The 57,671-nt window shown below is 39.2% G+C and carries 63 protein-coding genes and 1 riboswitch (2 of these 64 only partly in view); of the genes, 13 read left to right on the top strand and 50 right to left on the bottom strand.

Translation table 11 applies throughout. From position 1 onward, the window contains the following. Positions 1-767: the end of a hypothetical protein gene (locus tag AC4E8A_RS21875; RefSeq protein ID WP_490195899.1), read on the top strand. It extends 871 nt beyond the left edge of the window; 767 of the gene's 1,638 nt are visible here — the last part of the coding sequence; its start codon lies off the left edge, out of view; it ends in the stop codon at positions 765-767. Next, positions 760-3,582 carry a DEAD/DEAH box helicase gene (locus AC4E8A_RS21880; RefSeq protein ID WP_490195900.1) on the top strand — a complete coding sequence of 941 codons (2,823 nt, stop codon included), beginning with the start codon at positions 760-762 and terminating at the stop codon, positions 3,580-3,582. The genes AC4E8A_RS21875 and AC4E8A_RS21880 overlap by 8 nt, the downstream gene beginning before the upstream one ends. Positions 3,583-3,847: 265 nt before the next feature. On the opposite strand, the gene AC4E8A_RS21885 is transcribed toward AC4E8A_RS21880, so the two are convergent. The 10 genes from AC4E8A_RS21885 to AC4E8A_RS21930 form a co-directional block, all read right to left on the bottom strand. Then, a complete protein-coding gene (locus AC4E8A_RS21885) occupies positions 3,848-4,021 on the bottom strand; it encodes a hypothetical protein (RefSeq protein ID WP_490195902.1) in 174 nt (57 codons plus the stop codon). A gap of 45 nt (positions 4,022-4,066) precedes the next feature. Further along, the gene (ssb, locus tag AC4E8A_RS21890) at positions 4,067-4,465 is read right to left on the bottom strand and encodes a single-stranded DNA-binding protein (RefSeq protein ID WP_490195903.1); all 399 of its coding nucleotides are present in this window, start codon (positions 4,463-4,465) and stop codon (positions 4,067-4,069) included. A 333-nt stretch (positions 4,466-4,798) separates the two neighbouring features. Further along, the gene (locus AC4E8A_RS21895; protein WP_490195905.1) at positions 4,799-8,104 is read right to left on the bottom strand and encodes a metallophosphoesterase; all 3,306 of its coding nucleotides are present in this window, start codon (positions 8,102-8,104) and stop codon (positions 4,799-4,801) included. A gap of 298 nt (positions 8,105-8,402) precedes the next feature. Beyond that, positions 8,403-10,190: a UvrD-helicase domain-containing protein gene (locus AC4E8A_RS21900; RefSeq protein ID WP_490195906.1), complete on the bottom strand. Its 1,788-nt coding sequence runs from the start codon at positions 10,188-10,190 to the stop codon at positions 8,403-8,405. Next, positions 10,184-12,331 carry an AAA family ATPase gene (locus tag AC4E8A_RS21905; RefSeq protein WP_490195907.1) on the bottom strand — a complete coding sequence of 716 codons (2,148 nt, stop codon included), beginning with the start codon at positions 12,329-12,331 and terminating at the stop codon, positions 10,184-10,186. Before AC4E8A_RS21905 ends, AC4E8A_RS21900 begins: the two co-directional genes overlap by 7 nt. 108 nt (positions 12,332-12,439) lie before the next feature. Further along, positions 12,440-14,449 carry a TniQ family protein gene (locus AC4E8A_RS21910; RefSeq protein WP_490195908.1) on the bottom strand — a complete coding sequence of 670 codons (2,010 nt, stop codon included), beginning with the start codon at positions 14,447-14,449 and terminating at the stop codon, positions 12,440-12,442. Beyond that, positions 14,446-15,762: a TniQ family protein gene (locus AC4E8A_RS21915; protein ID WP_490195909.1), complete on the bottom strand. Its 1,317-nt coding sequence runs from the start codon at positions 15,760-15,762 to the stop codon at positions 14,446-14,448. The genes AC4E8A_RS21910 and AC4E8A_RS21915 overlap by 4 nt, the downstream gene beginning before the upstream one ends. 70 nt (positions 15,763-15,832) lie before the next feature. Continuing rightward, entirely contained in the window at positions 15,833-16,714 is an 882-nt protein-coding gene (locus tag AC4E8A_RS21920; protein ID WP_490195910.1) for a TniB family NTP-binding protein, read from the bottom strand. 4 nt (positions 16,715-16,718) lie between these two features. Next, entirely contained in the window at positions 16,719-18,782 is a 2,064-nt protein-coding gene (locus tag AC4E8A_RS21925) for a TnsB C-terminal domain-containing protein (protein WP_490195911.1), read from the bottom strand. Next, positions 18,772-19,518, bottom strand: a complete 747-nt coding sequence (locus tag AC4E8A_RS21930) for a PDDEXK family nuclease (protein ID WP_490195912.1) — start codon at positions 19,516-19,518, stop codon at positions 18,772-18,774. The genes AC4E8A_RS21925 and AC4E8A_RS21930 overlap by 11 nt, the downstream gene beginning before the upstream one ends. A gap of 145 nt (positions 19,519-19,663) precedes the next feature. Here AC4E8A_RS21930 and AC4E8A_RS21935 point away from each other — a divergent pair, with 145 nt between their 5' ends. Beyond that, positions 19,664-20,146 (top strand): helix-turn-helix domain-containing protein, encoded by a 483-nt coding sequence (locus tag AC4E8A_RS21935; protein WP_490195913.1) that lies wholly within the window; start codon positions 19,664-19,666, stop codon positions 20,144-20,146. A gap of 156 nt (positions 20,147-20,302) precedes the next feature. Here AC4E8A_RS21935 and AC4E8A_RS21940 read toward each other — a convergent pair whose 3' ends face one another. Then, on the bottom strand, positions 20,303-20,983 hold the full coding sequence (locus AC4E8A_RS21940) for a hypothetical protein (protein ID WP_490195914.1): 681 nt from the start codon (positions 20,981-20,983) through the stop codon (positions 20,303-20,305). 461 nt (positions 20,984-21,444) lie between these two features. On the opposite strand from AC4E8A_RS21940, the gene AC4E8A_RS21945 reads away from it, so the two are divergent. From AC4E8A_RS21945 to AC4E8A_RS21965, 5 genes are all read left to right on the top strand, one after another. After that, on the top strand, positions 21,445-21,648 hold the full coding sequence (locus AC4E8A_RS21945; protein ID WP_490195915.1) for a hypothetical protein: 204 nt from the start codon (positions 21,445-21,447) through the stop codon (positions 21,646-21,648). A 75-nt stretch (positions 21,649-21,723) separates the two neighbouring features. Beyond that, on the top strand, positions 21,724-21,975 hold the full coding sequence (locus AC4E8A_RS21950) for a hypothetical protein (protein ID WP_490195917.1): 252 nt from the start codon (positions 21,724-21,726) through the stop codon (positions 21,973-21,975). A 114-nt stretch (positions 21,976-22,089) separates the two neighbouring features. Continuing rightward, positions 22,090-22,446, top strand: coding sequence for a hypothetical protein (locus tag AC4E8A_RS21955; RefSeq protein ID WP_490195918.1), 357 nt, complete (start codon positions 22,090-22,092; stop codon positions 22,444-22,446). A 150-nt stretch (positions 22,447-22,596) separates the two neighbouring features. Further along, on the top strand, positions 22,597-22,959 hold the full coding sequence (locus AC4E8A_RS21960; protein WP_490195920.1) for a hypothetical protein: 363 nt from the start codon (positions 22,597-22,599) through the stop codon (positions 22,957-22,959). A 179-nt stretch (positions 22,960-23,138) separates the two neighbouring features. Then, a complete protein-coding gene (locus tag AC4E8A_RS21965) occupies positions 23,139-23,690 on the top strand; it encodes a GNAT family N-acetyltransferase (RefSeq protein ID WP_490195921.1) in 552 nt (183 codons plus the stop codon). A 156-nt stretch (positions 23,691-23,846) separates the two neighbouring features. Here the strand turns inward: AC4E8A_RS21965 and AC4E8A_RS21970 are convergent, their stop codons facing one another. The 13 genes from AC4E8A_RS21970 to AC4E8A_RS22030 form a co-directional block, all read right to left on the bottom strand. Continuing rightward, the gene (locus tag AC4E8A_RS21970; protein ID WP_490195922.1) at positions 23,847-24,383 is read right to left on the bottom strand and encodes a hypothetical protein; all 537 of its coding nucleotides are present in this window, start codon (positions 24,381-24,383) and stop codon (positions 23,847-23,849) included. Between the two features lie 279 nt (positions 24,384-24,662). Continuing rightward, complete coding sequence (locus tag AC4E8A_RS21975; protein WP_490195923.1) at positions 24,663-24,950, bottom strand: AbrB/MazE/SpoVT family DNA-binding domain-containing protein; 288 nt, start codon at positions 24,948-24,950, stop codon at positions 24,663-24,665. Between the two features lie 422 nt (positions 24,951-25,372). Beyond that, complete coding sequence (locus AC4E8A_RS21980) at positions 25,373-26,281, bottom strand: peptide arginase family protein (RefSeq protein ID WP_490195924.1); 909 nt, start codon at positions 26,279-26,281, stop codon at positions 25,373-25,375. Positions 26,282-26,285: 4 nt separating this feature from the next. Further along, positions 26,286-26,735 carry a GIY-YIG nuclease family protein gene (locus AC4E8A_RS21985; protein ID WP_490195925.1) on the bottom strand — a complete coding sequence of 150 codons (450 nt, stop codon included), beginning with the start codon at positions 26,733-26,735 and terminating at the stop codon, positions 26,286-26,288. Next, positions 26,701-26,934, bottom strand: coding sequence for a hypothetical protein (locus tag AC4E8A_RS21990; protein WP_490195927.1), 234 nt, complete (start codon positions 26,932-26,934; stop codon positions 26,701-26,703). The genes AC4E8A_RS21985 and AC4E8A_RS21990 overlap by 35 nt, the downstream gene beginning before the upstream one ends. A gap of 438 nt (positions 26,935-27,372) precedes the next feature. Next, positions 27,373-28,062, bottom strand: coding sequence for an AbiTii domain-containing protein (locus tag AC4E8A_RS21995; RefSeq protein WP_490195928.1), 690 nt, complete (start codon positions 28,060-28,062; stop codon positions 27,373-27,375). A gap of 536 nt (positions 28,063-28,598) precedes the next feature. Continuing rightward, positions 28,599-28,751 carry a hypothetical protein gene (locus tag AC4E8A_RS22000; RefSeq protein WP_490195929.1) on the bottom strand — a complete coding sequence of 51 codons (153 nt, stop codon included), beginning with the start codon at positions 28,749-28,751 and terminating at the stop codon, positions 28,599-28,601. 107 nt (positions 28,752-28,858) lie between these two features. Beyond that, positions 28,859-29,161, bottom strand: coding sequence for a DUF5658 family protein (locus AC4E8A_RS22005; protein WP_490195930.1), 303 nt, complete (start codon positions 29,159-29,161; stop codon positions 28,859-28,861). Continuing rightward, positions 29,158-29,805: a TVP38/TMEM64 family protein gene (locus AC4E8A_RS22010; RefSeq protein ID WP_490195931.1), complete on the bottom strand. Its 648-nt coding sequence runs from the start codon at positions 29,803-29,805 to the stop codon at positions 29,158-29,160. The genes AC4E8A_RS22005 and AC4E8A_RS22010 overlap by 4 nt, the downstream gene beginning before the upstream one ends. Positions 29,806-29,865: 60 nt before the next feature. Further along, positions 29,866-30,489 (bottom strand): LPXTG cell wall anchor domain-containing protein, encoded by a 624-nt coding sequence (locus AC4E8A_RS22015; RefSeq protein WP_490195932.1) that lies wholly within the window; start codon positions 30,487-30,489, stop codon positions 29,866-29,868. Between the two features lie 33 nt (positions 30,490-30,522). Next, positions 30,523-31,101, bottom strand: coding sequence for a signal peptidase I SipW (sipW, locus tag AC4E8A_RS22020; protein ID WP_490198961.1), 579 nt, complete (start codon positions 31,099-31,101; stop codon positions 30,523-30,525). Positions 31,102-31,106: 5 nt separating this feature from the next. After that, on the bottom strand, positions 31,107-31,940 hold the full coding sequence (gene tapA, locus AC4E8A_RS22025; RefSeq protein ID WP_490195934.1) for an amyloid fiber anchoring/assembly protein TapA: 834 nt from the start codon (positions 31,938-31,940) through the stop codon (positions 31,107-31,109). Between the two features lie 149 nt (positions 31,941-32,089). Next, complete coding sequence (locus tag AC4E8A_RS22030; RefSeq protein WP_490195935.1) at positions 32,090-32,701, bottom strand: TasA family protein; 612 nt, start codon at positions 32,699-32,701, stop codon at positions 32,090-32,092. A gap of 307 nt (positions 32,702-33,008) precedes the next feature. On the opposite strand from AC4E8A_RS22030, the gene AC4E8A_RS22035 reads away from it, so the two are divergent. Then, positions 33,009-33,599, top strand: a complete 591-nt coding sequence (locus tag AC4E8A_RS22035; protein ID WP_490195936.1) for a class D sortase — start codon at positions 33,009-33,011, stop codon at positions 33,597-33,599. Between the two features lie 96 nt (positions 33,600-33,695). On the opposite strand, the gene AC4E8A_RS22040 is transcribed toward AC4E8A_RS22035, so the two are convergent. Then, positions 33,696-33,896, bottom strand: a complete 201-nt coding sequence (locus AC4E8A_RS22040; protein ID WP_490195937.1) for a hypothetical protein — start codon at positions 33,894-33,896, stop codon at positions 33,696-33,698. Positions 33,897-34,107: 211 nt separating this feature from the next. On the opposite strand from AC4E8A_RS22040, the gene AC4E8A_RS22045 reads away from it, so the two are divergent. Both AC4E8A_RS22045 and AC4E8A_RS22050 read left to right on the top strand, forming a co-directional pair. Further along, entirely contained in the window at positions 34,108-34,548 is a 441-nt protein-coding gene (locus AC4E8A_RS22045) for a YwpF family protein (RefSeq protein ID WP_490195938.1), read from the top strand. 90 nt (positions 34,549-34,638) lie between these two features. Beyond that, complete coding sequence (locus AC4E8A_RS22050) at positions 34,639-34,959, top strand: helix-turn-helix domain-containing protein (protein ID WP_490195939.1); 321 nt, start codon at positions 34,639-34,641, stop codon at positions 34,957-34,959. 33 nt (positions 34,960-34,992) lie between these two features. Here the strand turns inward: AC4E8A_RS22050 and AC4E8A_RS22055 are convergent, their stop codons facing one another. After that, positions 34,993-35,124 carry an anti-repressor SinI family protein gene (locus AC4E8A_RS22055; protein WP_490195940.1) on the bottom strand — a complete coding sequence of 44 codons (132 nt, stop codon included), beginning with the start codon at positions 35,122-35,124 and terminating at the stop codon, positions 34,993-34,995. A gap of 30 nt (positions 35,125-35,154) precedes the next feature. Continuing rightward, a riboswitch (cyclic di-GMP riboswitch) is annotated at positions 35,155-35,250 on the bottom strand. 600 nt (positions 35,251-35,850) lie between these two features. Here AC4E8A_RS22055 and AC4E8A_RS22060 point away from each other — a divergent pair. Next, entirely contained in the window at positions 35,851-36,171 is a 321-nt protein-coding gene (locus AC4E8A_RS22060; protein WP_490195941.1) for a helix-turn-helix domain-containing protein, read from the top strand. A 32-nt stretch (positions 36,172-36,203) separates the two neighbouring features. Here the strand turns inward: AC4E8A_RS22060 and AC4E8A_RS22065 are convergent, their stop codons facing one another. The 12 genes from AC4E8A_RS22065 to spoIIQ all read right to left on the bottom strand — a co-directional run bounded on the left by AC4E8A_RS22065 (position 36,204) and on the right by spoIIQ (position 46,439). Then, entirely contained in the window at positions 36,204-36,587 is a 384-nt protein-coding gene (locus tag AC4E8A_RS22065) for a hypothetical protein (RefSeq protein WP_490195942.1), read from the bottom strand. Between the two features lie 205 nt (positions 36,588-36,792). Further along, positions 36,793-37,119, bottom strand: a complete 327-nt coding sequence (locus AC4E8A_RS22070) for a hypothetical protein (RefSeq protein WP_490195943.1) — start codon at positions 37,117-37,119, stop codon at positions 36,793-36,795. Positions 37,120-37,339: 220 nt separating this feature from the next. Further along, positions 37,340-37,774, bottom strand: a complete 435-nt coding sequence (gene fabZ / locus AC4E8A_RS22075) for a 3-hydroxyacyl-ACP dehydratase FabZ (protein ID WP_490195944.1) — start codon at positions 37,772-37,774, stop codon at positions 37,340-37,342. A 184-nt stretch (positions 37,775-37,958) separates the two neighbouring features. Then, complete coding sequence (locus tag AC4E8A_RS22080; protein WP_490195945.1) at positions 37,959-38,243, bottom strand: DNA-directed RNA polymerase subunit beta; 285 nt, start codon at positions 38,241-38,243, stop codon at positions 37,959-37,961. Between the two features lie 13 nt (positions 38,244-38,256). Next, positions 38,257-39,093, bottom strand: coding sequence for a flagellar hook-basal body protein (locus tag AC4E8A_RS22085; RefSeq protein WP_490195947.1), 837 nt, complete (start codon positions 39,091-39,093; stop codon positions 38,257-38,259). Positions 39,094-39,109: 16 nt separating this feature from the next. Then, the gene (locus AC4E8A_RS22090; RefSeq protein WP_490195948.1) at positions 39,110-39,952 is read right to left on the bottom strand and encodes a flagellar hook-basal body protein; all 843 of its coding nucleotides are present in this window, start codon (positions 39,950-39,952) and stop codon (positions 39,110-39,112) included. A 99-nt stretch (positions 39,953-40,051) separates the two neighbouring features. Further along, positions 40,052-41,053, bottom strand: coding sequence for a rod shape-determining protein (locus AC4E8A_RS22095; RefSeq protein WP_490195949.1), 1,002 nt, complete (start codon positions 41,051-41,053; stop codon positions 40,052-40,054). 599 nt (positions 41,054-41,652) lie between these two features. Then, positions 41,653-41,916, bottom strand: a complete 264-nt coding sequence (gene spoIIID / locus AC4E8A_RS22100; protein ID WP_006838368.1) for a sporulation transcriptional regulator SpoIIID — start codon at positions 41,914-41,916, stop codon at positions 41,653-41,655. A gap of 609 nt (positions 41,917-42,525) precedes the next feature. Next, positions 42,526-44,193: a sodium:solute symporter family protein gene (locus tag AC4E8A_RS22105; protein ID WP_490195950.1), complete on the bottom strand. Its 1,668-nt coding sequence runs from the start codon at positions 44,191-44,193 to the stop codon at positions 42,526-42,528. A 539-nt stretch (positions 44,194-44,732) separates the two neighbouring features. Next, positions 44,733-45,035, bottom strand: coding sequence for a DUF4212 domain-containing protein (locus AC4E8A_RS22110; RefSeq protein ID WP_490195952.1), 303 nt, complete (start codon positions 45,033-45,035; stop codon positions 44,733-44,735). 12 nt (positions 45,036-45,047) lie between these two features. Beyond that, positions 45,048-45,230, bottom strand: a complete 183-nt coding sequence (locus AC4E8A_RS22115) for a hypothetical protein (protein ID WP_490195953.1) — start codon at positions 45,228-45,230, stop codon at positions 45,048-45,050. Positions 45,231-45,533: 303 nt separating this feature from the next. Beyond that, a complete protein-coding gene (gene spoIIQ / locus AC4E8A_RS22120) occupies positions 45,534-46,439 on the bottom strand; it encodes a stage II sporulation protein SpoIIQ (RefSeq protein ID WP_490195955.1) in 906 nt (301 codons plus the stop codon). A 195-nt stretch (positions 46,440-46,634) separates the two neighbouring features. Here spoIIQ and AC4E8A_RS22125 point away from each other — a divergent pair, with 195 nt between their 5' ends. Beyond that, positions 46,635-47,066: a VanZ family protein gene (locus tag AC4E8A_RS22125; protein ID WP_490195956.1), complete on the top strand. Its 432-nt coding sequence runs from the start codon at positions 46,635-46,637 to the stop codon at positions 47,064-47,066. Between the two features lie 68 nt (positions 47,067-47,134). Here the strand turns inward: AC4E8A_RS22125 and spoIID are convergent, their stop codons facing one another. The 12 genes from spoIID to atpB all read right to left on the bottom strand — a co-directional run. Further along, positions 47,135-48,151, bottom strand: a complete 1,017-nt coding sequence (gene spoIID, locus AC4E8A_RS22130; RefSeq protein ID WP_490195958.1) for a stage II sporulation protein D — start codon at positions 48,149-48,151, stop codon at positions 47,135-47,137. A 219-nt stretch (positions 48,152-48,370) separates the two neighbouring features. Continuing rightward, on the bottom strand, positions 48,371-49,687 hold the full coding sequence (gene murA / locus AC4E8A_RS22135) for a UDP-N-acetylglucosamine 1-carboxyvinyltransferase (RefSeq protein WP_490195959.1): 1,317 nt from the start codon (positions 49,685-49,687) through the stop codon (positions 48,371-48,373). A gap of 32 nt (positions 49,688-49,719) precedes the next feature. Continuing rightward, entirely contained in the window at positions 49,720-50,460 is a 741-nt protein-coding gene (locus AC4E8A_RS22140) for a YwmB family TATA-box binding protein (protein WP_490195960.1), read from the bottom strand. A 253-nt stretch (positions 50,461-50,713) separates the two neighbouring features. Further along, positions 50,714-50,965 (bottom strand): DUF1146 family protein, encoded by a 252-nt coding sequence (locus tag AC4E8A_RS22145; protein ID WP_490195961.1) that lies wholly within the window; start codon positions 50,963-50,965, stop codon positions 50,714-50,716. 331 nt (positions 50,966-51,296) lie between these two features. Then, complete coding sequence (locus tag AC4E8A_RS22150; protein WP_490195962.1) at positions 51,297-51,701, bottom strand: F0F1 ATP synthase subunit epsilon; 405 nt, start codon at positions 51,699-51,701, stop codon at positions 51,297-51,299. A gap of 22 nt (positions 51,702-51,723) precedes the next feature. Further along, positions 51,724-53,142, bottom strand: coding sequence for a F0F1 ATP synthase subunit beta (gene atpD, locus AC4E8A_RS22155; RefSeq protein WP_490195963.1), 1,419 nt, complete (start codon positions 53,140-53,142; stop codon positions 51,724-51,726). A 77-nt stretch (positions 53,143-53,219) separates the two neighbouring features. Then, complete coding sequence (locus AC4E8A_RS22160; RefSeq protein ID WP_490195964.1) at positions 53,220-54,077, bottom strand: F0F1 ATP synthase subunit gamma; 858 nt, start codon at positions 54,075-54,077, stop codon at positions 53,220-53,222. 106 nt (positions 54,078-54,183) lie between these two features. Next, complete coding sequence (atpA, locus tag AC4E8A_RS22165; protein ID WP_490195965.1) at positions 54,184-55,692, bottom strand: F0F1 ATP synthase subunit alpha; 1,509 nt, start codon at positions 55,690-55,692, stop codon at positions 54,184-54,186. 99 nt (positions 55,693-55,791) lie between these two features. Then, entirely contained in the window at positions 55,792-56,331 is a 540-nt protein-coding gene (locus AC4E8A_RS22170) for a F0F1 ATP synthase subunit delta (protein WP_490195966.1), read from the bottom strand. Beyond that, positions 56,324-56,842, bottom strand: coding sequence for a F0F1 ATP synthase subunit B (locus AC4E8A_RS22175; protein ID WP_490195967.1), 519 nt, complete (start codon positions 56,840-56,842; stop codon positions 56,324-56,326). The genes AC4E8A_RS22170 and AC4E8A_RS22175 overlap by 8 nt, the downstream gene beginning before the upstream one ends. Before the next feature lie 167 nt (positions 56,843-57,009). After that, positions 57,010-57,222: a F0F1 ATP synthase subunit C gene (gene atpE, locus AC4E8A_RS22180; protein WP_006838507.1), complete on the bottom strand. Its 213-nt coding sequence runs from the start codon at positions 57,220-57,222 to the stop codon at positions 57,010-57,012. Between the two features lie 78 nt (positions 57,223-57,300). Beyond that, positions 57,301-57,671, bottom strand: partial view of a F0F1 ATP synthase subunit A gene (atpB, locus tag AC4E8A_RS22185; RefSeq protein ID WP_490195968.1) — the 3' portion only. It continues 340 nt past the right edge of the window; 371 of the gene's 711 nt are visible here — the last part of the coding sequence; its start codon lies off the right edge, out of view; the stop codon is at positions 57,301-57,303.

Consider the following 57,671-nt stretch of genomic DNA (forward strand, 5'->3'; position numbering starts at 1 on the left):
TTTGGTACTTCCTTTTCAAGAAAAAAGCATGGCGCCAGGCCGAGGTAGAAAGGCTCCGGGAGGAACGCAACCCTGAAGATATCTTCTATTCCCTGGCACTGCTGCATCAATATATCCTTTTAGAAGAAAATGAACTGGCCGCAAAGGAAATCGAGAAACTGGACACAGAGATTGTTCCCTACTCCGATTTCTGGCTGGAACAGCTTTTTCAACACAAAAAAAATGAGCAGGGTGTCGCGTTTTTAAAAAGCATCCTGCCGAAGGTGCCTGCCTATGTCAACAGTCTGCCTTCTTATGACAGTGCTGCTTTCACGCGATGGTTTCTACGGACCCTGCCGATTGACTGGATGACGGAAAATGAGCACGGCCTTCTCCGGAAGCTGCTCGTTGCCCTACTCCCCTACAGCTATTACTGGTACAACGACTTTTTGCTTGGGACAAAATCATACCGCGAATGGGTCGAGCTGCAGCGCTTTGTCGGGTATGAGCTCAGGGAAATGGATAACTTGGGCCTTCGGGATGCCGCGAAGGAAGCTCCGCAATTCGTCCTCCCTCTTTACCATGAAGGAATCGAGCATTATCTTGCGGGCAGAAGCCGCGATAATTATAAGCAGGCGGTCAAATATTTAAAGAGACTGCGGACACTATATAAAAAACTCAAGAAAACCGACCAATGGGAAGTTTATTTTGATTTGGTCCTGGACAGAACAAAACGTCTTCGTGCGTTCCATGAAGAGTGCAGAAAGGGGAAGCTGATCGATGCTTAAGACGCGCATGCTGCATGTGTATATAGAGCCTTTGAATAACGGCCGCTTCTTCCTTTACTGTGAAAATGACAGCGGCTTTGATCTGCCGGTGGATGACTGGAAGAACCAGCTGTTTCTTTGGCATGAACCAAGCTATTACGGGACGATGGTGGGTCAGAAAGATATTGGCACACGGAAAGGCATTGAGGTTTCGAGCTGGGACCTTCTGTTGCTTTTTGCCGATGAATCTTTCAGCGGGATGATTGACTGGCATTGGGATGAACTCGGGCAGAAGTGCCAGGCTGTTGCCCCGGTCATGTACGATTCGATTCAGGAAGGCAAATGGATTCCCCGCTTTGAAGACATGGCGGAGAACGGGCTTACCTTTCAGGTCCCCGCTGAATTGTGGGATAACTTTCCCGCTGAGTTCTGGCAGGAGAATATCGGCGAGGAGTCCGCTGAAGAGTTCGTCTCGGACTGGTATCAGCGAGCCGTCCGCCAGTCGCTTTCTTCTGGAGGCAGCGACCACCTTTTCACCCGGTTGAAAAAACTTGAGGACAGTACATTGACACCGGAAGAACTTCATGCTTATTTTGATGAGGAAAAATGGAGTGAATGGGTCGGCCTGACGGAGGATGAATTGCCCTTCACGCTGGGACTGCGCCTGACAGAACCGCTGGAAGAACATGATCCATGGGAGCTGGAGACCATCCTGCGTGATAAAAAACGCGACAATAAAGTCTACTCGCTTGGTGAAGACAAATTGCCTCCTTCTTATAAAAAGCATCTCGATACGGTAAAAGAGGAACAGAGCCGCTGGCTGAAAATGCTGCCGCTTCTGGACCAGGGCGGGGAGATCCGGAATTCGCTGGATGAGCATGATGCGTGGGATTTTCTCACTGTATTGAGTGAAAAATTCCTTGATCTTGATATTGAGATCCTTCTCCCTGCTTGGTGGCAGGCAATGAAAGATGCCCAGATGACCGTCAAGGCAAAGGTGAAAAATACAGACAGTTCTTACCGGCCATCCTTTGTCGGCCTGAATGCCATGCTGGACTTTGACTGGCGCCTGTCCATGAATGGCGTTGATTTATCGGAAGAAGATTTTCAAAATCTAGTGAATGATCAGCGGCGCTTGATAAAAATCCGCGGCCAGTGGATGAAACTTGATCCGGCGATGATCCGCCGCATCCAGGAATTGATGAGCAAGGCGAAACAGGAAGGAATTTCAATTCAGGATATGCTTGAACAGCAGCTTGTGCCACGCGATGAAGACGATGGGCTTCCTGAAGAAGAGGACTATGATCCTTATGAGTTCGCGAAAATCCAAATAGATTTGAACCGGTCGATGAAAAAAATGATCGATACCCTGACAAATGCAGCAGAAGTGCCGCTTGTTCCGACACCTGACCCGTTTCAGGGAGAGCTGCGTCCTTACCAGCAGCAAGGAATGAGCTGGATGCTTTTCCTGCGCCGGTACGGTTTTGGCGCCTGCCTTGCGGATGATATGGGGCTTGGAAAAACGGTACAGCTGATCACTTATCTCCAAGTAGTAAAATCTGTTGAGAACCCCAAGGCACCTGCATTGATTATTGCGCCGACCTCTGTTCTCGGAAACTGGCAGAGGGAGCTTGAAAAGTTCGCTCCGGATTTGAAGGTAAAGCTCCACTATGGCCAAAGCCGCGATAAAGGGATCGAGTTTGCAAGAGGTCTGCTGGACGTCGACGTTGTCCTGACTTCGTACGGTTTGTCTCATCTTGATTTTGAGGAACTCGAGACAATTGAATGGAATGCGATTGCTTTGGATGAAGCGCAGAACATCAAAAATGCCAATACCAAGCAGTCCCGTGCCATCCGAAAGCTTGAAGGCAAACACCATATCGCGTTGACAGGGACTCCAATGGAAAACCGCTTATCCGAGCTGTGGGCCATTTTCGATTTCTTGAATCACGGCTACCTTGGCGGATTCTCTCAGTTCCAAAAGCGATATATCGTTCCGATCGAAAAAGAAGAAAATGAACCGAAAGTGAAAGAACTGCAGGCGAAAATCAGGCCATTCCTTCTGCGCCGCACGAAAAAAGATCCGGAAGTCGAGCTCAATCTGCCGGATAAAATCGAGCAGAAAGAGTATTGTGCTCTGACAGCTGAACAGGCATCTCTATATGAGCAGCTTATCAAAGATACGTTCGCGCAACTGGAAGCTTTGAGCGGGTTCGAGCGAAAAGGGCTTGTGCTGCAGATGCTGAATCGGTTGAAACAGCTTTGTAATCACCCGGCTCTCTATTTGAAAGAGCCAGAACCCGCCAATATAGAGAACCGCTCTGAGAAAATGCGAAAGCTTGTGGAGATTATTGAAGCTGTGCTGGGATCCGGTGAAGGGTGCTTGATTTTCACTCAGTATATTTCCATGGGAGAAATGATCCAGGATGTGATGAAAGAGAAGTTCGGCATCGATGTTCCGTTCCTGAACGGAAGCATGGGGAAAGTCCAGCGTGACACCCTTGTGGAGCGATTCCAAAACGGGGAATTCCCTGTGTTCCTGCTTTCTTTGAAAGCCGGCGGAACAGGGTTGAATCTCACAGCAGCCAACCATGTCGTCCACTATGACCGCTGGTGGAACCCGGCAGTCGAAAACCAGGCTACCGACCGTGCCTACCGCATCGGCCAGAACCGCTTCGTGCATGTTCATAAGATGATCGCCTCCGGAACACTTGAGGAAAAGATCGATATGATGCTTGAAAAGAAGCAGGCTCTGAACGATGAAGTCATCCAGAGCGACCAGTGGATGACCGAGCTTTCCGACCGTGACTTGCATAGTTTGTTGTCACTTGAATAATATCCAAAAAGCGCAAACCCTGTTGATGAAGGGTTTGCGCTTTTTCGGACTGGAATCCTTTAGCGCTTTAAAGCAGCTGGGGACAGTCCCCAGCTGCTTTAAAGCGCTAAAGTGAACCTCCATAAGAAAGAGCCGATTCTATGAGGAACCGGCCAATAATGGGGTGGAAAGTCGAAGTATAGCTAGCTATTGAGTTTTTCTTTAAGAAGATATGCAGAAGGTTGGTACGGGGTTCAGGTTATGAAATAAGACAAGACTTTGGAATTTAGTTCGCTTTGGATGATGTGGTGATAAATGACATTCTTTGGGGCTTATCGGATGATAACTCTTTTTCAAGCAGTGTCACCCGCTGTGTTAGATAGTACAGCTCTACATTGGCTCTTGCCAATTTCCTTATCAGATCTTCAATCAATCTTTCCGTCGATTCGCTCTTGTTCATTATGGACGCCCTCCAGATTTAGTCATAAGCCAAACGTGCCTCACATTAAAATACCGGTTGCGCCTGTTCGACTTCCGGATTACTCTGCCGCGGCTCCTGTGGATGAGACTGTGACTGCGGTTGGGTTTGTGATTGAGGCTGCGGCTTCGCCGGAAGAGGCTGTTGTTGCGTCGGCCTTCCATCCAGGAACTTCACCTGTTCCGCTACAACTTCCGTCACATAAGTCCGCTTGCCGGTCTCATTATCATAATTCCTGGTCTGAATGCGCCCTACCACGCCCAAAACAGAGCCTTTATTACAGTACTTTGCCGTGTTTTCAGCCGCCCGCTTCCACATCGTGCAAAGCACAAAATCAGCTTCATAATCTCCTCCCTGATTTTTAAACTGACGATTGACCGCCAACGTGACGTTCAGCACTGCCTTCCCATCAGCGGTGTAACGCATCTGTGAGTTATAATTAATGATGTCACAAATAATATAGATAAAACCTCAAAATAATAATTAATTATTGTCATTTCTTATAATTAAAGTTGTCATTAAGTCGCAAAAGTATAATTTAAAGTTTCATTTCTCCATCTTGCCGAAGGAGTGAAGATTAAATAAATGATTATAACTAAATATGTTACCCCTTCACCTTTCCTTGAAAAGTAAAATGAAAGAAATTAACACACCAGAAACTGGCGTGTTAATCCCCTTAGCAATAATTACTCCATTAAAAATTATTGCTAATGCTAAAAAACAATTATTGCTAATGCTAAAAAACAATTATTGCTAATGCTAAAAAACTCCTTTTGGCTTTTTAACTTTCGGCTTCCTAACGGCACGACCGTTTTTCACTTTTGCCAGTAACTGTTTGTACCTTATATTCTTTTTAGTTTTTTCTTGATTACTTTGCCTTCCTGGGTGATATCTATTTCCCTCATCCATGTGTAAAAATTTCTTCATTAGCTCGGGATAAAAAGATTGATTAGTACTATCATCTTTAGAGGCATATTGATTTAACTTGGTAAAAACAAAATCTTTTATCATATTTTCAACTTGAGAAGGTATCATTCTTTTTAAATAATATTGTTCGTCTGTTGGGTGTAAATCACTATAGATAAATAGGGCTGTAAATTTATGAATCAAACTCACATTATCATTATCAATAATCTCGTCTAGATGCTCCTTAAAAATTGCATCTAATTTTGAAGTCCCTAAATTATGAAAAAGTGCAAGTTGATGAACTGATGGTAAAAACTTTATTAATGTATCAATAAAGTCCTTAGGGATTGTTCCTATCGCTAAATCTTCGTGGTTTTCTTTATTTTCAGAAGCAACTTCTTTAGATATCTTTGAAAGCAAGACATAATATAAACTCATAAATACTAATGAATTCCCCAAGATATCTTTGTATGCCTGTTTCTTAAACTCTGAGTCTTTTGATTCCTCTGAGTTTTTTAGCACTCTGGCAGCAAGCACCCATGACCTTTCGAGTACTTTTACCTTTGAAAATTCATTTTGCGGCTCCTTATTTACAATTTGCACTTGAGGCGTTACTGAATTACTATCTTCTAACAATTTGTCATTAATTTCATCTTCTTTTTCTTCTGTAATCCTTGATGTGGATATAAAATCTTCTATATCTTCGGCAGTTTTAAATTGAGTAGCAATCTGTGGTTCCTGATTTTTAAATATTTCATCAAATGAGCGACCTATAAATCCATCTTTAAAAATCCCCGACCGTTTTAACTCATCAAACGATTGATTCATTAATGTAACAACCCTTTTGAGAGCAATTGTTTTTGTACGATAAAGAGCAGTATAGTAATCAATTTCAGACAAGAATTCTAAATAACGATCTTCGCTGAATACTAATTCCTTAAAATCGGGATCAATATCAATATTTTGCATAAGAAAATATTGAAAGAAGCAATTCAATCTAAACTTAATAAATGTATCTTCTTCGGTTTGCTCCTCAATAAAAAGACCTATTGACACAAAATACTCTGGTATCCAATCATAATACGGTTTCTTTCCAACCCCTCTGGGTGACCACCCTAAATCTTTAAAGTGCTTCTGAATAATCTTTTTTAATTCTAAACTGTCCAAACGATAATTGATATGATTAGCTTCGAACATTTCCTTTGAAATGTGAACCAGCAAACTAATTTGATTATGAAAATCAAATTCATCGGAACGGACTTCAATATTATTATGTTTATCTAATAGCTTTTCAATAAAGTTTTGAAGCATTGCAGCGTTATTTTTAGGTTTATAATCTTCTTGCTTTTCTACAATCCATAGAAAAATTGAAACTGCCATCGGTGTTGTTGGTATGTTTAAGGAATGAAAAGTGTCAACAATACTTTCAAATTTTTCATCTAATTTATCGGTTTCTCTTAAACCGAACCAATTTTTCATTAAGGTCCGTATTTGGCTACTTTGAAAGTGCTTTATATTAGCAGTTTTACAAATAGTGAAAAATGGTTGGGTAAGATACTCAATAGGTATCTCTCCATCACCTTGATTTTCAGAGGTAGCTATTACTACAATGTTAGGAAACCTCTCCAAATCTTCAGTCAACCTATTTAAAAACTTTTCTTGATTACGAGAAAAAGTAACATTATCAAGTAATAACAATATTTTATTTGTCTTTAGAATCTCTTCAATTTCATCCTTTATCACACCAAAATATTTAGCGATTTCTGTTATAATATTGGATCTTGAATCATATTTCTTTAAATCAATATAAACGGGAATTCTCTTATATTCTAGTGAAGTTTTTGTTGAGTATTGAAGTACACGATATAACAAAGTGGACTTTCCACTTTCACGATCACCTAGTAAGAAAATGTGTTCTTTTGTGTTTGAAAGACTTTCTAAATCTAAAGTTTCTTCGTCTTTTGAATCTGTATCACTTGAACCTTTTGCTTCAAAATGATTATCCTTATTTTTCACTACTATTTTAGGTAAGACGAATAAAGATTCCAACTCCTTAGGAGCTTGGGTATCTGTATTATAAACAAGAAGTTTTTCATTTAGGATTGGCAAATAGTTAGACTTAATCTTTTCAATAATTTCTGAATGTTTCTTCCATTGTTCCCTTATATCCGTTGTGGGAAGCTCAAAACAAGTGGTTCCATCATCATTCTGCGATATCTCAGTGTTTGAAATATAGCCTAACTTATCAAAACTGTACTTACGATTATGTAGAACAGCTCTACCCATTGTGTCATCAAAATCTATGACAGTATATCCATTACAGTGTTTTACACTCTCAGTTACAATATTATCGTTCCAATTTGAAGCTGCAGTCGAACGGATAGTACCATGACCTAAATTATTTTGATAAAAATGGGAACTAGAACGGTGAACATGCCCTGTTAGCAGTAAATCATAATCTCTTGTCATAATTCCCTCAATTACATCTTTATCTTGTTCTAATAAATGATCATACGGATGATGCATTAAAGCAATCTTTAGATCAAATTCCCTATCAATAAAATGGCTATCTATGACATCGAGTTGTTTTCTCCCTACTATCAACCTCCCTCTATCATTTTCATCAAAACATCTCCAAGAGCTATTTATCCCAGATACAGCTACCTTTTTTCCATCCACTTCAAGCCACAGTGCATAACCAAATTCATTTTGATTAAAGTTCGGGACTTCAGAGTAATATTGATCTTGAAACTCCTTATAGGCTTGTAACCTTTCTAAATTGAGCAATTTAGGGTCATTCATATTTTCATCAATTTCCAACCTAGTTGTAAGTACTTCTTGCAACTGTTTTTCTATGAATTTATGAACATGCTGGCGTTCCACGTCATGATTCCCAGGAATCATTAAAAAGCGGTCAGCTGGTAAATCTAAAGCAGAAAGGACCACATCAATAAAAACTGTTTTAAAGAGTTCAAAAGCTCTTTTAGCATTGTTAAGTCCGCCTTTATCAATTAAGTCACCTGTAAAACAGATTAAATCAATAGGTCTTTCTTCATGAAAGGCTACCAAATCTCGTATAAGCGGTTTAACGATATTATTTACAAAAGCGGAAGATCTATCGGGATTGAAATGGGCATCTGATAAATGAACTATTCTCATTAATTTACTCCCTTTTTATGGAATGATTTAATTTTACAGAATTTTTGGCTAGATGTGTAGTAGGTTAATCGAAATAAATGTAATATAGTTGTGCTGAGGCCAATATTTTCTAAAACCAATTACGTACCAACCCCAACGAACTTATATAGGGAATTATTGCTGATTAGATGCTTGATCACAGATTATTTCAGAGTCTACTAATTCATATAAATAAAAAAACGCACTATGATTTCATTGAAATCCAGTGCATTTTATATGCTATTTACATATCTAAAGTCAGCTTTTTGAATTATTCTAGTTATACTGGTAAATAATCATATTCAAATCTAATGTTTGCTAAGTGCCTATTTATTCTATAGGGTCTACCCGAATTTGTACTTCTACCCGATTCCGCGAATAAGTGTATATTTTTTTTAGAACGAGAGCTTATTACATACAACAAATTTCTTGATGAAGAATTAACCACTTCATCAATTTCATTCATTATTATATTCCAATGAGGTACATATCCCCACAGTAGACCAAATGCAATTACGGTCTCGAACTCTTCCCCTTTAACTCCATGACAGGTATTAATAACTACACCACTTGATGGTTTAAACATACTTTTAAAATACGCAATGTCATCTGGAACTTCCTTGAATTCTTCTAATTCATATCGCCTTCTAATACCGTTAAAAAACATATCCCACTGATCTTTGAGTGTTGGGTAATGGTTAAAGTCTAATTCGAGGCAATCGAAGAATTCTTCGAATGCTAATTGTAAGTAGCGGATCCCTTTAATTTCATCTGGCTTTATTGAATTTATTAGCTTAAGATACTTTCTGCAATCATTGTGTTCAAGCCCAAAAGATTCGTTAGCATAGTCGTTAATTTCTTGAAAAACTTGCTTTATCCACCTAAACCGATTCAAAGAATTTTGGGTGTTTACCTCTGTCAGAAATAATCGTGCTAGTTTCCACCAAAAGTTTTCCTTATTCCTCGGTAAAGGTGTCGAACCTGGTGCCTCCAAAGGGGTGTCAGGTAATAAAGACCTTAACTTTCTAGCTAATGGAGTGAGAAAATACCATTGAGGGGCAATAACACATATTTCATTTGGGGACAGGCCCTTTTCAAGATAGTACGTAATAATTCTAGCAATTTCATTCGGTAAATCGTCCTTATCAATGGTATCATCAAGACTAATAAACCCATTTTCTTTTGAATGCCCTCCTAGGGCTTGGATATTTAAATCCTCAGACTGGAAATTTTTAAAAAAATCCACAATCCTCTGTGTAGACCTGTAGTTCCCTGGTAATACTAGTTGCTTCATTTCCCGACTGTTTATTTCCTCGCAAATCTCTTCTAATGACTTGGACACCCCTCCCAGCGAACTATAAATAGCCTGATCGGAATCTCCTACAAGGAAAAGTTTACATTCATTTTTGCTCTGCCTGATTATATGACCAATAATCCCATATTGTAAATCAGATGTATCCTGGTATTCATCTACAAAAATATAGCTGAACAAGCGTGATAAATGCCTTCTGATTTTTTCATGTCTTTCAAGAAGTTTATAGGAGAAATAAAGTATTAAGTCAAAATCAACCTCTTTATTATCTAATATGCTCTTATGAAATTCTTCTGCAATAATTTCATGTATTGGTTCCCTCTCTATATAATTACCTTCCCTGTCAATACTTGTACTTATTGATTGAAAGGCAGGAAGAGAATACTTTTCTTTTAAATGGTTCAATATAGAATTCTTTTTAAAATCATCAATTATTGTAAAGCCATTAACCAAATCTGGTATTGCTTCTGCATAAGGTTTAATAATCCATTGGTGACAAAATGAATGAATTGTCCCTGCCCAAAGTCGCTCTTGTGGAATACCTAATTCATCAATCCTTTTTTGGATTTCTTCAGCCGCACGATTAGTAAAAGTTAATGCCACGATAAATTTTTTTTTGCTGTTTAAACGTTCTAATTCATAAGCTATTTTCCTTGTTAATACTCGGGTTTTTCCACTTCCAGGACAAGCTAAAACTAGTGTATTTGTATTAGAGACTACTGCATTTAGCTGGTGATCATTCAACCCTTTTAACATAAAAATCTTTCCTTATAAGCATCTAGGAACGTAAACAAATCATCATAATCCTCTAAATAATCACTAGTGATTTCCCCTAACCTATCTAAGGTTTTTTCGTCTTGAGTTAAAGCAGATAACCTTGACAGAAATTCTTTATACTCTTCCTCATTACCGATCTTGTCAACTCTATACTTTGCCATTTTTTCCATATGTTTAACTCCAAGGTGCCCTGCTGAAAAGGCAACTGCCTCAAGAATATAAGTTGGGATGTAAGTTTCAAATGTAATAACATCTCCTAGTATCAATGCAAACCATCCTTTCCCAACCTTCTCCGCCAGTCGAAGTGTTTCTATTCCCACTCTAGACTCATCTTTTGACTTTAACTCAGTTAAGGAAAGTTGGCTCTCTCTATCTCTTTGGTATACTTTTTTTAAAGTTCTGGCGATTTCTGGTTCATTTCCTTGCAAAACAAAATCCACTTCAAATGTATAATCAGCGTAAAACACGTCCACCCATGGGTTATCTTCACAGTAGGCGTCTAATTTTTGTCTTCGTTCTTTTCCCTTTTCCGCTGAATTATAAAATTTCTGCTCTTTTTTTGTTAGTTCTTTATAGTTTTTTCCTTCAAACGAAATAAGGGATTGGTCAAAATCTGTGATGATTGCACATTTTCTTTTTATCCTTTGATCATGGAAAAGGTCAGCAATGTGGGTAAAAACAGTACTACTCATATTTATTAAGCTAACACCAATTTCATCTAGACTCACTCCAAACACGCTTTTAAATAAAGCAGGAATGAGAATCAACTCAGCATCCCCTTCTACCAATATGACTCCTTTTGAAAATAACAAAGTACTTCTTGTAGCATCCAAATACCTTTCAATCCTTCTACATTCATCTGTAGACAGACCATTACTTGGATGACAAACAACTGTTTCATTACTTTCTTTACATAATATATTGACCGAATCAATCTTGTTTGCTGAAGAAATATGCGTGGAATGAGTAGTAGTAATAACTTGTGTATTTTGAAATTGATAATTTTCAAACATCGTCTTTTGTATATGTGTGTGAATATGTGCTTCAGGTTCTTCAATTAAAAGAAAATGAGCCGCTTTTTCTTCTTTAGGCTGATTGAATTCATATTCCAATAGCTTAAGTGTAATATATATTAAGTTTGCTCCCCCGAGACTGAGGTCTTCTAACTTTCCTTGATGATTGTCATTGTCTCCATCACCAACCCAAAGTGTTAATGACTGAAACAGCTTATTTATATCCTCTGGTAATTCTGAGCGTATGCTTACTTCAGGTGCATAAGTAAAGCCTATTGTTGAATCAATTGTCTGTTTCACGCGGCTAGCTAAATCACTGACTTCATCTAATTCACTGATGGCACCATTCAAAGCTGCCACTTGATCTATAATTTTTTCGGAGTCACTGACTTGAATGTTTTTAGCACTGTCTCTTAATAAGTTTAATAAGGGACTCTGTCTCGTTCTACGTAATTCTGACATTACATCCCTTAACGCTTTAATATGAGTACATGCTAATTCTGAACGTATCATATAAACCTGAGAGGTTGCCGTACCAAGAAGGCCTTTTTGTTCTTCATCTGGGTTAGGAAATTCTATGGACTCAAAATCTCCTACTAGGCTTTTGTATATCTCATCCTTTGAAAAGTCAGCTATACCACGAAAATGGTAAACTGTTTCATAATCTTTTATTGTCATTTCTTCTAAAATTTCATTTAGCTGGTCATGATTCTTATCTTCAGATTGAGATAATTCATATAACTTTTTCCGAAATTTTTTCTTTGGTCTGAAATAAAAATGATAGGAACCACTTGTTTTCTCTTCCTCAAGATGCTCTACCTTATGGGATAAAAGATTTGCACCTTCACTAGAATTTAAGTTTTCAAAGGTTAAGGTAATAATAATCCAATTGCCCTTCCAACTATTAAGACTACGATTGAAGTCTGTTTCCACTAGGTTTGCAGCACTGTTGGGAAGGTTGTTATCCAGCATTAATCTGAGGGCAAAAAAGGCATTGGTCTTACCTGAGCCATTCTCACCAATAAGAGTGTTAACTCCTGGTGTGAAATGAAAAGTTACGGATTTAAAGTTCCTAAAATTTCTTAAAGTCATTCTAGAAATATGCATATTTCCTCCTATAAAGTAAAACTGGATTTTATATACATATTCTAACACTGATAAGGAATTTGGTAAATTTGGTAATAAGTTGTCGAAGTAAAGGCGATAGAATGTTATTTAAATACCTCGGTTAGCTTTCCATATGAAAATTTCCTTTTTAACCTTAGGGTACGAATATAGGGTTTTAGGGGGAATTCCCAGTTCATGCCCTATTCTTTTTATCGTGACCTTCTCTCCACTCAACCAGAGGTTTTCCGCAGCTTTGACAGCTCCATCAGATATCTCCTCTATTTTTAATTCAGCAACTTCTTTATTATGCTTTCTCACATTCTTTGAGATAAGCCCACTTACTGACGGATGGTTGCGTCTAACGTAACTTATTTTGAAACCCAGGTCTTTATAGACATCTGCGACTTTAAGCATTTGGCTTTCCTTCGAACTTTTTCTCAAGAAGTAATTAGTCACTTTTGTAGATATCTCCTCAAGTTCCGTAGTATTTTGTTTCTCTTGTTGTGCTTTAACTTTCTCGTTTATTTCCTTATCTAAGCAATAATGCCGAAGAATTGCAGGATCTTTACCAAGTGAACTAGCTACCTCGGAAAGAGTAAAACTATCATTTTTTGATAATAATGTTGCAATAATTTCATCAACTTGTTTTGCTACACGAGACTTACCCTCGTAGTAACTTCTTTTGTGTATTTGATCGGTGAAATTCAGCTCATGTTGAACTGAAGGTGTAGCTAAATAATAGGCAAGGTCAACCTTTTTCCAACCAAAAAGCTCTTCTGCACAATTAAAAAGATTATCAAAGTACATAGACTTAGAGGATTCGAAAATTTCATAAAAAAAATCGGACCTATTAGTTGGTATATGTCCTACCCCAAAAGATTTTATTCTCTTAGTTGGTATTAATCGATGGTATAAAATATACCCTATTATAGGATATGTTTTAACACGAGCTAATTTTTTTACCCTTTCAATACTTGCCCCTTCTTCCAACAAGAGAATAACATCTTCAACCATCTCTAGCTGATTATCAACATCTTCCCATCGCCCGCTTTCTTTATTATAGGCATAGCGAATGAAACAGGAAGTACATACCGATAGTTTTTCAAATTTACCTTTCAACCGTTTATAGTTCGATACCACTCTTTTAATAGCTTTATTACTTCCTTTATTCTTACACCATGGACTTGAACAAATCTCTAGTTCGCGATATGAATCTTTGAAACTATCAAGTGAAGGTTCATAATTTGATGGTACTTTAATTGCTAGCAAATCATCGATAGGCGTATTAATTACCCTCGAGACATTAAGGAGGTCTGAAACTAAGACAGTTCTTGGGGATTTGGCTTCTCGAATTAAACTTCTATACTTACTTTTAACCCTAGAGGTAAACACCTGTTTATCTTTGTTCATGCTCTGAACGTATAAAAGAGTTAGAGCAACTGATTTTTCATGGTTTAGCTCCCGAAAAGGAGTAATGATGGGGAGGTTAGGGTTTAATAAAAACAACCAACTTTTTGTCAATTGATATTGGTTACTACTTCCGCCCTTGATTCTTTGACTGTTATGCTTTCCAGCGAGTGGATATCCACAGTGATAACATACTTTATGTATCAACGACTCATTTATATAAGGTTGAAAATGTCCACACACATTACAGGATTCAGCCAATTCTGTTCGATGTCTGATACAGTAATTGATATTCTTAACCTGCCAGTACAACTGAAAAAATTCACTTTCAGCAATGCACTCTAAGCAATACCTTCTTCTGTCTGTTATTAACAAATGATTAAGGTCGACTTTAAACGATTTAACTTTTTTCGCGTTTTTATCACCAAAAATTTTCTGAAAGATTGCACCATAAGATTGGGAACATAAGCTGTTCCCTGGTACACTAGATAATTCAGACAATGTCTTGATATCAAGAAACTCTCTTGGGAAAATATCTATTTGGAACTCATTTCTTTTAATGATACTCTTAGTCCTAATCATTCTTAGCATATTTTGAAAGCTAATTTTATTCCCATGACAAAGACGCAAAATAAAACTACTTAAAGATTCCCCTGTTTTTAAAGCTGGTCTAATCCCTAAGGACTTTATTTTTCTATCTTCAAATGTCATATGGAACTCCCCTCCCTATTTTTTCTTTTCAGCTCACTGTTTATATATGCAGTTAATTCAGGAGCCTTTCTCCACAAAATACACCTTTGGATGCCTAAATAATCATAAAACTCGTTTGCCGTGATAGACCCTCTAAAATTGTCCGAAAAGTCATCTACTTTCTGATTAATTACAGTCAATTCCTGCTGTATTTTTAACTCCTTTTGCTTTTGTTTGTATTCTGCAATAACCTTATTACAATCCCAGTTGCGAATAGACCCTATCGAAACTCCTACACTCTGACTGACTTTACTAATCGTAATTTCTTCTCCAGTTTTTAAAAACTCCTCTAATGCCTCCGTTATTTTTTTATGCTTGGTCTCATTCCTTTTGGAGGGCTTTTTAGGTATTATCAAATCAAGTTGAACTGACCTCGGAGATTTATTTGAAGAAATTAAACCATAAAATGGTCGAGGAACCTCTACCTCAAATAAATACTTAAAGGAACTTTTCACCCTGTATAACACATCAAACAGAAAAGAAATATGAAGAGTTCTTGTTTCCGTCAATGTTCCTCTAGCATGTTGAAGTAATTTGGCTAACTCTAAAGGGGTAGTTAATATTTCTTGTATACATTCCCTAGATAGTTGGTCCGACCTCTCCCCATTTAGCAAATACAGTAGCCTTATAGAGACTTGTTTTATATCCACTTTGGATTGGTTCCTGATCTCCATTAAAAAGTCCCATTGTTCCTGTACCCAGGCTTGTTTCTCTTGATCAATTTTGGTTACTATGGATACTGCTGGTTTTACAGTTTTTAAAGTTCCTGAACAATTGGGACATATTAGGATGTTAACAATCTCTTTGTAATAAATATCTTTTTTACAGTGGGGGCAGCAATTAGAAAGGTAACACTTATGCTCAAGACAAATATTTACGTTTTCCGCTTTCCACAACAATTTGTAATACGGCTTCTCGAATAAACAGGAGGGACAAAAAAATAATTTGCTTCGAACGTATCCAGATAATAAGCGGATCTTACCTATATCTTTTTCTATTGCAAATTGCTTCAGTAAAAAATAAAATGAACATGACTCAAGGGACGAAGCCGTTGTTTTAGTCAATCTAATTAAAGCATCGATATCCAAAAGAGTATTCGGATAAAAACATAAACGATCAACTTTTGATTTTTGCATATGAAAATCTTGATTTTTATTGAACATGTTCAAAAAAGTCAAAAAAGGTATTCTGTTTTTAGCTGCCAACCTTATGAGGTAGCTTAACAAGGATTCTCCCTTTTGCGGCTTACATTTTACAGTTATCTTTGGTAGCAAGGTTTTTCACCCTTTTACTTTTTAAGGGTAGTTTGCCCCAAATAATCGTTTTTATGAAATTTAAATAGTACTAGTCTTCCTCAATCTCATCTTCTCCAATAAATACTTTATATGCTCTATCTATATCTGAAGCACTTAACCTCGCTTTTGAAAAGTCAGCAAAATCTTCCTCAAAAATACCTTTTAACCTATATGCCTCTTGAATAATCGGAACAAGGAAACCCACTTTTCCTTTACTCATATAGTGCAAAAGTTGAGGTAACCCCGTATCCATCTTCCCAAGATTTAAAGGGGAAGGAGGGGATATATGTTCTTCAAGTTCTTCTAAAAAGTTGCAAAACTCTCCGTCACAACTTTCAAACCTCTTCAAATGTTTAACCCTATATCTTGATTTATATTGATCATCTAGGTCGCGAAGAGACTTAGCTACAGGCGTTCCAACTAAAACAAACGAGACATTAGTTTTGTTGGTAATATGCTTTAGGTGCTCCATTGCCGCTTTATTGCTGACAGAGTTTGATGTAAGAATGTTGTGGATTTCATCAAAAATCACCATTTTCACCTTTTGTTTCTTGAGGAGATATAGAACTCTATCCTTTAAGTCCCCTATCCTCCCATCTATTCTAGAACTACCCAAACTTTCTAGGATGGAGTGGTACAACTCTGCTAATGTAAATGGATGAGGGGTTTCTAGACATATAATAGGTTTTATATCAATTTCGGTTCCCTCCTCGTCTACCTCTATATAGCCAGGACTTTTTTCCATATAGTTTTCCAACATTTTTGACTTACCAACATTACCGCCGCCTAAAACAAATAAATGCTTGCATTTTGCGTTGAATCTTTGATGGGTTTGAATAGCATCAAGAAGAGTATATATTTCTTTGATATTTTCATGTTCCACATACAAAGAGCCTACTCTATTTGCGAATTCTTGATAGGTAGTTGACATTATTTTAATCTCCTTTCGCTTGTTTTTCTTTTTCAAGTGCCAGCTCGAGTAAGTCCTGGTACCTAGGCTTGGTGCTACCCGAACTGGTTAGCTTGGCTTCTGTTACATTCACCTCAAAGTTGGTTCGTTGTGCTTGCTGTCTTGCTTTCCTTCCTTTTTTATACTTCTCCTTCAATCTTCGTTGAAGGTCAGCTTTCTCATGGAGGATTTGCTGATCATTTGCATATTTACCACTAGCAATTTTCCCCTTCTCCCTCATCTCCTTTAGAATCAACCGATAAGTAAAGCGATTCATTCCCTTCACGATATCAGCAGATGGCTGAAAGCAAGGAACAATTACAAATTCGTTAGTTTCTGGGTGTAATAAATACACCTTACTTATGTCATCAATATCGTACTTAATCTTGTATTTTTTTTCTCTTTTATCGATAAGAGACGTAAGGTCTGGTGACCTATAAATCCGATTATCCATCCTAATACCATCTCGTGTGTAGGGCTTCATTTCTGTCGGTAACAGTTTAATCTTAAATACGTCTTCCTCTCCTTGAGGTACAAATTCAGGGTATCCGCTAAATTTTAATCCCTCATAGAATCGAGATATTGGGGTAGGTTGGTCTAATGGTAATCCGCGATGTGGTTGGTAGTGATATATATCAGTTATATATTTACTCAACAACTCATTTACATCTTCCAATGTGAGTAACGCCTTTTTTTCAGGATCGTATTCCCCTAAGTCCCTAACATTGCTTTTACGAGTCCCTTCAAGTCGATGAATCAACTCTGTGTTTAGTGTTCCAAATAACCTTTCAATGGTACCACCATAGCGGGGAGTAGCAACGGGGCGGTACCTAACATTTGATTTGATGGTTTGGTTGATCAATCTCTTAATTTGAAAATTATCAAATTCCTTCCCGTTATCGAACACTATGGTCTTGGGTACTCCAAATAATGGCCACTCGTTCGTAGTTTGGTACTGTTCCTTAGTCTTCTTAAATAATATTCCTTGTTGAATTGCTTTTCTGACTTTGTTTGCAGAGGGAGGCTCAAACGAAATGTGAAAACACCAAACCATTCTGCTGAACACATCCACCCCCAGTGTTATCCATGGACGCCCAACAACTTGCCCTGTCTCGTCAAGCACATCCAAATCCAGTAAAGTATGATCAATTTCTATTATATGAAGAGGAAAGAGTGCTTCTTTATTGGAATAACCCCTTGTTATATCTTGATACTTTTGTTCAGCAACTTTACCAAGACGCATTCGGTCCGTTATCTTTTCTGAGAGCCTGCCAAGTAACTTATATATTGTTATATTATGTGGCGGTTTCAATTTTTCCACGGAACAACGAATGGCTATAGAGTCATAAATCTCCTTTTTTTTGGGTTTTTTTACTGTTAAATATTCCTTTTCTATAACCTCTTTTATGATTGGAATATACTCTTCTGAAATACGAACAGTTAGAGTTTGCAGCACCATCTCTGAATCTTGAGGATGGCAGATATTAATTGTCTTGTTATCACTTCTGTATAAGTGCCCTGTTCCCGCTTTAGAGATTAACCCTTCTTCTCCATCAAAATCATCTCTTGAGGCTTTATTAAAGTCATAATAGTACCTTTTTACTGTCCTCCCGCTGACTCCATGCTTATTGGCAATTCGATTTATCAACACCTCTTTATTGATCTTCATTAAGTTTTCATCAGCTTTTAAAAACTCCTTATGATAATCCATAAATTCGTAAAAACCCTGAAAATCATTATTTTTAACCTTTTCAAAAACTAAAAGGGGTTTAATAATCTCATACCGCCCTTCAACCTTAGCCCTTTCCTTATCGGAAAGGTGTTCAAGTTCCGATTTAAAAGCCTTTTCATCTTCTTTTATTCTCTTTTTAAGATTGATGCTCGGCTTGAAAGAAGCATCTGTAATTAAATCAATGAAATTTATCTCTATAACCTCTCCATCGGTGTCAAATCTCTTTATGGTAAGAGTGGGGGGATCGATTTGCAAAATCACATACTTTCTCCCCTTGTAAGAAAGTTTTCCGTTTACTACAAGTTGATTAACCTTCATCAAAAATTCCCTCCATAGAAAAGAAATTTTCAAACTCCAATGAGCATTTGCCAAAGTGTAATACTGATTCAGTTGATATTTTATCGGTGAGGTTTACATTCACCTCTCCCATAGATATCAGGTGATAAATAACTGGAAGAATAAACAGTGGATCTGCCTTTGTTCGAAAACTCATTGCCAGTTCGCCAATTGTAATCGATTTAAAAAATTTCAGTTTAAAAATAATTTCATCTATGAAATCCAGATAGAAGGGGTTACTTCTTGTGAAGGAGATTAAGAAATTGATGTTATATCTTATACTTTCTGGAAGCTCCTTCGGGTGTACTACCTTATAATGCCAATTTTGTTTTTCTGAATAGGATAAACATTTTTTATTTATCCGTTTCATTACAGGAGTTACTTCCTTAGAAGATTTTATTTGATATAAACAGGGTCTAGTCCCGCTCCTAAAAACCAAAACGTCAGGGATGTGTGCCCAGGAACACAGTTCTCCTTCTTTATCATAGTAAGGAATATCAATTTCAACTGGTTGGACATAGTATTTTTCAGTCAAGGGGTCCAATTCAAGCAAGTAAAAAAAAAGGCATTCACTAAGTGACTCATATTCAACAGTTCTATTCATCTTCTTGCTATAATACGAGCCCTTAGAGTGTGGCATTTTCCAACTCAATTTGTTGTTAACACTTCTTTTTGGTTCATATAATTTATCAAATTGCTCCCATAATGTATCTGTCAATATATCCACCCCAACGTATATTGTGTCGTTTTGTCGTATACTTGACACTAATTATAAATATCTCCATAATTAAAAGCAAATATTAATAAAATTAATGGATTTCTAAAGGTGGATGTTTTTAGTAATATAGAGTAGAGGTGATGAGATGGATATCGGTTCCTTTTTACGAACAACAAGGATCGAAAAAAAATTTACATTAAGGGAAATAGCGGAGTCTACAGGGATAAGCTATTCTCAAATAGCTAAGATTGAAAGAGGAGAACATAAACCTTCCAAAGATAAACTTTTAAAAATATCAGAAGCACTAGATATTGATAGTATCTTGCTTCTCCGTTTGTCAGGATACGACACAGATATTGCTGATCAATTTTTAATTAGCCCCTTGATTAGATATAAAGTTCTATTACGAGATAGCTTCAAATGTAAACTATGCGGGAAAAAGGCTCCAAAATTCGAAATTGATGTAGATTTTATCGATCCTGAGACAGACACAAAGAAAGAATCCTTGAATAATTTGATTAGCATATGTAATCAGTGTAGGTATGGCCGAGAATTGTACATTGAGGAAGCAGGACTTGATCACGAGCATTTATATAATAAAAATAAACTCAGAAATTCATTAATTTAGAATATCATCTGTAGACAATAGGGTATTTACAAACAAAAGTGTATATTATTTTTTCTAATGAAAAATGATCTAGGTACACTCACCTAGATCATAACGAAATGCTTTATTTCAATTCCCTTATAAATTAATCTGAAATCTAAATAATATTCTTTCATTTCATTTAATGGTTTTTATGTCATTTATTAACCGAATCCATGTAGATACATTTCCATCAATAATAGTCCTATCTGATACATATTTAAAATTGTTTAGATGAACATTCTTATTCAATATGTATAGTGGAAGGCCTTTCATTTCTTGTTTGTAATCTGTCATCTTACCATGCTCATTTTCCAGATTCAAACTAACAAAACCATAAAATACTTCGCCTGGATAAACTAAGGAGACGGAGCTTGCTGTACCTTCTCCTTTAACTTTATATGAAATTAATTTGGCGTCCGCAAGTAGCTGCAGAAAGTTTTTTGCACTCCTTACCCATCCTGTACTAGTCCAACCGACATCATTTTTCAAGTCAAAAACAGCGACGATGTTAAAGTCACTTTTCCTATAAACTAATATATCTGGTTCTTTATGAAATATTTTCTTCATAACTGGTCTTTTATCTCTTCTCACTCTCTTTGTTATCTTCCACTTATCTTCTGGTAGTAGTAATGATAGTGTTTGAGAAACTAGTATCTGATAGTCCTGACCTAATACATTCCCTAGCAATATTCCGAATAAGTCCTCAAATTCAGCGGATGTATCCTTAATTACTCCTCGTTTGACATTGGGTGCCAACTGTTGCTTTATATGCCGCTCTCTATATATTTCAGCCATTTCTTTTACAATTTTTTTCACCTTGGATATCTGCATAATCCTCTCCCCATTTAAAAGTAGGTTATAAACAATTAACGGGTTCCGTTACCTATCACAAACATTGAAAATGTAACCAAAAATGACTACTTAATTGCACTGCAATTTGTAGTCATTTTTTTATTGATATAATCACGTTTTCCGTTGTAATTGCTTTATATTTGTAAGGTAAATTGCACCCTGAATTGTCAATGTATACTGTGCAGTATATGTCTACATTTTAACCTGCAAATTGTATGTTAATTGCGTTTATAAGAAGTTCGTAAAATTTATCAATGATATATTTTTTGCTTGTTTTCCGAAGGGTAAATGGATATTTATGTTAAAATAAATATAAAGGGTATGAAGGCTCGTTGTTCCACTAACGGGCAGGTTAATGGAATAAGGGGCTGTATGAAACTTTATACTTTTCTTATTCGTAAAGGTTTTAAAGGGGGAGATTTTCTATGAAGAAACTGCTAAGTATTTTGTTATTAACTTTATCGATGGTAGCTTGTACTAACCAAACTAATTATCAGTTACCTCTCGATGAGTATCCGCAGGCATTTTTTGACCAAGTAAATGAATTGCCTGAGGAAATACAAGAAAAAATGATTGTTCCTACCGAGTTTCCATTCACAATAGAGGAACCAAGCTATCATAAAGATTAAACGTCCGATGGAAAGGTAACTCTTACAGCCTTAGATTTTGTATCTGTCGCTGAAGAAAAAAATGATAAAATTGTCGTGCATTTCACAACCTCCTATTTAGAAGGTCTTGGTAAATTTGATAAGGATGGGGCAGAAACGATTAAATTAGATAGTGGCATCGAAGCGAAGATAAGGAAAGATAATGAAGAGAATAAAACAATTATTTGGACGAAAGACAATGAGGCATTCCATACGCTGTCTATATTATCAAGAGGCGAGGAAATTACATTAGAACAATTGAAAATCATTGCTAACTCAATGACTCCAATATCTTCTTCAGGCAATTAAAAAGGTTTCTCTTTCTTCAACAAAGGGGGGCGATTGCTAAACAAAGTGTCGTCGCTCTTTAATGAAGTAAAGTATTTGACTGCTGCTGGAACATTAATGTTAAGGAGTAGAACTATGAAAAAGATTACTATTGGAAGTTTGATGTTATTAATTTTATCAATGCTATTGGCGTGTACAAATGAAAAAGACGATTTGGCTCGAGTTCATCCGAATCTTTTACCTAGTAATGGTCACCAGTATTCTTTACAAGCTGTTGGGAAAGAAATTACACTTGATTTACTACAGGAGAACAACATAACCAATGTTGGACCTATTACAAATACATCCGCATTTGAGTCATTGAATGAGCAATATCCTCAACTAGAATTAAAAAAAGAACCAGCATTTATTGTATTTGATGAAAATGGTTTGGTTTTAAAAACTTATGATTATGAAGAAATGATTGAATATCTACAGAATACAGATAAATGATTCTAATCTTCAACAATCGGGGGCGTTTGCTGAACAAGCAGCCGCCCTCTGTTCAGGTAAAGGGCAGGTTTTAATAAGCGGGATATTTAAATAAGTGTTATTTACCTTCTTAGTAATGAATACAGTATTACTAAGAAGGGGGTTGTCTCAGTGAAAAAGAATAGGTTTTTGTTTGCAACTATTATAGGGATTGTTGGTTCTTTAATGGGGCTATATATATGGAAAGACTATATACCAAAATCAACTGGAGACACTATTGAAGATTGGATATGGATATTAAGATTGAAATACGTTATTTTTCTTTATATACCAAGTTGCATAGCTTTAGTTGCAGTAGTTTTTCGTAAAACTCATCTAATGCTATTAGCCTTTTTGATTAGTTTACCCTTAGTAAAGTATATTGGAAATAAACCCTTTATTATCCCTGATACTCTACCATTAGTTTACTATCCTCTAGTCTGTTACCTTATTTCAACCATTTTGATGATAAATGTTTCGAATAAAAAACCTTAATCCTTCTTTAAGTAACAGGTGCTAATCCAGAACAGGGTAAGCTCTTTTTTAATGTAAGTTTTCCTTGAGTAAGTTGCTCGGATTTGAAATAATTGGTATTAAGTTAAAGGGCAGGTTAACGGAATAAGATAATAATGGTAAAGTTACTATGTAGATAAAATACAGGGAGAGTTTTAACTATGATTGAGCTTACTGGTGACAAAGTTGTTTTAAAAGAAGTAACAACAGAAGATATTGAAAAGTTATATTATTGGAAGTTTGAAGAAAAAGAACAGGAAGCAAAAAAGTGGAATGGACCTTATATTCCTGAAGAAAAGAAATCTAAAGAAGAGTACTGTACCGAGTGGGAGCAAGAAATTTTCACTGGATTTCCTGCTGCTCTTGTTATCAAATGCGAGGGAAAAGCCGTTGGTTACGTCGGGTCCTATTGGGTAGATAGAAACACCAACTGGCTGGAAACAGGAATCGTTATTTATGACAGTAATTTTTGGAACGGCGGTTATGGTTCAGAAGCATACAAACTATGGGTTGATTATCTTTTTACATCTACTGACCTGCACAGACTGGGAATGTCAACTTGGTCAGGAAACACTAGAATGGTAAAGGTAGCAGAAAAATTAGGAATGAAAGAAGAAGCAAGAATCAGAGATGCTAGAATGGTTAATGGTGAATACTTTGATGCCATTAAGATGGGTATCTTGAGAAAAGAGTGGGAAGAAATCAGAGTGTAGTCTTTCATTTGTGTAGAAGGGGCGTTTGGCGAACAAACAGCCCCCCCGCCCTGGTTATGTCAGAGTATCTTCGGCTAACGGTTAATTGAACAACCAGCGTCGGGCATTTTAAAAGGAACCTCCTGTTTTATGGAAGGTTCCTTTAATAAATTCATATTAACCGTTTTTGTTTGCCTGCATAGGAGTCTGAAACAGCTCTTTTATCTCTGCCATTGATAAAAAGGTCAAGTTTGCTCCTATTCCATCTGGGTCTTCAATTTTCATTAAATTGATATACTTTGCAAGTGAAATTTTCTTGTTGTCTTCGGCAGTATTTTCGTTTTTAACTGATATTTCAATTCTGTATCTTTTTGAAGGGTCTGGTCTATCGATTACGACTGGTTCCACCTTTCCTTCTTCATCCACGAACACTGTTGTAATAGTGACATTCTCTTTTTGTGGCTCAACTTCATATGTTTGTATTTTGCCTAAAGGTTGATTTTCTGAATATGGTTGAATAGAAATTGCTAACTCGGTCTTTGGAGGAAGATTGGTTTTATTTCGTATTATTATATTTGCACGCTTTATATAAACTTTAGCATCCATTTTATATTTTGTAACAGGGTTCTCAAGTGCTTCTTCAAAAAGGATAACTCTACAACCTCCTAATAACAAACAGAAAACACTTAACAAAATAAGTGATATATATTTCATATTCCACCCCTTATGAGTATATAAAATATTCAGTTATATTCTAACACACAATTACTCTTTTATTTACTTTTAACTGGAAGCATCTTCAAGTAAAGGGGGCTTTAATGGAGTAACGACTGAAAATAAATACAAGTAAAGGAATGGTCCAGTTCATAAACTGGACCATTTTTATATGCAAAAAGCACCGCATATTGCGGTGCGAATTAGTGTGCATTTTATACTGCAAATTAAAGTTTTGCGATAGGTAACGGAACCCGTTAATAAACAATCTCCTTTTTTTCAATCTCTAACAAGCACGAAAGACCTTTCAACTTCTTTAATAAGTTGCTTTGCTCCCTCATGACTTAAAATCAATTTACCTCCAGCAAACTCAATGTTACTATTGGATATTTTACCACTCACATCACATATCTTTTTAGGGTTGTACTTCTTCAAGATTATCCTTTCATCTTCAACAAATATTTCCATTTGATCTTTTATAGAAATCCCTAACGTACGACGTAATTCCATAGGAATTACAATCCTACCCAGTACATCAACCTTTCTTACTATACCTGTTGATTTCATTTCCACATCTCCTTTTTACTTGATACCTTCATTTTAAGGTAAATTTTTGAAATTTAATACACTTTATCCAGTGAACCCTTTTTTCTATAAATTTGAATCCCTAACATACTCTTATGTATATAACCTTGTTTCATAGGTACTTCTGCAAGAACAATAGTCCCTTTATCTAAGTTTTTTTATATTTTTGGAATTTGTTTGTTAAATAATATTGTTTATTTCAAGGTATTAAAAAAGGGGAATATCCGAATTGGCTATTCCCATTTTTTCTTCAATTAAAGCCCTGTTACTTTACATCGCTTTGCAACCTCTGTCATATTTTAAAGTTGATTCTCTATTAAATTGAGAAATATCCTATTGCAAAGCATGCATAAGGATTTTTATAAAAACTACATAAACTTTATTTTATTCATTCCATTAGGAGGCTAAACTGTATCATCTAATGCGTTGTTAATATGAGATAATAATCGCTCTAAAAGAAAATCACTTTCGATTTCTTCACCCTCATACTTGAGCATATCAACGCATTCAGGTTCTGTAGCAATCGTAATAATTTTCGCCTCTCTTATTAGCCCATAAAACACTTCGGTATCTTTTGGATTAACAGCATCAAAAGTGTGAAAATAATCAAGGTCTATATCCAAAATATAATCCTGACTAATTGAATTTCTATTCACAGTACCTGGGACCATTTTATTAATTGTTTTTAACTTTTCAGAAAGGTAAATTGATTCTAATGCTTGATCATAATGAGGTCTTCTGCAAGATTCAGTGTGGCTATCATGTAATTCATTTTCGTTTTCTACCCAGCATTTAGCACCCACAATATATATTCCTTCTTTTTCAGGTTCTTCATATCCCTCCTTATCTCTATACTCGGAGTAATCATCTCCATGCATTCTAGCTAATAAATTTAAATATGGGTTATTTTCCATAATTTTATAAATGTCTTCATAAGAGCTAGGGATATCGTTTGGCTCTTGATAATTAATTACAAATGCCTTTGATATGATATTGGCTTTTATTGCAGCATCAATATGTTCGTCATGTTTAAGGTCTTTAATTGCTTTATGTACAGACTGGGTATCAGTAAAGTTTATATCCTCTGTCTTGTCCCGCCTACATAGGGCTTGTTGTTTATATGCTTCCTCATTTTGTCTGGGAAACTGGTTAGAGCAATGATATAAAAATGCTTCTCGACAATCTGTATGATGATCAATTGTAAGAAGGATAGGTGCTTCATCGACTTTCCGTCTATAGTGGCTCCATGCCTTTAGTACGTGATGATGTTCTTCAAAAATATAAATATCCTTACCTTGAATAGGTTGATGCATTTCACTACCTCCATCTATTTCTACCCCATCTCCCCTTAGCCGAATCCCAATTAGCAATTTCAGCTTGATTATATAGCTTTTCTTTTTCACTATAAGTTTCGAGCCAACTTTTTTCAAATCTCTGTAATTGTGAGTTATTACAGTAGGTTATTATATGAAATTCAAAGCTATCTTTCCCATATTTCTTAAAATCTTCATTTATTTCTGGATAACTATGTTTTCCTGATTTCATCAAGGAAGCATGGGATTTTAACCTTCCAAAAATATGATGTGAGCTACCTACATAATATCGATTAGTTTTGATGTTTTGAAATACATATATACCTATTAAATCTTGGATATTGAGTCTATATTTTTCTTTCCCTAATTCCCACACATCATCAAACGATAATGACTGATTTAAATACTTTACTTCCCATTCAGTGAATTTTTTTCTCGTCGTTTTCATTCCCATTTTGGCTCACTCCTTTTTTCTCTTTTATCCCTTTCAATGTTATTTCAGCTTTCTTGTATAGACGACTTGCACGATACAAAAAATTGATAGGAGAATACAAGCGACCGATTTGTTGTCCCGCTCGTTGATTAACCATTACTTTTGTTTTCTTTTGATTCAATAGGTTTATATGTTTTATTTTCTTACCACCATAGCCCAATTTAATCTCTTACATATAGGGGCAGTTATATACCTTTGCTAGCTTTACGATGATCCATTTCTTAAAACATCCTGATTAGAATATTTATTTTAGGGCTATTAACTATACAATCAATTGCAAACCACCATTCATAACTTTTCCTGAGACGTTAATAGAAAACAGAATTACTATTTACCTCAAATATATTCAACTAATAATAGTTTAAAAAAAGAGAACCAAAATGGCTCTCCCTAATAAACTGACTAAAAAAAACTTTCAAGCCATTTAATTAAACTATCCCAATATGAAAATAGAAAAATAAAACCAGCTACAGTCGAAACCACAAATGAAACTAAAATAGGATGTCTATCTGTAAATCGGTTTTTATGTTTCATATATTCACCAGATTTAAACTGATGACCTATTGTTGAATTTTTAATTTTATTTTTATTTCCAATACTAATTTTCAATCTTCTTCGCCCCAAAAATATGTCCGAATTTGGATTTACTAAATTTATTTTTATCCCCAACATTTATCGAACCGTCATAAATAATTTGCTCAATATTTAAGACGACTTGTTCTTTTTTGGATTGGTCGCCTTCTACTTGTGATTTTATGTCCATTTCATCCAAATCATCAAATCGTTTTTCTAACTCCATTACAATTTCAACCAGCTTAGATTTGACTTTGGAAACTATTCCATCAAGGTGATTAGAGGCAATAATTGTCCTCATTCCAATGATTTGAATCTCTGCTGTAGATATATAATGACAAAGTGTAGTAGGTATGATTTTACCATAACATTCTTTGTTTTCATCATTTATAACATTTTGCAGTGCTGCTATACTATCAGTTATGGTTATGGTTCTTAGTTGATTAATTCTATCTTCTTCCAAAATATGCTCTACAGGAACAGGAGAATTAGTGTACTTATACTGGTAGTTTATTATATAAGTTCCCGTAAGTTCTCCTTTTTTAATTCTATAGTTGGGTACATCCTCTTTTTCATATCCCTGCAACTCTCCTTCTATCCAATTAATAATAGTTTTATTTTCTAGGTCAGATAGAATTACTTTCAACCTTAGAAGAATGTTTTCAATACTTTCTTTTCCTCCAACTAAATCCTTTAGTAACTGACTTCTGGCCATTTAATCAACCCTTTGCAAAAATATCTTACCTCTATTATACAACAATCAAATGTTATTTTTTTCAAGTGAGGAGAATTTTAATACCTTCCTCATTGCTAAGGTTTCATTCCTTTTATATACACAGTGGGCCACCCCAGTCGATTCAGATTCCTTATAAAAGCGTCTCTACATTTTCCACTGTAAATTTTCTTTAACGTTATAACAGTAACCCTTTTAATAATCCATGTGAGAAGACAAATTATGTTGTTTTTGATCACACAAGGTTCATCATATCTATTCAACTTTTCTTTGTGTATTTTAAATATGGACACAAACAACTTATGTGTAATTAACTCCATCGGCGATATATGACAAAGGTAATTATAAAATTATTTCTATACTTTACTAACAATTGTCATAATTCGTTATTGCTGGAAATAATTTTGAAAACAAATAAAAAAGCCTTCAAGATGCAAAATACACTCTTGAAGAAAAGACCTTTTTTGACATATGAAGTTATAATTCTATGTCAATATTAAAGATATTTTGTGTCAGTATTAATTATACCTCACAGCATCTTCGGATCCTTCGTCAGCCTGCCTACCAACGTGACCTGATTTATCATGTTTTCTCACCTCTTTTCTTTCGTTGGTAAGTATAGGATAAATGGAGGATCCTCCTTTGTAAAATGGGGAAAGTTCCTCTTTCAACCTCCCAAACAGCTTAAAAATCCTATTTTCACATAGATGAAAATAGGATTTTTTATAAACAAATATACCGATAACATGAAAGTAAAGAAATTTACTTTTTGCCCCCCCTAATTTAAAAACAATTGGAATATCCAAACTCCATGTAACAAGAAAGTTAATGAATAAATCGCCACAGCTGTATAAGCTACAGAAGTAAACCATTTTTTCCTCGGGATTTCTCCATGAATGATAAGTGCATAAAGGAAAAGGGATAACAATATTTTTACAGAGAGGAACCATGCTGGATGAGCAGAATAAATAGAATTCATGAGGGGATTAGCTTCTTTAATTAAATCATTCTTGATTCCGAACCATGTAACAAGCGCATCAATCAAATTGAGTGCTGCTAATATATGAAGGACCATTTTCATGGATTCACCTGCTTGTTGGTAGGAAGAATAGTGGAAGATTTCTTTTTATAAAAGTAAACGGAAGCTCCGGTTACGATTATTAGAAAGTATGCCCCGTATATTGAAATGGATAACAACCTACTCCCTGCAAACATACTGCCAGCAAGTGTGAACGTGATAACAGCTGGAAGTTTTCCTGTTAAGGTGGCGGATGAAAAAACAAGAAAGTTCACTTTGCTCATACCAGAAAGGATATTTACAATTGGTGAAGGAATAACCGGCAAAAGACGAACAAACAGGATTCCCAAGAAGGCATTCTTCTCAAAATAGTGTTCATACTCTTTTGCTTTCGGGTACTTATTCAACAAGTTTTGTGACCAATCCTGGAATCCATATCTTGATAGATAAAACATGAAAGAGGTCCCCAGGAAGATGCCCGTCAACGAAATGAACGTGCCATTCATTACTCCTGCCACTGACCCTATTATTCCAGCAAGCACCGGATAAGGAATGATTGGAAAAAATACGAGAACACCAACGAATAAAATGCTTATTATTATGGCTAAGGTTCCTCCCTGGTGTACCAAGTCGATCATCAGCTCTTTTTGATTCATTCCGATTACAATAATGATCACTGAAATTATAATAGTGAAGGATTGCTTCATCAGATCGATCACTCCTATTGGGGATAAAGAAAAAATGAATTACCTATGAAGGGTAATTCATCATCTTGTAAATTCTACTCTCTTTCTCATAAGCCTGCGAAAAAGAATCATTAGGAATCCAGCTGCAGACAATATCGCTCCTATAGACAGCAGCAGAAAGGTATTGGTGCCTGTTTCCGGCAGCTTAGGACCATCAACAGGGAGTAATCCACCAAGTGTACCCGCTACATAAAATTTGAATTCCACCTCTGTTTCCAGGCCTTGAAAATCATTGCCCAAATGCGCAGGAAACTCTACAGTAAAATTCAGATCTTCTTCAGCAGAGTTAGCAAGTTCCCTAGGATCCAAACCTTTGAAATCAGAGACCTTACCATAAAAAAGCTCATTTTTAGAATCAGAAACTTTTATCATCAGTTCATTATAAAGTTTTTTAGAACCTGATTTTAAATCGGCTGACATCGTATACTTAAAGCCTTGTTTCCCTTTGTTGCTGATCTTGATTGTTCGATCTGCCCAATCACCTGGTTTCATGTTGCTTACATCAAAAAGTACCTTTGTGGGCGTTGTGGCAATATCTACTTCAGGAATCGTATTATTAGGTGCAGCCAATGCCAGATTCACAGCTGAAAAATAAATTAATGTCAGCAGGCTGAAAATAACAATCCATCTTTTCTTTTTATTCATCACTTCTCACGTCCTTATCCATTTGGACATTCTTCAGGATGCATTATTTTCAATGGTGTCATTCTTTTTCGTTTTGATATCTATTTCAGATATGGCTTTCCAAATCGTGAAACCCGAATAGACAAGTAACAGGAGTCCAGGGACCAGTAAAAGAAACGCACCGTTCTTTGAATTAGTAAAATTCATAAAGTAGCCAAGATACGGGATAGTCACACCGCTGTATTCAGCTACAACATTTTCGGAGAGGACAGGGTTCATGTCTTCAGTATTATTGTTGTCCCCTTTTGTCTTATACATGATATTGTCTCCGCTTTTGATCACTTCTGTCACTCTATGGGTCACCAGCATATCTTTTTCCTGCTGGAAGGTTATGACGTCCCCTTTTTCAAAGCGGGTCATATCTCCCCCAGGTTTAACAGCAATGATCGATCCTGTCTTGATACCAGGTTCCATTGAGCCGGAAAGGACCGTTTTTAATTGGTAACCGAATACTTGTGGTTCTCCTCCCGATGCCTTCGAGGAAACTACGACAAACACCATAAAGATCAAGACAAGAAACAATATTGTAGTTACTATATTGCTGCCCCATTTCATAAGCTTTCTACCATTCATCACGATCAACCTTCCTCTGTTTTCTTTTCATCTTTTTTATCGGGTTCCGGAACTGTTGGAGTCTCCGTTGCTTTAGGTTTCGTTTCTTCAACAGGAGCCTGAGGTTGTTCTGGCTCTGGAGGTGTCTCCGGTTCTTCAGGCTGTTTCTCTTCTTCTTTTGGCTGCTGAGGTTCTTCTTTGACAGGTACTTCAGGTTTCTCTTCTGTTACTTCCTCTTCGTTTTTATCGGCTGCTGGATCTTTGGCTGGCTGTCCTTGACTTCCATCCTTGCTTTCTGTTTCAACTTTCTGTTTCTCTTTAGGTTCCTTCTTATCGTTTTCATTTTTATCATGACACTTCACCATGATTTTGTGGCTCCAGATGACTTCATTCTTCCCTTCATATCCATCCCTCTGATAGACTCTAAACATGAAGGAGCCCTCTAACTCTGTAGGAAAAGAGAGCGTAATAGTTTCCTTTTCCTTGATTGGCTCAATTTCTCCATCCCCAATTTTTCGGCCTTTGGTTTTCGGGTTACCCTCTTCCATGTAATACACTTCATATTTTGCAGGCCCAGTCATCGTAAAGCCAAGATTCTTTATTTCTGCACTAATATCTGTTGGAGGACATACTTTTAAATTTTCTGTATTATTTTTTACAAACCTAAGATCACTTTTATCAAACCAAGTCCCGGCTTGGATTATAAAGTTATCTGCATTAGAGTCGCTGAAATAAGCGGTGGTGTTGGAGTTCAAGTATGATAGGGTAAAAATTAATATGTAGCAAGTCAGCAAAACTTTCCCCCATAATATTAGCTTCTGGTTTCGCTTTGCATATTTTTTTATTCTTAAGTACCTCAATAAAAGCCCTCCCCATTTCCATCAATATATGATAGAAAATGAACATTTATTTTATCTCGTCTAATTAAAATTCATTCAATCTACACGACATAAAATAAATTAGAGGAAAGGTAAGCATGATGCTTACCCTCCCTATTAAGAAGCTGAATTTATCTTCTTTCTCCAGCTGTTTGCTTAGCATCGAATGTCCATTCTAATTTTAAGGAGTCACCTTGAAATACATTTTGATCTTGTTTATTATCAACAAATTCAAACTTCACAGTAAGGTCATCCGAGGTCCCTGCTCTCAAACCATCCTCTTCCCCATATCCAAGCCATGCCAATAGGTCGTAATCTGTGTCGACGGTATCATACTGTTTCAGTTTTGAAAGTGTTGTTTGTTTAATTATTTCAGTACCAAGCTTATCGTTATTTTTCAGGAAAATAACTTTGATGTGGTCACCAAGATCAGCACCCTCGTTATCTCCCTTTGCATCTGTCACGGAATATTTCGTAGTCAAAAGAACTTTTGATACATTTAAAGATCCTGTGTTATTTAGTTTGAACTTTCTTTCCATTGTATCTCCAGGTTTTAGGTTGGAAACATCAATAATAGCGTTATCTTTATCATTACCTTTTACATTGATATCCAAAGTTCCAGCAGCAAATGTACTGTTATTCACTTCAACATCATTAAAGTACGCATATGTACCTCCACCAACTAATGACAAACCTAGTGCTGCTGATGCTACTCCCAAACCTAATTTTTGCTTAATACCCATTTTATAATTCCTCCTAGTGTTTTGTTTTCGTTCGTTTCAGCGACTTTTTGTTCTCTCTAACGAACTTACAATGTGAGTATATGACATATTTACCAGTTTGCAAAACCGGAAAATCCGCCGTTTTTTCGCTAAAACGAACATAAAACATGTATTTTCTGGAAATACCTCTCATTTTCTCACTATTTAGTAAATTATAATGAACTTATTGTTTACTATTAAGAACAAACCAGCTATCAAAAATACAAATTCCAAATTAACCACTTTTATGTAAAAATAAAAGTAAGATATTTACTAAAGGAGCATTTCCATGTTCAATAACCTGATCAAATACCTTAGTATTGCTTTACTAGTTATCGGAATAAGTTTAACCGGCTATGCCGGCTACCAGATTTTTACACAAAAACAGCACCAGGACAAAGCCCTGCAGGAAGCCAAAGCTCAAGTTAAACCAAAAAAGGCATCCAATAAAGAACATGAGTCATCCACTACCTATTCCTTCGAAAAAGGAGATGTAGTCGGCATCCTCCAAATCCCGGCCCTAAATAGAGAACTCCCGATTATAGAAGGAACAGATGAAGACGAGCTGGAAAAAGGGGTCGGACATTATTCTTCAACCAAGCTGCCGAACCAGCAGGACCGTATCTTCCTTGCCGGTCATCGTGATACGGTTTTTAAAAAAATGGGCGATCTTCAAAAAGGAGACCAATTAAAGGTTGAAATGAGCAATGGAACTTTTACATACGAGATATATGAAATGTTCGTTGTAAAAGAAGACGACATGTCTGTTGTCCAGCCCACATCACCGGATGAAATATTGACCCTTTCCACCTGCTATCCTTTTGAATATTTATCAAGTACTGTGGAACGTTATATCATTAATGCCAAACGAATTGACTGATTGGCCGATTTTCATATGAATTTATAAAGGAATGAAACAAAACATAAGGGTATATGGTCACCTACAGTAGAAACCGACTTCGCGATCTTCATCCGTCTATCTTATTAAAAATAACCTAGTTGATTGGAGCGGAAGGGGCTCGACCTCCTGCGGGACTAGCGGGACAGATGAGACCCCGCAGGCGCAGCCGAGCAGGCCAATCCAGCTCCAGCGGCCAGCGACTAGCAGATTTCGATCACCCTCCTTGCGATAAGTCATCATCGATTCGCCATGTTCATCGTGATTCCTTAATCTCATGCGTGAGACCTCCAATCTGTAAGTCGCTGAACGGCCGCTTGCGCTTTTTAGTCAACGCCCGCCCCGCGGAGTCGTGTCCCTGTAGCGGAAATCATCATCTACAACTTGGACAATACAATTATTTTCGTGATTATATTTGGAAGTAACGCATTATGTTTCGAATCTTCTTATATGTTATAATTTGTACAAACTATGAGATGGAGGATCGTTCATGAAAACCTTTAAAGTAATCACTCTTCAAGTTGTTGAAAACGATGAGCTGAAAGACATTGAAATTGTGGACGGTTTGATTATCAATAAAGAAGATGGGAAAGGGAGCTGGCTGATTGAGGGCTGCATGAAGAAGGATTATTATGATTTCTTCCGGGATGCCCAGCAGAGCGAAAATGATATTGAGGTACAGGTTGTGATTTCCCTTCCTGAAAATGATCCCGCTGCCTTTATGACGAGAATCAGCTGCATCAAAACGATGGATTTCCATCTGAGCGTTCTTTTTGAAGGAAAGTTGAAGAAGATGCGCAATGAATATGCTGAACTTCTGCTTGATGATTTAGTAGAGAAAGGGTTTGAAGGAGCAGGGCTTGTACAGGAATTCAGGGATAAAATGCGTTCCAAGCCTAGACTGGCTGCTACTTCGAAGGCGTCAAAGTAACTTTTAGACGAAATGTGACAAAGCTCACGTTTTTTTGTGGTATAATGTCACTATTATGAGGATGATTATACGTACAGGATGTGAACGGTAATGATCGGGGAACGAGTGAAGAAGCTTAGACAAGAGAGAAAAATGTCCATGACTGAACTTGCGGATAAGGCTGGGGTTGCCAAGTCTTACTTGAGTTCAATTGAAAGAAACCTGCAAAAGAATCCGTCGGTGCAGTTCCTGGAAAAGATCTCTGGTGCGTTGAATGTACCTGTTGATTCTTTACTATATGATACGATTGAAGATAAGCATATTGATTCGGACTGGGTAAGCATTGTAGAACAAGCCATGGAGTCCGGCATCAGCAAAGAACAGTTTCGGGAGTTCATTGAATTTAATAAATGGAAACTAAACCAAAAGTAAAAAGCGATTCCCTTATGACGGGAATCGCTTTGATTATTTTATAAGTACTTTTCTTTCTTCTCTATTTGTATGTAGGTATTCTAGGATTTCATCTTTGGTGACCCCTACTGCCATTGCTTCTTTAATCAAGGTAATCCATTCTAGATCCAGTTCTTTTTCAACCACTTTCTCTCCTCCTAAAATACACTCAGTATTTCAGGCAGCCCAGCCATCATAGTAAAACACCCAATCTCTTCCCTTAGATCTGTGGCTTTGCGTCCTCATTTTTCAATGAGTTTGCCTTTGTCTGACTATCTCATTGGCTAACCAGTTCCTTAACTATATCCATTATACTATTTATCAAAACCTATATTTTGTAAAATCCTGCTGCCTTTTCTACCTTTTTTCCTATAAATTTTTACATTTACTTCTCTTTTGTAGTAATATTCTGTTAATTATACTCTTCAGATAGTGTTTTTGTGTCGAATAAGCATGTTTCTTAGTGGAAAAGTCTTGCGATATGCCTTCAGCTTTTCCTCTAATGGGACAATCTTCTGGTTAATTTGAATGAAGCTGGATGCATGAAAGAAAGGAGATGCAGTGAGGTCCTTTCCGCATGATGGGCAAATCCACTGCCCTGTTTCTGTAGAACTGTATGAGGGGCGGCTGCAACGCTGGCAGTTTTTCTTAAACATAATTACACCTCTTTCGTTCGCTATAGTCCTTTTTACTTACTATACAAGAATATCCTCACTTCTCTAAAATGCTAAAACTATTCAAAAGTTCTTAATAAAGAACAATTTTCGTTAGTTTACTATTGTATGCTAACTGTTTCTTAAAAATGCTAATTTCCATAAAAATCAAATGTTCTTTATAATGAATAATAAACGATTTGGAGAAGGGGTTCAGACTATGGTTGGTGAGAGAATCAAGTTTATTAGAGAGAAAAAGGGGCTCACTATTAATGAATTAGGTCAAAAAGCAGAGATTTCAAAGTCTTATATCAGTTCTATTGAGAGGGGATTACAAAAAAATCCATCAATTAATGTTTTAGAAAAAGTAGCTAATGCTCTTGGTGTATCTCTAGATACGATTATTTTGGAGGAGGCAGATGATGTATCAATTACGGATGAGTGGATTCAGTTGGTGAAAGGGGCAATAAGTCAGGGTTTGACCAAGGATGAATTCATACATTTTACAACCTTAATGGGGTTAAAAAGAAAAGCAGAATAATAAAGAACTTGAAACATCTTGTTTCAAGTTCTTCAGTTGATCTTGGTTTTAAGAATAGCTAGAACATACCTTGCTTCCGCTTTACAGGTATATTCATAGTTGGTGTTCAACTCTTTTTGAAGTGACTCTATTTCCTTAACCTGGTCACCCGTTGGCTGTTCAGAGAAAATCTTTTCTATAATTTCATTTATCTTCTTTGCAAGATCTTCATGTAACTGTGGATTATTCTTTTGCTCAATAGACAACTGTTTGTACCAAGAAGCAGTATTCGTTATGTAATCTTTCCAAATTTTAACAAACGCATTCAAATCGAACTTTTCTTCGTTCCATTCGATATTTTCCATGTATGTTTCAAAAGCAGTAGAAATTGAACGGGAAATGCTGATTTTCATTCCCTGTGGAAAATTATTCATCATGCAGCTAAATTACCTCCTATTATATATTGCTTGCTGTCTTTGTCTTACTATACCATAATAAATCATTTTTGTCGGAGATACTGTTGTTCAAAATAATGGTAAATTAGCTGAGAAGATAATTTCAACTATTTAATATCTCTTCTCTTAAACCAGTGGTACTATCAAGAAAAAAGAACCGGATATCCCGGTCCTTTAGAAGGAGCTATTACTGATTATTTTTTTCGTCGTCTTTCATATCTTCTTCAAGCTCGCCAGCTGGAGATTCGCCATTTTCGCCGTTTTGGTTATCGTCAATATCCCCGTTGTTATCTTCAGAGATATTTCCTTCGCCGTCATTAGTATCCATATCCATGTCGCCGTTATCGTTCATATCTCCGTTTTCATTCATGTCCCCATTCTGATCATTAGGAACTTCTTCCTCAACAGGAGCTTCGTTATCTTCCGGAGGCGGCTCCTGATCGCCGTTACAACCTGCAAGAAGCATTGCGGAGAGTGCTGTTCCACCAAGGATGGCTAAAAGCTTTTTATTCATTGTGTATGACTCCTTTCAATACAAAGAATTTTTGAGACCTATCTCTGCGGTCTTTTGATAGCATGCCCCATAATTTTGGAAACTTGCATCCAAATCAACTATTTTTCGTTAATGAAAAGAGAGATTCTTTATCACTTTAAAGCAGTGGGGGACAGTCCCCTATCGCTTTAAAGCATTAAAGAAGTCCAGCTGCTTCGGCAGCTGGACTTTCTTGTTTACTCTATTCTTGTTTATCTCCTAACGCAAACATCATTTCTGTTTCGCAGGCTACTTCTCCGTCCACTGTTGCAATCGCTTTTCCTTTGCCGATGGCGCCGCGGAAGCGTACCATTTCAACTTCCAAGCGGAGCACGTCCCCTGGTTTAACCTGACGCTTGAACCGGCAGTTATCAATTCCTGTGAAGAAAGCCAACCGTCCGCGGTTTTCTTCTTTCTTCAGCATTGCCACTGCCCCCACTTGAGCCAGCGCTTCTACAATCAGGACTCCGGGCATTACCGGGTAACCAGGAAAATGGCCGTTGAAGAATTCTTCGTTTGCGGTTACATTCTTGATTCCCACCGCACTCTTTCCTTCTTCGACTTCAATGATCTTGTCCACTAAAAGAAATGGATAACGGTGAGGGATGATTTCTTTGATTTGCGTAATATCGAGCATCAAAATGCCTCCTTAATCCTTTATGTACCTTATCTTCTATCCATTCTACCTGAATTCCTCTCGGATAAAAAGGAATTTTGGATCAGCTGCCCTATTTCCTTTAGCGCTTTAAAGCAGCCGGGGACTGTCCCCGGCTGCTTTAAAGCGTTAAAAACCCTGCCTTCCATAAGAAGGCAGGGTTTGATTAATTTTCTTTCATGACGATATCAATGATATGCTGCCATGTGGATTTTTCTAATACATCCATCGGTTTTCCGTCTCCGATGACCCCATACCCGAACATGGCCCCTCCAATGAGACATCCGGCAAGGAGCACGACAAAAAGGATGATTCGCAGCCAGATCGGAAGAAAGCGGATCCTTACCCATTTCCCAGGTGTTTCTTCCGCTTTGTTTTTCTTATTCTTTTTTTCAGCTTTGATGTCTTCCCTTGTTTTGCCTTCTTCTTGCAGAATTTCATTTTCAGTCATTGTCATAACTCCTTTAACGGATTCCATTGACAAGTCCCATCATCTGATCTGCCATCGAGATGGACCTGCTTTGGAATTGATAAGCCCTCTGGACATTCAGCATGTCCGTCATTTCTTTTCCTATGTCGACATTGGATCCTTCCAATGTGCTTTGAGCGAGGCTGATATTGTTTCGTAAGGCACCGTTCATGTTGGTCATTATTTCATTTTGATTTACACCAAGTCCTTGCAGATCTTGAGGCAATCCCAAAAGATTCTGGCCGGCTTGCTCCATGAATTGCGGTTTTTCTATCGATACTATCCCTAGGTTAAAAGGCATCCCACCGATAGTCAACTGTCCATTTGCACCAAGACCAATATCTTGACTGTTCATTCCTGCTTCAGTGAATGTGATAAAATCATCATTTTCGTCAAGTACAGCATGCCCTTGGCCATTCACAAGCATCATTTCACCGTTGCCCATCGGATTGGCATAGAAGGCACCATCTCTAGTGAACCGGACTTCCGCTCCGTCTTCCCCTTGAACCAATACTTTAAAAAATTGGTTTCGGGCAGTCAGGGCAAAATCGAGGTTTCTACCGGTTGCCTTTAACGAACCTTGAGCAAGATTGAGTTCCGACTGTGACAGCTTAGCCCCTGAACCCTGGCGTATCCCTGCAGGCGTCAATCGGCCATTGATATCTTTGTCGGCCCTTTGATTGTTGACCTGCTGGAAAAGCAATTCCGAAAACATGGCTTCTCTGCGTTTATAGCCGTTTGTGTCGCTATTGGCGAGGTTATGTCCGATTGTATCCATTTGTTTTTGCAGCTGATTCAGTGTATTGGTTGCGCTGATCATCGTTCTGTTCACGGTTCAGTCCCCTCTCCTAGCCATTGACACGGCCAATTTCATTCACTGCTTTTTCCATGCTTCGGTCATAAGCCTGTAAGACTTTTTGATTCGCTTCAAAGGATCTGTAGGAGGTCATCATATCGGTCATCGTTTTGGCGGTATCGACATTTGATCGCTCGATAAACCCCTGCTGCATGCCGAATGTTGCCTCACTGTCATAGGCATCAGGAAGGGGCTCGTTATTTTCTGTTCTGAAAAGCCCGTCCCCTTCTTTTGTCAGTCTGTTTGGATTGACCGCAAACCCTATTCCGAGTCTTGCGGATTCAATCTCATCAACCAGTACCCTGCCTTCTTCGGTAATTTTAAAATTGTCCGAAGGCAGTTGGATACGATCGCCGTTCTGATCCAAAACATATAAACCGCTTGCAGATGTTAAAAAGCCTTGTCCATCCACATTGAAGTTACCATTTCTGGTGTAGCGAGGGGTTCCGTCACCACCCTGGAGAGTGAAAAGCACCCCTCCGCTCAGACCGGTTTCTGGATCGACTGGAATATTTCCGTCCACCAGGGCAACGTCCGTCAATCTTTCAGTCTCTTGAAGATCACCCTGTAAAAATGCCGGAATCGTTTCCTGCATGTACACACCTGTATTCAACGCGCCTACCTGTTGGGACATAGGCAATTTAAGACCATTTTGTGTGGGTATGTTTTGCTGCAGCCCTTGTAAAGACAGCAGCATCTCCGGGAACGCCTTCATGGAAGACTGATCCGCTTTATATCCGGGAGTATTGGCATTGGACAGGTTGTTTGACAGCATTTCTGTTTTCCGTTGCTGAGACAGCATTCCGGAAGCAACAGTATAAAATCCGCGCAGCATTTTCGGGCACCTCTTTTTCCGTACAGTTTATCTACCACTTATTATATCGGAACATTTTTCGGATTGTTATGTGTTTCTTTCAATTGGTTGTTATTGGAATCAGCCGATTTTTCTTCTGCTGATTCTATCGATGTTTTCCAGCATGATGCCTGTGCCGATTGCTACACAGTCCATTGGATTTTCTGCCACAAGGACAGGCACTTTCAGTTCTTCAGCTAGCAGCTGGTCGATTCCATGTAAAAGAGCTCCTCCGCCAGTCAGGATGACCCCTCTATCGATGATATCCGCAGAAAGTTCCGGCGGTGTTCTCTCCAGGACATTTTTTGCAGCTTGTACAATAACGGCTACGGATTCACGAAGGGCCCCTTCGATTTCAGCCGATTTAACAGTGATCGTCCTAGGAAGTCCGGACACCATATCGCGTCCGCGGATCTCCATTGACTCATCGCGTGAGCCAGGGAATACCGTTCCAATGTTGATTTTGATATCTTCAGCTGTGCGTTCACCGATCAATAGCTTATACTCTTTTTTAATATAGCTAAGGATTTCTGCATCAAACTTATCACCAGCCATTTTGATGGAAGAAGCGGTCACGATGTCACCCATGGAAAGAACGGCTACATCCGTTGTTCCTCCCCCGATGTCCACGACCATGTTCCCATAAGGCTGGAAGATGTCCATTCCGGCACCGATTGCTGCAACTTTTGGCTCCTCTTCAAGGTAAATCTTTTTACCGCCGCTCTTTTCAGCCGCTTCCCTGATTGCCTTTTGCTCTACGCTTGTAATGTTAGTAGGACAGCAGATAAGAATACGCGGTTTGGATAGCAAACCTTTCACATTCAACTTGTTGATGAAATGCTTCAACATGGACTCTGTAACATCAAAATCTGCAATGACTCCATCCTTCAACGGGCGCATTGCAGCAATGTTTCCAGGTGTACGCCCGACCATACGCCTTGCTTCTTCACCGACAGCAAGGACTTTATTGTTCGTGCGGTCAATCGCCACAACGGATGGCTCATTCAGAACGATTCCTTTTCCTTTTACATGGATCAGTACATTAGCCGTACCCAGGTCAATTCCAATATCTTTCGCTAACATTTTCTTGTTCTCCCTTCTCAATTTCAACGCGTTTTCATATCAATAGAATTTATTATCAAAGTCAATCGTTGGTTGTTTAGTTTAATAAAAAATAGGGAATAGAAAAAACTTCACCTAATTTATTATTTTACCATAAATATGTCGAAAGTAGGTACTAAATGTCTAATTTTTGTCAAGAAAAATATATTGGTGCAAAAGAATTGATACAACATTTCATTAATGTTTTTCAGGACCATTGATATGTATCCAGCTTTTTTTAGATTGTTTGTTAGTTAGTATATTTTGTGTTTTAATCGGTACGTGAATACCATTCAAATTTGCCGCCACTGTCCCTTTCATTTTTTGGTGTAAAAGAGACGATTGTCATTTCATCTGTCCACACAAAGAGTGATCTCCTGGGGGATTACCTGGACAGGTGCGGCCTCTGAAATCAAGCTCCAGGGCCCAACGGCTATTGAACTTCAATCTCGCTTCATACGATAAGGCATACCGTGCCACGCGGCAGCGCACGTCCCGCTGAGCAGCGCATCTGAAGCGGAATCAACAGGAACATAAATAAAAGCACCAGGTATCATATCCATCTTGATACCTGGTGCTTTTTAATTAATTTCCAATTCATCTTTTTTGTACTTTTTCTTTGTTGCTTCCCCACCGCGGAGATGGCGGATTGATTTATGATAATCGAGGATATCTTTTACTTCGTTGGCGAGTTCAGGATTGATTTCAGGCAATCTTTCTGTCAGGTCTTTATGAACGGTACTTTTCGATACGCCAAACTCCTTCGCTATCACACGAACGGTTTTCTTTGTCTCCACGATATATTTCCCAATCTTTACTGTTCTCTCTTTGATGTAATCGTGCACACCACTCTACCTCCCTAAATTGGATGGAGAAGTGTGAAATGAGACTCGTTTTCGCTTAAGATCCTGCTGGATAACCGCATTGCTCTTTATTTGCGGCAGAAAGCCTTATTTACAGCTTATCAGCTTTCCAAAATACTGCATATGAACATGACGATGGCACTTTCCCTAACTAAAATAACGACTCTGCACCTCAAACACTCTCTTTTTTGTCAGGTTTGTATCATTTTATTAAGCATGGTCAAGATATATGCAAGAAAAAGTGAATAAGGACAAGGTTATGGTCTATATTTTCTGAATTTTCAATTGATGATGGTTTTGATAATGATATCAACTTACGCCCCTCTATCTACTAAAAGCAACCCCCGATCAGAAGAGGGGCCATTGATTGCACTGCAGGGGCTGGAACCTAGTTCTGTGCCTGTCACTGAAATCCATCGAATTTATTAATGATCCGTGCCTCTCATAAAGGTAAACGGGCATCTCATTATTTCCCAAGAAATGTGTCGAAAGATAAATGGCTTTTTCCTCCTCCCTATTTCAATGAGCAAAAAGGCTGCCCTCTCTCCATCCTATTAGGGATGAAAGAGTGAAGCCTTTCTCCAATTACAGCTATTTATTGATGGTTACATCGTCATTGATCCAGACTTCTCCATCTTTGAACGACATTTGTTCAGGATAACGGAGGTCGATCACTTCTTCCTGGATTTTTTGTGATGGTGCTTTAGTGAACAGCGAGACGATGATGTTTGTCAGGAATCCGGCAACAGCACCGAATACACCTGCTCCAGTGTCAATGATGCCGAACAGGGTAATGCCTTCTCTTGCCAGGAAAATGTATGTCAGAGTGACTCCAAGCCCTACAAGCAGACCTGAGATGACCCCAGCGGCATTGGAACGCTTCCACCATACACCAAGCACGAGTGCGGGGAAGAATGTGCCTGAGGCAAGCGCGAAAGCCCAGGCGACGATTTGTGTAATGACCCCCGGAGGATTCAATGCAACCAAGCCGGCAAGGACAGTCGCTATGACAATGGTCCAGCGGGCAACTGCAAGCCTGTTCTTGTCTGTGGAATTCGGCCTGAAAACCCTGTAATAAATATCGTGGGCGAAGGAGGAAGAAATCGCCATCATCAACCCGCCGGCAGTGGATAAGGCGGCAGCCATCGCACCTGCAGCTACAAGACCGATAACGAATACACCCAGATTGGCAATCTCAGGTGTCGCCATAACGACGATATCATTTGAAATCACCAGCTCTGTCCATTGAAGGATGCCGTCTCCGTTGCCGTCCGCAATCTGGAGTTTGCCCGTGTCGACCCAGGATGTTGTCCAGGCAGGGAGTTCACTGATTCTCTGCCCCGCAACCTTTGTCATCAGAATAAAACGGGAGAATGCAGCATAAGCCGGTGCAGAAAGATACAGAAGGCCGATGAACAGCAAAGCCCATGCTCCTGACCAGCGGGCTGCTTTCATGGTTGATACGGTATAAAAACGGACGATGACATGCGGAAGCCCCGCTGTACCGGCCATCAATGTAAACATGAGAGCCATGAACTGCCACTTGGTCCCGTTTGTAAATGGAGCAAAATACTCCGATATTCCGAGCTCACGGTCCAGCTCACCCATTTTACCGATAAGCTCTCCATAGGAAATCCATGGAAGCGGGTTGTTCGTCAGCTGCAGACTCATGAAAATGACCGGTATCAAATAGGCAATGATCAGAATGATATATTGGGCAACCTGTGTCCAGGTAATCCCCTTCATACCACCGAAAGCAGCATAGAAAGCAATCAGGACTACACCAATCATCGTCCCGACCTTGGCATCAATCTCAAACAATCGTCCAATAACGACCCCTGAACCTGATAACTGACCGATCGAATACGTAAACGAGATGATAATGGTACAGAGGGCCGCAATGACTCGTGCCGTATGGCTGTTATAGCGGTCCCCGATGAATTCGGGTACCGTATAGCGTCCATACTTCCTTAGCTGGGGAGCCAGCAGGAATGTCAACAGTAGATATCCACCCGTCCATCCCATAATATAGGCAAGTCCGTCATATCCAAGTATCATGACCGTTCCTGCCATCCCAATGAAAGAAGCGGCACTCATCCAGTCGGCGCCAATGGCCATCCCGTTAAAAATCGGCGGAACTCCACGGCCGGCAACATAGAAATCTGAGGTCACCTTCGCCTTGTTATAAACCGCAATACCAATATAAAGAGCAAAAGTAGCTAAAATAATGGCTGTTGACACAATAAACTGCAAATCCATTTTAGTCCCCCTTATCTTTCCTTCAAGTTATGGGTAGAGCGTTTACAATTTATGTTTCTAAAATTACTCTTCAGGTTTATTACTGATTCCTTTGATTCCGCTTCAGGTATATGTTTCCGCGGGCGGGCATTGAGCCTCCCTGATCTGCACTACGGGTTTACGTTCCAGCTTTGGTCAACCTGCCAAATGGGGAAGCGACCGTTTAAGGGATCGGAGGGCTCCTGTATGAGATAAAGGAATCCTATTGGACGAAGTGAATTGATTATGAACTATCTCGAAAAAGTGGAAAGGCCCCAGTCAGCGGCATACGAACTGGACAGCTTCCGCAGTAGATAAAGGTATCATGAAGAGCAGAGGCGATTCGATGTTGGCTTCTCGCAAGGAAGAAAACTGTAGTTCGATAGCAAGGCTGGTCGTTGGCTGTTAAACTAGGAGAGTCCCGCTTGTCCTGCAGGATTGCACCCCTTCTGCTCCATCCTTATAAATCCCTCGCGAAGCTTAAAAACCTTATCCACTGGTTGACATCTTGTTTTGCCGAATTAATGATCCAGTGTCTTTCCATAACTCAGGCTCTCATTCTTGCTTTCATCAATGCCGTATTTTCTATCAATCGAATCACTGACCTTCGCATTGACGAACAGTAGTATGATAAAAATGATGACTGCTCCCTGGGCACCCATAAAGTAATGCAATGGATATCCATTGATCATCACATCACTCAGGCCTTCCGCAAACAACACAACGCCGAAGGATGAAAGAAACCAGACAACTAAGTAGAGAACAATATACCGGTTCTTCTCTTTAAAGTATTGATCCGCTTTGGCCTTCTCAATTTTTTTCATTGAAATCCTCCTTTATGACAAACTGAAAATAAACTTAACCGTATCAATGAATGGCAAAGGGACGAGAATCACCTGGACTAATCCATATCCGAACAGAGATATGAACGGAATAGCCAGTAATGAAACCTTTCTCTTTTTAAGGGCGAGCACTAGGCAGACCCCCGTGATGACGATAAAACTTAAATATAAGAGCAATCTTTTCCCTCCTTCAGCTTACACAATAAATAATATTTAATTTTCAGAATATTTATTCATAGAGTTATTATTAACACTTAAAGGAATTCAGTCAAGGAATTCTTGTAGACAAGAATTGAGCATGTTCACTTCATGGGTACGCATTATTTTTCTTGTATATTTTTAAATCAAAGTTAAGAAGAATATCTGCATACTCAAGGAAGACAAATTGTTTTTCTGTAAAAGTATTTTAAGCGTCGAATTTCCCCGGAAATTTTTTCAATGAAAAAGGGCTGTCCAATATGGACAACCCTTCGTTTTGGATTATTCGTTTTCTGAACTATCTTCTTCGTCAGTACCTTGGTCAGCATCCTCTTCAGTGTCAGAGTTCTCAGTTCCATTTTCCTCAGCGGAATCTGATTCGTCTTCGTTTTGAGTGCTTTCCTCAGCTGCACCATCTTCACTTTGACTATCAGCAGCATCCGGGACATCTGTTTCTTCCTGGCCTTCTGCCTGTGCATCATCAGTTGCCGGCTTCTGATCAAGCGATACTTCTTGAAGTGTAGCTAAAGATTTATTTACATATTCTTGTGGATTAACAGCGACATTGTCTTTGCGGATTTCAAAGTGTACATGAACTCCTGCTTCTTCATTAAATAAGCTTTGGCCTGCTTTAGCAAGTTTTTGTCCCTGCTTTACAGCATCGCCAACTTCAACCGCGAAGTCTTGAACTGATTGGTAACGAGTGACGATCCCTTTGTCATGCTCCACTTCAATCATGTTGCCAAGAAGTGAATCTTCCTGGACCTTTGTTACGGTACCGCTCATTGCAGCTAATACTTCAAAATCTTTTCCGCCAAGTGAGATATCGATCCCCTGGTTTGGATGATACTGATTGTCATAGACAACCAATGCAGCTTCTTGCTCTTCTTCTGAAGCATTGACATCGTAGAATCCTTTTTTGATGACTACTTCATTTTCATCGGCTACTGGCATTACGAAATTTTCCATTGTCCGGTTGACTTCGACTGCTGGATCATCAAACCCATTGCCCGTTTGAACATCCTCTTCATAACCTAGTTCTTGATCTTCTGCAACATCATTTCCAGCTGCTTGGTACCATAGGATTGCTGTAATAATGATTGCTGCACTTGCCAAATAGATTGCTGGGTATGCCCAACGTTTTTTAAAGAATTTCTGAGAAGGTTGTTTCTTTTCTTCCTCTCTCATTTTCATCACCTCAGCAATCATTCTGAACACTTTGAAAAAAATATATACATCTTCGTGAAAAAAATTTTAATTTCTTATGATTCGACAAAACCAATCTAAATATGTATGTTTTATCACATTTTCTGATTTCCTATGGAAGAAAACTGGGTTAATGGTAAAATAACTAGAAGAATATCTATAAGGAAGGACTGCTTCATGAGGACATTCAGTAAATGGGGGCTGACCGCAGCTCCGTTTTTATATATGGCGTTGATTTGGTATATGTCAGGCAATCCGGATGATATGATCATTAAAATGGAGCATGATCGGTTTGACCGGATTTTCAAGGAATCCCTTCACTTGATAGAGTTTGCTATTCTTTATGTTTTATTTGTGCTTGCCATGCTGGTTCAGAACAGGCTGACGTATATGGCGAGCTTCATTGCAGCGATGCTGGCAGGCTTTTATGGATTGACGGATGAGATCCATCAATCGTTCGTTCCCTACCGCTCTGCGACTCTGATAGATGCCGCAAAAGATCTGTTGGGGGTAGCGGTGTGCCTATTGATTGTAAACCGGACCTACTTCAGGAATAAGGCTCATCCGATTTCAAGAGGCATGGAATGGTTGAGGGCGAAGTTGAGTTAAGAGACGTTCATGGTATGAAGGTAATAAGGAAAAGGAGCTGCTCACGGAGGCAGCTCCTTTTTTGTTAGTTACTTTTTAGCTGTGAATTTTTGAAGGATATTATCCGAAGCAGTGACTTTCACATCTTTATAGTAGTGGGTGACAATTTCCTCGTATGTCTTGCCTTCCTTCGCCATTCCGTTGGCCCCGTATTGGCTCATGCCCACTCCATGGCCGAAGCCCTTGGTCGTGATGACGATATGATCCCCTTTTCGGTACCAGGTGAAATCTGAAGATCTTAGGTCAAGCTTCTCCCTGATTTCCCTGCCGGTGAACTCCTTGCCGCTGATGACGACATTTCCGACACGCTGGCCCGGCGTCCTGTCCGTGATAGTCCCGACCGATCCGTCCCCTTCCAGTGTGATGCCCAGTTTTTCTTGGAATTCAGCCACCGGGATGACTTTTTGCGCATTGAACTTCGGTGATTCTTCATCCCATGGACTTTCCACACTTTTTAAATAAGGAACTTCGTTGGCCCAATAGGCTTCTGAATTCTCGGTAAACCCATTGCTTGTCGAGAAGAACTGTGCCGATATCGGATTGCCTTCGTATGTGAGGATTTTCCCTTTGGTTTCAAGCACCGCTTTTGTTATTTTTTCAATCTTCCAATCGTAGTCAGCACCCCATTGCTGCTGGAGTTCCCCATTGTTTTTGAACACCTGGTGAGTCACTGTATCTGTGACATCTGCACCTTCAGGAAGGCCGTCACCTTTGTTCAGCATTTGATTGACAATGAACGTCCTGGCTGTCAGCGCCTGTGCTTTCAGCGCCTCTATTTCAAAGTCTGCTGGCATCTCACCTGCTACGACTCCAATAACATATTCCTCTAACGGAAGCTTTTCGATGATTTCTTTGCCGGCCCTGAATACGGCCACCTCTACGGAGTCTTCCAGAAGTGCAGCGCTATCGGGCTTTTTGGTTGTTTTTTCATCCAATTCACTGCTTGCTCTATCTCCTGAGAACGGAAGGACAACAAGTGTGGGGACGAGAAATGTGATGGCGAGTAGGATTGCTACTGTGATGATTACTGGTTTGAACTGCTTCATGTTCGATGCCTCCATATAAATGATTAAAGCGAAGAACCACGCCTTCTTCACCTCACTTCATATGTATGGTCATGGACAAGCAATTATAACTAGGTTTGGAGAAAAATTGCTGGGATGGACTTTAGTACTTTAAAGCAACGGGGGACAGTCCCCCGTTGCTTTAAAGGGCTAAAGTATGGGCATAAAAAAAAAGCTCTGTGGCTACAGAGCTTCTTTCATTTATGCATTCAGATCAGAAATGATTTGTTGGTTTGTTGTTACGTCTAACTCTTCTTCAACTTCTTTTACGCGTTCGATGTCTGCTCCCAGGGCTTCCAACTTCTTGTGGAAGTCAACATAGCCGCGATCCAAGTGCTGGAGTTCCGTTACACGTGTATATCCGTCTGCAACAAGTCCTGCGATTGTTAGGGCTGCTGCTGCACGCAGATCGGTCGCACCGACTTCTGCGCCTTGAAGAGAAACAGGTCCGCTGATGATCACGGAGCGCCCTTCAATTTTGATGTCTGCATTCATACGGCGGAATTCTTCGACGTGCATGAAGCGGTTTTCGAATACTGTTTCAGAAATGACACTGGTTCCTTCAGCATGAAGCAGCAATGCCATCATCTGAGCTTGCATATCCGTTGGAAAACCTGGATGAGGCATTGTCTTGATATCGACCGGCTTCAATTTTTCAGGGCCGATGACTCTCAATCCATCTGCTTCCTCAATGATGGTAACACCCATTTCTTCCATCTTCGCTACAAGAGAAGACATGTGCTCTGTTATGGCACCTTTCACAAGGACATCACCTTGAGTGATTGCCGCAGCCACCATGAATGTTCCTGCTTCGATACGATCCGGAATGATATTATGTTCAACCCCATACAGGCGCTCTACACCCTCAATGCGGATTGTGCCTGTACCTGCACCTTTGACGTTTGCTCCCATTTTATTCAGAAAGTTGGCAAGGTCTACAATCTCAGGCTCTTTTGCCACGTTTTCCAGCACAGTGGTACCTTCTGCCAAAACAGCAGCCATCATGATGTTTTCTGTTGCCCCCACACTAGGGAAGTCAAGATACACTTTCGCACCTTTTAATCTGCCGTCAACTTCTGCTTCAATGAAACCGTTGCCGACTTTCACCTTTGCTCCCATGGCTTCAAAGCCTTTAAGGTGCTGGTCGATAGGTCTTGAACCAATCGCACAGCCTCCCGGCAAGGCAACACGGGCACGGCCTGTTCTTCCAAGCAATGATCCCATAACAAGAACTGACGCACGCATTTTGCGTACATATTCAAATGGAGCCTCTACAAATAACTCTCTTGATGCGTCAACCGTAACTTCGTTATTTGAAAAACTGACATCTGTATTTAAATGACGTAATACTTCATTGATAGTATATACATCGGAGAGAGTTGGTACATCCTTAATGACGCTCTTTCCTTCACTAGCTAATAATGTAGCAGCGATCACAGGCAAAACAGCATTCTTAGCACCTTCTGCTTTTACAGTACCGTTAAGTCTCTGGCCGCCGCGGACGATGATTTTTTCCAAGAGTATTCCCCTCCGCGTCCAATTTCTCTATATTAATATTCAATCGTAAGGATGGGTGTGCCAATGACAAAGGTTGTCTGTGCGCCCATTCCCTGTTTCCTGAGGCCTAGTTGCAAATTCATGTTATTATGTTCCGTTGGCACTTTTTGTTCGAATTTATTAGAAAAAGCTGATATCGAATAAAAGTTGTTCTCTTTCAATGATTCCAATTCATCTGCCTCTAATATTGAAAGCAGCTTGTTTGCGTGCTTGGATAAAACTCCGTCAAGTGTATCACTGAATTCGCCTTTTATACAAGAGAATAGTAATGGTTTCCCGATGAAAAGATTTTCCAACTTAGGAAAATAATGGTCTTGAATGGATTGTTGTGTAGTATGATTCCAGTTGCTTCCGCGGAATTCGTATATCAAATATGACTGGTAGTGATTGTCGGTCTCTGTCATTACCATCTTGATAATCTCTACCCCCGACTCATGCCGGACTAAACCTTTTATTTCATGCTCTTCATTTTTCTGGTTATATTCCCATTCAAATTCCGGGTTCTCTTTTTGCATAGTTTCTGCGTAGGTTGTAAAACCTTTATCCGTGGGGAAATTTAGGTTTTCCCTTGCATATAGAGACCATTCAGTAATACGTCCATCCGTCTGTTCAACAGCTTCTGCAAGCTTTTCTATATCTAAAGGCTGATTGGATGCAATTGTGTATTTCCCGCCGATGATGACCATCAAACAAATCCCCATTATTGCCGGCAATAATACCTTGTATCTTTTCATGTTCTCTCCCCCTTATTCACAGTGTTTCCTGTAAAGGGTGGAACATACTTGGGAATTGTCGTCATCTTTTTACATATTCTCAAGGCGTTAGTTCATTGGTGTTCTATATATTTTAGACTCATCTTTGAAGTTTGTGCCAAAACTCTGTCATAGGCTTTAATATTGGGCTTGATTGAGCTTTGTGAAAAGAAACACACAATAGAAATCATACTCAATCACTCGCTGTTTTACCACAGTACAACGACCTATTTTTTTACAGAATGGTGACAGTTTGCAAAATGAACGGCAGTTGCTGTGCCCACATCAGATAATCCAGGAAAAAGTTCCCGACCAGGGATCCCAAGGCAATTGACATCAGGATAAACAAGAGTCTCGCCTGGAATATACGGCTGGCCCGTAAGAACTTATCAAAATTCAAGGCCTGGAGCGCCCAAAAGCTGATCGCTATGAACACTAAGTGAACCAGCATATTAATAATTGCCTGCTGACCGAATCCTTCTAGCATGAATGAAATCTCCTTTAATCCAACTATGTAAAATCCAGCGCAAAAATACCCTAAATTTCGACATACACCTTATTGTAGCACATGTCTTATGCTTATGAACCAATTTTACAAATATTTCACTGGAACTTTAATACTGTAAAGGATGTGGGGACAGTCCCCTACTCCTTTACAGTGTTAAAGTGACAGAGAACTGATGTAGATATGGGACTATAGTATTTGCTTTAGCGCTTTAAAGTAACCGGGGACTGTCCCCCGCTGCTTTAGAGTGGTAAAGTGGTATGCGACAATGAAAAACGCCTTTCCCGGCTGGGAAAGGCGTTGGTGTTATTGTTTAGAAATTGCGATCGTGGACGTTGATTCGGTTCATCGCACGACGCAGTGCAAGTTCAGCGCGGCGGAAGTCGATGTCTTCCTTGCTCGCGTTCAAGCGGCTTTCTGCACGATTTTTTGCTTGTTTGGCACGTTCAACATCGATCACTTCCGATCTTTCTGCTGATTGCGCCAGAATTGTCACTTGTTCAGGGCGGACTTCCAAGAAGCCGCCGCTGACAGCTACAAGCTCAGTGACGTTGCCATTTTTCAAACGAACGGCACCGATTTGCAATGGAGCAACCATTGGAATATGTCCTGGAAGGATTCCAAGCTCACCGCTTTGAGCTTTGGTGCTTACCATTTCCACTTCAGATTCGTACACTGGGCCATCGGGAGTGACAATATTGACCTTTAATGTCTTCATTTTATTCCCTCCTGGTCCCTGATTATACTTCTACACCCATCTCTTTTGCTGCTTTCAGTACGTCGCTCATCGGACCTACAAGACGGAATGCATCTTCTGGAATGTGGTCGTATTTACCTTCAAGGATTTCTTTGAAATCTTGAACCGTATCTTTAACTTGAACATATGAACCCTTTTGGCCAGTGAACTGCTCAGCCACGTGGAAGTTTTGAGACAAGAAGAATTGAACACGGCGGGCGCGTGAAACAATCAATTTATCTTCATCTGAAAGTTCATCCATACCAAGGATTGCAATGATATCTTGAAGTTCTTTGTAACGCTGTAGAGTTTGCTGAACTTGACGTGCAACATTGTAGTGTTCTTCTCCAACAATTTCAGGAGAAAGGGCACGTGAAGTCGAAGCAAGTGGATCCACGGCTGGGTAGATACCCATCTCAGAAAGTTTACGCTCAAGGTTTGTTGTTGCATCCAAGTGAGCGAAGGTCGTTGCTGGTGCTGGATCCGTATAGTCATCGGCAGGTACATAGATCGCTTGGATCGATGTTACAGAACCTACGTTTGTAGATGTGATACGTTCCTGCAATTGACCCATATCCGTTGCAAGTGTCGGCTGGTAACCAACCGCAGAAGGCATACGGCCAAGAAGGGCGGAAACCTCAGAACCTGCTTGAGTGAAACGGAAGATGTTGTCAACGAACAGAAGAACGTCCTGTCCTTGCTCGTCACGGAAATATTCAGCCATTGTCAAACCAGTCAGGGCAACACGCATACGCGCTCCCGGCGGCTCGTTCATCTGACCGAATACCATTGCTGTTTTCTTGATAACGCCAGAATCACTCATCTCGTGGAAGAGGTCATTCCCTTCACGAGTACGCTCACCTACACCTGCGAATACAGAAAGTCCGCCGTGCTCTTGGGCGATATTATTGATAAGCTCCTGGATTAGTACGGTTTTACCTACACCGGCTCCACCGAAAAGACCGATCTTACCACCTTTGATATAAGGAGCAAGCAAGTCTACAACTTTGATACCTGTTTCAAGGATTTCAACCTCTGTAGAAAGTTGATCGAATTTAGGCGCTTCCCTGTGAATTGGATCACGGCGCGCACTGCTGTCGATTTCTTCATCAAGGTCAATCGTTTCACCAAGTACGTTGAATACACGTCCAAGAGTAACGTCACCAACTGGAACAGAGATAGGAGCTCCAGTATCTGCTACTTCGATTCCGCGAGTCAATCCATCAGTGGAATCCATCGCGATCGTACGGACTGTATCATCACCTAGGTGAAGGGCAACTTCTAGTGTTAAATCGATGCCTTTAGCATCGGCTTTCGCTTCTTGTTTAACAACAAGAGCGTTAAAGATATCAGGCAGTTGACCGCTTTCGAACTTAACGTCAACAACCGGACCCATTACTTGAAGAACGTGTCCTTTGTTCATCTTTTTCCCTCCTATCTAGCTTTTGACGACAATTATAAGAAATGGCTGGGCAGGATATGCTCCAGCCGCTATAAATTTTATTCTAATGCTGCTGCTCCACCGACGATCTCAGTGATTTCCTGAGTGATGGCAGCCTGGCGGGCACGGTTGTAAGAAAGTGATAAGCTGTTGATCAATTCCTTCGCGTTATCCGTTGCAGACTTCATCGCTGACATACGGGCAGCATGCTCACTGGCTTTACCGTCAAGCAATGCACCGTAGATCAGGCTCTCAGCATACTGTGGAAGCAGTACTTCTAAAATATCTTCTGCAGAAGGCTCGAACTCATAAGATGTCATTTTTGCTGAAGTATCAAGATCTGTCAAAGGCAGAACTTTCTTTTCCGTAACATCCTGCTGAATGGCACTGACATAATGGTTGTAGTATAAGTACAGCTCATCATACACACCATCAGAGAACATGCCTACTGCTTTATTTGCGATATCCTTGATATCAGAGAAACTCGGCTGATCCGGGATTCCAGTGATTCCTTCAATGACATTGTAGTCGCGTTTCTGGAAGAAATCTCTGCCCATACGGCCGATTGCGATTATAGCAAATTCATCATTGGATGAATGACGTTCTTTGATTTGGTTATGGACAAGTCGTATAACATTACTGTTATATGCTCCCGCTAAACCGCGGTCAGACGTGATGACCAAGTAGCCGGTTTTCTTAACGGGGCGGGAGACTAGCATCGGATGGGATGCGTCTGTGCTTCCTAGGGCGATAGAAGAAACTACCTCCTGGATCTTTTCCATATAAGGAACGAAGGCTTTTGCATTCGTTTCAGCACGGGCCATCTTTGATGCAGAAACCATTTGCATGGCTTTAGTTATTTGACTCGTCTTTTTCGTAGAAGTTATACGAGATTTAATGTCGCGTAACGATGCCACTGGTTCTCACCACCCTTTTTATTGTTCAGACCTTACCTCATACACGAGGGCAGGACCGTTGAGCATCTCTCTCAGGTGGCCTGCCTTGTGGATTATTGGTAGTTACTTATTCAGACTTGGCAAAAGTTTTCTTGAATTCGCTGATCGCTGCTTTCATTGCATCGTCTTCAGGAAGACCTTTTGTTGTGCGAATATGGTCTAACAATTCAGTATGGTTGCGATCTAACCAGCTAAGGAATTCATCCTCGAAGCGGCGGATATCCCCAACAGGAATATCATCCAGGTGACCTTTCGTCAACGCATATAGAATCATAACCTGCTTTTCAACTTTTATCGGTTTGTTTAGATCCTGCTTCAGTACTTCTACAGTACGGGCACCACGGTTAAGTTTCGCTTGTGTTGCTTTATCAAGATCAGAACCAAATTGAGCGAATGCTTCAAGTTCACGGTATGCTGCAAGATCAAGACGCAATGTACCGGATACTTTTTTCATTGCTTTGATTTGTGCAGATCCACCTACACGGGATACAGAAAGACCGGCGTTGATCGCTGGACGGACACCAGAGAAGAACAAGTCAGACTGAAGGAAGATCTGTCCATCTGTGATGGAGATAACGTTTGTCGGGATGTAAGCAGAGATGTCGCCTGCCTGTGTCTCAACGAACGGTAGTGCAGTGATTGAGCCCGCACCTTTCGCATCACTTAGTTTAGCTGCACGCTCGAGCAAACGGCTGTGCAAGTAGAATACGTCACCAGGGAACGCTTCACGGCCTGGAGGACGGCGTAGTAATAGTGAAAGTTCACGATATGCTGCTGCTTGCTTGGAAAGGTCATCATACACGACAAGAACGTGCTTGCCGTTGAACATGAATTCCTCACCCATTGTTACGCCTGCGTATGGAGCAAGGAATAACATAGGAGCAGGCTGTGAAGCAGATGCTGTGACAACGATTGTGTAATCAAGCGCACCATGCTTACGAAGAGTTTCTACAGCGTTACGTACTGTAGATTCTTTTTGCCCGATAGCTACATATATACATACCATGTCTTGATCTCTTTGGTTAAGGATCGTATCGATAGCAACAGATGTTTTACCTGTCTGACGGTCACCGATGATCAACTCACGCTGTCCGCGGCCGATTGGCACAAGGGCATCGATCGCTTTGATACCAGTTTGAAGCGGCTCATGAACAGATTTACGGTCCATTACACCAGTTGCTTTGCTTTCGATTGGACGAGTTTTTGTTGCATTGATAGGGCCAAGACCATCTACTGGTTGTCCAAGTGAGTTAACAACGCGGCCGATAAGTTCTTCACCTACAGGCACCTCCATGATACGTCCAGTACGGCGAACTTCATCGCCTTCACGGATATCACTGTAAGGTCCGAGGATTACGATACCTACGTTATTTTCTTCAAGGTTCTGTGCCATACCCATGACACCGTTTGAAAACTCAACAAGCTCTCCAGCCATGACGTTGTCGAGGCCATGAGCACGTGCGATACCGTCCCCAATCTGGATTACCGTACCTACGTCGCTTACTTTCATTTCTGACTGATAGTTTTCAATTTGCTTTTTTATCAGCGCACTGATTTCTTCAGCTTTGATGCTCATGAATTTCACCCCTCTATGGTTACATTGGATTTTTCAGGGTACCTCTATAAAAGAGGATCCCTTTTATCAGTTATGCAGGAACGGTGGAAACCGCCTGGCTTATTTACGGATTAATTCACGCTCAAGGCGCTCTAATTTACCTTTAAGGCTTCCATCGAAAATACGGTTGCCGATTCTCAGCTTCAAGCCTCCGAGAAGGCCAGGGTCCGTGATGTTCTCGATGCGCAATGAACTTTTTCCGACTTTTTTCGCAAAAGAAGCAGACAATGCCGCTTTCTCTGCTTCATCCAAAGGACGGACAGAGTATACTTTTGCTTCAGCGATTCCGCGCTCGTCATTTGCAAGGCCGATATAAGCATCAATAAGTGCTGTAATCTGGTTTGCGCGGTGACGGTCAACAAGAAGCATCAGGGTATTCATTACATATGGTGAAGCAGATGAAAACGCTTCTTTAAGGATTTCTTTTTTCTTCTCCGTAGTGATTCTCGGAGTTTCCAAAAGGATGCCTAATTCTTTGTTTTCTTCAAATACTGTTCTGACTACGCGAAGCTCCACTTCAATTGATTCTAACTGGTCATGTTCTTTGGCAATCTCGAAAAGAGCTATCGCATAGCGTTTTGCTACTGCAATATTACTCATCGCCATCCCCTGCCTCTTGAATATAATCACTGATCAATTTCTGCTGGTCTTCTACGCTCAATTCTTTCTCGATCACTTTAGATGCGATGAGGACAGATAACGAAGATACCTGTTCACGCAACGCAGCGACTGCTTGTTCTTTCTGTGTTTCGATCTCACGCTTCGCCGCTTCTTTCAGGCGTTCACCTTCAGCACGGGCTGTCGTGATGATTTCTTCACGCTGCTGCTCGCCTTGCTTCTTGGAGTTCTCGATCATAGTTTGTGCTTCTTGACGAGCTTCCTTTAAAAGCTGGCGCTGTTCTTCAAGCAAGTTGTTTGCTTCAGTACGGCTTTCTTCAGCCGCATTGATTTCACTTGCGATATGGTCTTCACGTTCTTTCATAATCCCCATGAGTGGACCCCATGCGAATTTTTTAAGCAACGCTAGCAAAATGATGAACATGGCAAGCTGGAACAAGATGTCTCCACCGTTGAAATCAGCTGCACCAAGGACAAATGCGTTTGTTAGCACGCGATATCACTCCCTTCAAGAGACATAGCTTCTCTTTTAGATCCGCTTTTTAACTTATAAAGTAATGCTTTATCCACAAAACTTGTGTTTGAAGTCATGAACATAAAGGAATGGCGAAGGTTCTCAAGGAATGATCTTCGCCATTTTGGAACGAGTGTAACTTCCGATTATTGACCTTGTACCATGAACGCGATAACAACGGCGATGATAGGAATCGCCTCAACTAGTGCTACCCCGATGAACATTGTTGTTTGAAGCATACCACGTGCTTCTGGCTGACGTGCAATACCTTCAACTGTACGAGATACGATAAGACCGTTACCGATACCGGCACCAAGTGCTGCCAAACCGATTGCGATTGCTGCTGCTAATAGACCCATTATTAAGTTCCTCCTTAAATGTATGAAAAATATTTTTTTCTTAAATAGGGTTTTTGTTCATAAATGAACAGGTATATATTAATGGTCTGCACTCACTTTGTGAGAAATATAGACCATTGATAACATTACGAAGATAAATGATTGGATTGCACCAACAAATATCGAGAAACCTTGCCATGCCAGCATCGGTAATACTGCCGCAAGAGTTCCGCCTACGCCTGTGGCTAGGCTTCCTGCCAGTAATGTAAGCAGGATCTCACCAGCGTAGATGTTTCCGTAAAGACGAAGACCCAATGTGAGGGTGTTTGCAAATTCCTCAATAACTTTCAGCGGGAACAAGAACCACATAGGTTTAAAGAAATCTTTTCCGTATTCACCGAAACCTTTCATTCTCACACCGTAATAGTGTGATAGACCCACAACGAGCACCGCCATCGTTAATGCGATGG

The organism is Bacillus sp. SRL337, assembly GCF_984799155.1.

What these genes read in the sequence shown, in the direction of transcription:
- AC4E8A_RS21905 (WP_490195907.1), bottom strand. Translation starts at nt 12,331, where the DNA reads ATGCATATTTCTAGAATGACTTTAAGAAATTTTAGGAACTTTAAATCC.
- spoIIQ (WP_490195955.1), bottom strand. Translation starts at nt 46,439, where the DNA reads ATGAGAGAGGAAGAAAAGAAACAACCTTCTCAGAAATTCTTTAAAAAA.
- spoIID (WP_490195958.1), bottom strand. Translation starts at nt 48,151, where the DNA reads ATGAAGCAGTTCAAACCAGTAATCATCACAGTAGCAATCCTACTCGCC.
- AC4E8A_RS21985 (WP_490195925.1), bottom strand. Translation starts at nt 26,735, where the DNA reads ATGGGAATGAAAACGACGAGAAAAAAATTCACTGAATGGGAAGTAAAG.
- AC4E8A_RS22090 (WP_490195948.1), bottom strand. Translation starts at nt 39,952, where the DNA reads ATGCTGCGCGGATTTTATACTGTTGCTTCCGGAATGCTGTCTCAGCAA.
- AC4E8A_RS21995 (WP_490195928.1), bottom strand. Translation starts at nt 28,062, where the DNA reads ATGGCCAGAAGTCAGTTACTAAAGGATTTAGTTGGAGGAAAAGAAAGT.
- AC4E8A_RS22070 (WP_490195943.1), bottom strand. Translation starts at nt 37,119, where the DNA reads ATGAATAAAAAGCTTTTAGCCATCCTTGGTGGAACAGCACTCTCCGCA.
- AC4E8A_RS21925 (WP_490195911.1), bottom strand. Translation starts at nt 18,782, where the DNA reads ATGAAGGTTAATCAACTTGTAGTAAACGGAAAACTTTCTTACAAGGGG.
- AC4E8A_RS21965 (WP_490195921.1), top strand. Translation starts at nt 23,139, where the DNA reads ATGATTGAGCTTACTGGTGACAAAGTTGTTTTAAAAGAAGTAACAACA.
- atpE (WP_006838507.1), bottom strand. Translation starts at nt 57,222, where the DNA reads ATGGGTCTATTAGCAGCAGCAATCGCAATCGGTTTGGCAGCACTTGGT.
- AC4E8A_RS22015 (WP_490195932.1), bottom strand. Translation starts at nt 30,489, where the DNA reads ATGAATAAAAAGAAAAGATGGATTGTTATTTTCAGCCTGCTGACATTA.
- AC4E8A_RS22145 (WP_490195961.1), bottom strand. Translation starts at nt 50,965, where the DNA reads ATGCTAGAAGGATTCGGTCAGCAGGCAATTATTAATATGCTGGTTCAC.
- AC4E8A_RS22065 (WP_490195942.1), bottom strand. Translation starts at nt 36,587, where the DNA reads ATGATGAATAATTTTCCACAGGGAATGAAAATCAGCATTTCCCGTTCA.
- AC4E8A_RS21935 (WP_490195913.1), top strand. Translation starts at nt 19,664, where the DNA reads ATGGATATCGGTTCCTTTTTACGAACAACAAGGATCGAAAAAAAATTT.
- AC4E8A_RS22105 (WP_490195950.1), bottom strand. Translation starts at nt 44,193, where the DNA reads ATGGATTTGCAGTTTATTGTGTCAACAGCCATTATTTTAGCTACTTTT.
- AC4E8A_RS21980 (WP_490195924.1), bottom strand. Translation starts at nt 26,281, where the DNA reads ATGCATCAACCTATTCAAGGTAAGGATATTTATATTTTTGAAGAACAT.
- AC4E8A_RS21880 (WP_490195900.1), top strand. Translation starts at nt 760, where the DNA reads ATGCTTAAGACGCGCATGCTGCATGTGTATATAGAGCCTTTGAATAAC.
- AC4E8A_RS22030 (WP_490195935.1), bottom strand. Translation starts at nt 32,701, where the DNA reads ATGGGTATTAAGCAAAAATTAGGTTTGGGAGTAGCATCAGCAGCACTA.
- AC4E8A_RS21955 (WP_490195918.1), top strand. Translation starts at nt 22,090, where the DNA reads ATGAAAAAGATTACTATTGGAAGTTTGATGTTATTAATTTTATCAATG.
- AC4E8A_RS22110 (WP_490195952.1), bottom strand. Translation starts at nt 45,035, where the DNA reads ATGAAAAAAATTGAGAAGGCCAAAGCGGATCAATACTTTAAAGAGAAG.
- AC4E8A_RS22125 (WP_490195956.1), top strand. Translation starts at nt 46,635, where the DNA reads ATGAGGACATTCAGTAAATGGGGGCTGACCGCAGCTCCGTTTTTATAT.
- AC4E8A_RS22045 (WP_490195938.1), top strand. Translation starts at nt 34,108, where the DNA reads ATGAAAACCTTTAAAGTAATCACTCTTCAAGTTGTTGAAAACGATGAG.
- atpD (WP_490195963.1), bottom strand. Translation starts at nt 53,142, where the DNA reads ATGAACAAAGGACACGTTCTTCAAGTAATGGGTCCGGTTGTTGACGTT.
- AC4E8A_RS22170 (WP_490195966.1), bottom strand. Translation starts at nt 56,331, where the DNA reads ATGAGTAATATTGCAGTAGCAAAACGCTATGCGATAGCTCTTTTCGAG.
- AC4E8A_RS22005 (WP_490195930.1), bottom strand. Translation starts at nt 29,161, where the DNA reads ATGAAAATGGTCCTTCATATATTAGCAGCACTCAATTTGATTGATGCG.
- atpA (WP_490195965.1), bottom strand. Translation starts at nt 55,692, where the DNA reads ATGAGCATCAAAGCTGAAGAAATCAGTGCGCTGATAAAAAAGCAAATT.
- AC4E8A_RS22040 (WP_490195937.1), bottom strand. Translation starts at nt 33,896, where the DNA reads ATGAGATTAAGGAATCACGATGAACATGGCGAATCGATGATGACTTAT.
- AC4E8A_RS21920 (WP_490195910.1), bottom strand. Translation starts at nt 16,714, where the DNA reads ATGTCAACTACCTATCAAGAATTCGCAAATAGAGTAGGCTCTTTGTAT.
- AC4E8A_RS22095 (WP_490195949.1), bottom strand. Translation starts at nt 41,053, where the DNA reads ATGTTAGCGAAAGATATTGGAATTGACCTGGGTACGGCTAATGTACTG.
- AC4E8A_RS21970 (WP_490195922.1), bottom strand. Translation starts at nt 24,383, where the DNA reads ATGAAATATATATCACTTATTTTGTTAAGTGTTTTCTGTTTGTTATTA.
- AC4E8A_RS22150 (WP_490195962.1), bottom strand. Translation starts at nt 51,701, where the DNA reads ATGAAGACATTAAAGGTCAATATTGTCACTCCCGATGGCCCAGTGTAC.
- AC4E8A_RS21885 (WP_490195902.1), bottom strand. Translation starts at nt 4,021, where the DNA reads ATGAACAAGAGCGAATCGACGGAAAGATTGATTGAAGATCTGATAAGG.
- AC4E8A_RS22010 (WP_490195931.1), bottom strand. Translation starts at nt 29,805, where the DNA reads ATGAAGCAATCCTTCACTATTATAATTTCAGTGATCATTATTGTAATC.
- AC4E8A_RS21945 (WP_490195915.1), top strand. Translation starts at nt 21,445, where the DNA reads ATGAAGAAACTGCTAAGTATTTTGTTATTAACTTTATCGATGGTAGCT.
- sipW (WP_490198961.1), bottom strand. Translation starts at nt 31,101, where the DNA reads ATGAATGGTAGAAAGCTTATGAAATGGGGCAGCAATATAGTAACTACA.
- AC4E8A_RS21895 (WP_490195905.1), bottom strand. Translation starts at nt 8,104, where the DNA reads ATGAGAATAGTTCATTTATCAGATGCCCATTTCAATCCCGATAGATCT.
- ssb (WP_490195903.1), bottom strand. Translation starts at nt 4,465, where the DNA reads ATGCGTTACACCGCTGATGGGAAGGCAGTGCTGAACGTCACGTTGGCG.
- AC4E8A_RS22140 (WP_490195960.1), bottom strand. Translation starts at nt 50,460, where the DNA reads ATGAAAAGATACAAGGTATTATTGCCGGCAATAATGGGGATTTGTTTG.
- fabZ (WP_490195944.1), bottom strand. Translation starts at nt 37,774, where the DNA reads ATGCTCGATATTACGCAAATCAAAGAAATCATCCCTCACCGTTATCCA.
- AC4E8A_RS21910 (WP_490195908.1), bottom strand. Translation starts at nt 14,449, where the DNA reads ATGACATTTGAAGATAGAAAAATAAAGTCCTTAGGGATTAGACCAGCT.
- AC4E8A_RS22060 (WP_490195941.1), top strand. Translation starts at nt 35,851, where the DNA reads ATGGTTGGTGAGAGAATCAAGTTTATTAGAGAGAAAAAGGGGCTCACT.
- AC4E8A_RS22050 (WP_490195939.1), top strand. Translation starts at nt 34,639, where the DNA reads ATGATCGGGGAACGAGTGAAGAAGCTTAGACAAGAGAGAAAAATGTCC.
- AC4E8A_RS22035 (WP_490195936.1), top strand. Translation starts at nt 33,009, where the DNA reads ATGTTCAATAACCTGATCAAATACCTTAGTATTGCTTTACTAGTTATC.
- AC4E8A_RS21900 (WP_490195906.1), bottom strand. Translation starts at nt 10,190, where the DNA reads ATGTTAAAAGGGTTGAATGATCACCAGCTAAATGCAGTAGTCTCTAAT.
- AC4E8A_RS21975 (WP_490195923.1), bottom strand. Translation starts at nt 24,950, where the DNA reads ATGAAATCAACAGGTATAGTAAGAAAGGTTGATGTACTGGGTAGGATT.
- AC4E8A_RS22080 (WP_490195945.1), bottom strand. Translation starts at nt 38,243, where the DNA reads ATGACTGAAAATGAAATTCTGCAAGAAGAAGGCAAAACAAGGGAAGAC.